Here is a 57,452-nt window from a genome sequence, read left to right as displayed (position 1 = left end):
GTGGTAGGTAACCACCGCTCACACGCGCGCAACGCGACTAAGCGTCGTTTCCTACCTAACCTACAAACTCACCGTTTTTGGGTTGAAAGCGAAAAACGCTTTGTATCACTACGTACTACTACTAAAGGTATGCGTATTATCGATAAGAAAGGCATCGACGCGGTTCTAACAGAAATCCGTGCTCGCGGCGAAAAAGTTTAAGGAACCTAAGTCATGCGCGATAAGATTCGTCTAGTTTCAACTGCCGGTACTGGTTACTTCTACACTACCGACAAAAACAAGCGTAACATGCCTGAAAAAATGGAGATCAAAAAATACGACCCTAAAGCTCGTAAACATGTGATCTTCAAAGAAGCGAAAATCAAGTAATTTGATTCTAAGCTTTAACAGCATATGCTAAAAAACCCGACTTTATGTCGGGTTTTTTGTTGCCCGTATTTTGCTTAGCATATTGTAGGCCGGTCTTTGCCGCCATGGTTGTAGGTCAGACTTTGCCGCCATGGATGGCGGTACTAGGGTAACGCAGGAGCAGTTACCTAGCAGTCTGACAATGGAGCAGTTACCTAGTAGCCTGACAAGGCTAAGCCTACGCAAGGCTAAAGCCTCGCCTACAGGTGTCTGTAAGATCTGAGTTAGCTGTTCAACAATTAACCCCAAACCTTCCTGTAGGTCAGACTTTGCCGCCATGGATGTAGGTCAGACTTCAGTCTGACAATTAACCTCGCAAGGCTAAAGCCTCGCCTACAGGTGTCTGTAAGATCTGAGTTAGCTGTTTAACAATTAACCCCTAACCTTCCTGTAGGTCAGACTTCAGTCTGACAATTAACCTCGCAAGGCTAAAGCCTCGCCTACAGGTGTCTGTAAGATCTGAGTTAGCTGTTTAACAATTAACCCCTAACCTTCCTGTAGGTCAGACTTCAGTCTGACAATTAACCTCGCAAGGCTAAAGCCTCGCCTACAGGTGTCTGTAAGATCTGAGTTAGCTGTTTAACAATTAACCCCTAACCTTCCTGTAGGTCAGACTTCAGTCTGACAATTAACCTCGCAAGGCTAAAGCCTCGCCTACAGGTGTCTGTAAGATCTGAGCTAGCTGTTTAACAATTAACCTCGCAAGGCTAAAGCCTCGCCTACAGGTGTCTGTAAGATCCGTGCTAGCAGTCTGACAATTAATCCCTCGCAAGGCTAAAGCCTCGCCCACAGGTATTTGTGAGATCCGTGCTAGCAGTCTGATAATCAAGCAATGCAGGAGCAATGGCCACTTCTTTTAATTCGGATTCTTCGTTGCCTGCAACTGAGGGTTTTTGCTTGCCCCGTTTTGCTGGCCATCTTTGATAAGCGACATTTTCGGCGGCTGCAAGGCGACAATTTTCTCCCCTTGCTCCGGCGGTCGTTCCATATCCTCGGTAATGATACGCACAGATTTCTCGGCCCCAATAATAAATAAGGGAATGGCCTCGGCATTAAATTCCTGGTATTGCTGCCAGTCAAATTCTTCACTTAAGCGTGTAGCACTGACCTTGCCGCCCTTGGCTATCAGGCTGCTGAGCTTGGCGTAGGAGCCATTATCGCCAAAGAGGATCTGCCGTGATAAGAAGGTGGCACTGTCTTTATTGGCTTTGGCGTGGTTTTGTGAAGACTTTAAAGAGAACACCTTATTCTCCCCCAGCAAATGGCTAAAGTATTGAATACCCAAGGCATTGTGATGGCGGTTTGGCGACAGGGCCAAGACCTTATTGAGATTGCCAAGGGGGAGGTAACGCTCGGCGTGCTCGGATTGCGGGTTGCCGTAGTAGCAGGGCAGGCCATCCATGCGTGCCATTTTACAGTTTTCCCAGGCCGGATCGGACAGATGCACATCTATGTCCTGATCTTTTAAACCACGGGCAATAGCGCGAGAAACATGGTTGGCACCAATAAACAGTAGAGTTGATGGCGCCGGCTGGCGCACTTCCAGCAGTTTTGCCAAGGGTACGGCGCTGAGGCTGTTAAGCACGACTGTCACTATGATCACGGTAAAGATCAGCGGCACCATTTTATCGGCATCGAGGATACCGGCTTCGGCCATACTCAGGGCGAATACCGAGCCTACTGCTGCTGCGACTATGCCTCGCGGTGCTATCCAGGCCAGCATAATACGGGACTTTATCGGCAGGTCACTGCCATAGGTGGAAAGCAAGATATTCAATGGCCGCGCTACAAATAGCACTATGGCGAGGAAGAAAAATACCTGGGCATCCAGAGCCAGTAAATCTTCTATCTGCAGGCGTGCCGCTAAGAGGATAAACAAAGTGGAGATAAGGATCATGGACAAATCTTCTTTAAACTCCAGCACCGAGTCTATTTCCAAGTCATCCTGATTTGCTAACCAGATCCCAAATACCGTCACTGCCAGCAGGCCCGACTCATGACTGAGATGGTTGGATACGGTGAAGCTGATCAGCACCAAGGCCAGAGTAAAGAATTTATGTAGATCGTAGGGCAGCCATTCACGACGAATAAGCTGAGAGGTGATCCAACCTGCGGCGGCGCCAAGTGAGAAGCCAACGCTTAAGGTGGTCACCAGGGCGCCCAAAGTATGGCTAAAGACATCGCTTTGACCAACCAGCATTACGGCCTCAAACACCAAGACAGCAAATAAGGCGCCAATAGGGTCTATCACTATGCCTTCCCAGCGCAGTACCCGGTCAATATCCTGGGTTGGGCGCATGGCATTGAGCAGCGGCGCAATCACGGTCGGTCCGGTTACCACTAATACGGCACCTAGTACCGCGGCCACCCGCCAATCCAGCTCAAGCAGTAAATAAGCGCTGGTGCTGATCACCGCAAAGGTCACCAGCATGCCCACAGAGCACAGGTTTCGTACTACTTTGCCTATGCCTTTTAGCTCTCGAAAGTGCAGGGTCAATGCGCCTTCGAACAGGATCACCGCCACCGATAAGGAGACCACGGGGAAAAGCAGTTCACCCAATAGCTCATCGGGTTTAAGTAAAGAAGTGGCAGGTCCGAGTAGCAGACCGGTAAGAAGAAGAAATAAAATCGCGGGAACGCGAAAGGCCCAGGCGAGCCACTGTGCAATAACACTGCATAGCGCAATTCCTGCAATATAAACTGCTGACATAAAAAACCTTTTAATCTATCCGTGAGATTTAAGTATGAGGTAAGTAAGCATCGATGACAATGTCGGCTGGGTAAAATCCCTATGCTGTGTGCACCCATATGCCAATATTGGGATATGGTCGTAAAATTAATATCATGTCTAATCTTTTTGTTGGTTTTTTAACTTTCACCTAGCTATTTTTTGCCTTGAAAATACGTATTATAAATGGGTCTTATATTCTCTATGGCCCGTTTATCCTTGATATTTACCTGCAGATCCGCATAATAACGTTCGTAGGCAAAATATTAGAGTGCTAATTAATTGTGGTTTTGCGCAGTATTGAGCAAACAAAACCACAACTGTTAGTGCTTTTTCTTAACTCTCTTGGATATGCGCTTGCTCTGACGTGCTAATGCGGTAGTACAGGCATACCTTGGTGAATCACGGCCCGCTTCATAGTGGCTTTTTAATATTTAAATTAGGCCTTTTTCCAGTTCGTGCTATCGCAAGGCGATAGGCGAGGCTATGAGCTGGCTTATAACCTGAGTAACCCTGTTGGTAAGGAATTCGAAGCACATGCAAAACTTTAAATGGCAACGTATCGTACTCAAAGTGGGCAGCGCCTTAATTGCGCCGGAGCAAAATGGGTGCAGCTCCCGCTATCTGCTCAGCATTGCGCAGTTTATTGTGCGTTGTCGAGCGCAAGGCATTGAGGTGATCTTGGTTTCCTCCGGCTCGGTAGCTGCCGGCTCACACCTGTTTCCGGCCGACAAAGTGCGCTCAGTGGCGATGAAAAAAGCCATGGCCGCGGCGGGACAAACCGAGATGATGGCGGCCTGGGACAGATTTTTCGATTTTCCTTCGGCGCAAATCTTACTGACTCATGGTGACTTGCGTGACCGTGAGCGTTATAAGAGTATTCGTGAAACCATCTTTACCCTGCTTGATCACGGTGTGCTGCCCATTATTAATGAGAACGACACTGTGACTACGGATGACCTTAGGGTGGGCGATAACGATAACCTATCCGCCATGGTTGCGGGGGCCGCCGATGCGGATGCCCTGATGATTTGCTCTGACGTCGATGGCTTATTCGATAAAAACCCGAATTTACACACTGATGCTGTGTTGTTGCCCGAGATAAGCAAGATCGATGAGTCGATTTATGCCATGGCCGGCTGCGCCACCAGCGCTGTGGGCACAGGTGGCATGAAAACCAAAATTGAAGCGGCGGAGAAGGCAACTTCGCACGGGATCACTACTTTTATTTTAAATGGTTTTAAGGAACAAACTTTTAATCGTTTGCTTGAAGGGGAGAATCCGGGCACTATCTTTTTGCCGTATGAAAAGCCGATGCAGGAAGCGATTCACTGGCGCACGCACACCGCCAGCGAGCAGGGTGAGCTTGTGGTTGAAGGGAGTTTTACCGAGCCTCTGGATAAAAATAGTGAACAGCTTAATCCCCATGAAATAGTAGAAGTTCGGGGCGAGTTTGCGGTCGGCGACACCATTTTAGTGCGCAGCGACGATGGCACTAAACTGGCCAAGGCCAGGGCTAACTACAGCAGTTGTTTGTTGAACTTTATAGCCGAGAACGAAAGCACAGAATTCAGCGATGAGGTGCAAGATTCAATCGGCCCGATTATTTCAGATGAAGACATCGCAGTATTGGAGAAGTCATGAGTTTAGTTAAGGATATTTCCGTCCAAGCAGCCAAGGCCGCCAAGGTACTGGCCTTGCTTGATACCGAGAGTAAAAATACCGTATTGCGCGATATGGCCAAGGCACTGCGCGACAATAAAGAGCAGATTAAAGCGCGCAATGAACAAGACCTTGCCCAGGCCCGTGACAATAACCTGGCCCCGGCCATGGTTGATCGTCTTACCCTGACGGATGAGCGTATAGAAGATATGGCCGTTGGTATTGAAACCATTGCCGAGCTTGACGACCCTGTGGGCCTGTTACGCTCGTTAGGCGAGCGTCCCAATGGCATTAAAATTACTAAAATGCGGGTACCGCTTGGGGTGATCTGCATGATTTATGAGGCGCGCCCGAATGTCACCGCCGATGCTGGAGCCTTGTGTTTTAAATCAGGTAATGCGGTGATTTTACGTGGTGGTAAAGAGGCACTGGCCTCAAGCATGGCCATCGCCGAGGTACTGCATCAGGTATTAGCGCAGCATAATTTACCAAAGGCGCTGATCTCTGTGATCCCAAACCCAGATCGTGCTCTGCTGATGGAGCTGATGCGCCAGCGCGAGACCATCGACCTTATCATCCCTCGCGGCGGTGAAGGCCTGATTAACTTTGTTACCGAAAACAGCACCATTCCGGTGATCCAGCACTTTAAGGGCGTATGTCACCTTTATGTGGATAAGGACGCGGATTTGGATATTGCCTTGAACCTGCTGTTAAACGGTAAAACGCAGCGCACTGGGGTATGTAATGCTCTCGAAGGCCTGGTAGTGCATCAGGCTATTGCCCCGCAATTTTTACCTATGGCTGCCAAGGCCCTGGCCGAAAAAGGCGTGCGTATTAACGCCGACAGCCAGGCGGCAGAGTACTTTGATGGCGCCAAGGTGATAGGAGAAGACGAGTTCGGTGAGGAATACCTGGACTTAGAAATTGCCGTGCGCATGGTCGAAGACTTTAACGCCGCGGTGGCCCATATAGATCGCTTTGGCAGCTTTCATACCGAGGTGATCTGCACCCAAAATGAGCAAACGGCGGCGCTGTTCCAACGTAGTGTGGATGCGTCTGTGGTTATGGTGAATGCATCATCACGCTTCTCAGATGGTTCGCAATTGGGCTTAGGTGCCGAAATTGGTATTGCCACGACTAAGCTACATGCCTACGGTCCTATGGGGCTGGAATCCCTGACCACGGAAAAATACCTGGTCAATGGTATTGGTCAGGTGCGCGATTAAGCAAGGCCTGGAATGTAAAAGCCGCTTGAGCGGCTTTTTTTATGCGTGTTACGCCTTAGCTGACAAAGCGCTGTAAATCACTTTGGGTACTTCGGGTTAAATGCTCGGAGTGAGCGCATTGCTCTGCTGCCTGATCTATTTGTGTCTTGGCATCTTGTCCGAGCAGGCTGATGTGCTCCACCGATTTCTGCGTATGTGCCTGGCACTGCTCAAGCTCATGAACAGCGGCCACTATTTCCTGCAATTGGCGCTGGTTTTGTTCAAAGTCACTGACCAGCTGGCTAAAACCATTGGCTGTGCTGTTGATGGCTTGTTCGGCTTGCGATGAATGATCGATCAATTGCAGTGACTCCTCACTGGTATCAGCCACCAAGCTATTCATTTGATTGATAAACTCACTGATCTGCCTGGTTGCATCGCTGACCTTAAGCGACAGGCTTCTGACCTCATCGGCGACCACGGCAAAGCCGCGGCCAGCTTCTCCGGCTCGGGCGGCTTCAATAGCGGCATTCAAGGCCAGTAAGTTGGTTTGGTCGGCAAAGCCTTCGACCATTCTGAGGATGTTACGAATGTTTTCCGAGTTCTCTTTTAGCCCGGTCACTGTGTCGGCAAAACGGGCTAGAAGCTGGGTAATTTGTTTAATTTTCGCTACTAGCTGACTGAGCTCTTGTGACGAACCCTGCACAAAGCTGAGGCTATCGCTGTTGGCATTAAATACCGCATCAGTGCTGACGACTATTTGCTCCAGGCTTTGTGTCACCTGGGCTGTGCCGGCGGCTATTTCATTACTAAAGTGCAGTTGTTGCGCGCCCAGTTCGGCAGAATTCTGCATTGATAAATTGACTTGTTGATTGCTGTTAGCGGCCTGTGCGGCACCATGGTAAGTGCTGGTAAGCAAGTCCCCAAGATGATGAACAAACTGATTATATTGCTCGCTAAGCTCACGAAATTCATCAAAGGTGAATTGCGGCAATCGGGCGTTGAGGGTGGCGTCCTGGTTGTTTATTTGGATCAGGGTGTCGCGCATGGCTTGAACCGGGCGTACCATCAGGTGGCGCATATAAAAGATGGTGAAAATAAAGCCACTGACAATGATGCCGGTGAGTACGAAGAACAGTGCTAACCCCTGTTCATTTGCCGCCAGCTCTTGATAAAGCCAATACAGGCTAATGGATTGTAACAGCAGTAAAAAGCTGAGGTTTCCGACTATTTTACGCGTCAGGGTGTAAAAAAAGGTTTGTTCAATATAGTTGTAAATGCGCATAAACCGACTCATTAAATGCTGCTACCTCTGCTTGTCAGAGTGGATATTTTCCACCTGGTATAGGCGAAAACATAATTCCTTAAACCCTTATCGGCCGTGGCTAGAAAAACTATAGGGCACAGCGGCTTAAACTAGTTTGTTATACCAATTCTGTTAAGTATGTGATCAGTTTTAGCCCGCTAGAATGATTAGCTATTTAAGTGAATTGGTATTATCTCCATGCTGTGCCAATACTTGCTTGGTATTGCATGGGAAGTTGGTAAAGACGCCATCTAGCCCCAGTGCCTGCATGGCTAAAATGTCTTCGTCTTTATCTACCGTGTAGGCATACACCTCCAGCCCTCTGGCTTTGGCATCGGCGATAAACTCATGGTTAACAAAGTTTTTATCCAGATGCAGGCTATAGGCATTAAGGCGCTGCGCAAATTCCGCATAGCCTAAGGGAATAGATGATGTTAAGGCGCCAATTTTGACCCAGGGCAGGTGTTGCTTCAACCATTGCAGTTGATGGTGATCAAAAGAAGAGACAATAAGTTTCTCACGGCTAAGTCGGCCTTGGTCAACATTGTGCTCCAAGGTGCTGACCAGCTTATCTAAAGAGAAGGTGTGTTTTAATTCCAGGTTTAACAGGGTTTTATTGCCCACCCAGTTAATCACATCTTGCAGGCCCGGTACCTTTTGTCCATTCCCGGCATCCACTCTTTGAATGTCGGCAAAGGCGGTGGCATTGACCTTGCCTTGCCCCGAGGTGGTTCTGTCCAACCAGGAATCGTGGATGATAACGTAATCATCCAAACAGCTTTGTAAATCCAGTTCAATGCCATCGACACCTATGTTTAGCGCCGAACTAATGGCGATTTCGGTGTTTTCCGGGTGGTTGCCGCTGGCTCCACGGTGTGCAAAAACCTTCATTTTGGTTGCCTCGAGACTGACCAGGTTTCAAAAAGGGCTGCGCTGACTATCATCAGACCGCCGATTAACGTCGCCGTATCGGGACGCTCTTGTAGCAGCATAAACGCCAAAATGGTTGCGTACAAGGGCTGTAAACAAGAGATAAGCCCTGCCGTGGTGGCGCTGAGCCCTCGCAGAGAAGCGGCAAATAAGGCATGGGGCGCGGCGGTAAAAACAATGGCTACCAGAAGCAAGAGGGCAAGGTCACGATTGGGGATGTCCGCCACCGGCACCTCGACAAAAGCGCACAGCATCAGCGCCGCAACCAGGGTTTGGTAAAACATGGTTTGTGGACCGCTGTAATGGGTGAAATAACGCTTTTGGAAAATATTGCGCAGGGCAAAGCACAGTGCTGAAAATACGCCTGTTACTATCCCCAAGGTGATATCGTTGCCTAAATTCGCCTCCGGCACCAAGAGGTAAATGCCGAAGCTGACCACTAAGGCGCTGACTATATCCTTGGCTTTTGGCCATTGACGATGAAACAGGGGCTCGATTAAAACGGTAAGTACTGGATAACTGAAAAACGCGATTATGCCTATGGTGATCCCCGCCAGCTGCATGCCGGCAAAGTAAGTAACCCAATGTATGCCAACTATCATGCCAAGGCCTATGGCAATGGCATAATCTTTATGGCTGTTTAAACGTATACGTTGACCCTGAAAACCAAGCAGTAAGGCCAGAGCCGCTGCGGCCACCGCGGTGCGGTACACCGTGATATCTAGAGCCGAAAGATTGATCAACTTGGCAAATAGGGCGGTGCCGCCAAATAAGAGTACGGCAATATGCAGATAAATAAGGCTTTGTTTATGGGGATTCATAACGGCAAGAATGAATTTTTTGCCAGCATATCATGGCGATTAAGGCAGAGATATGAAGGAGCAGGATATTTTTGTGTAAATGCGACCAAGAGCTAATAGGGAGGCGCTTGCCGTGGTAATTAATCTAGGATTGCGGACATCGACTAGCAAAAAACTGCGATAAATTCCCCAAATGTGTGCGGCTTTGTTACAGTAGCAGGTAAGTATAAGAACAATAGTCGAAGTTATGAAAAGCGCTCTACTCCTTTTATTATTCACCGCCTTGCTGCTGGGCTGCTCGTCCTCCCCAGATGAGCGTCAATATGAAATTCACAGTCAGGATTTTTACGCCAAGCTTGATGATCAGGGGCGCAAGATTTTTGCCTATGTGATGACGGTTAAAGCCAGTAAGCGTGCCGCCTTGGATCTCAACAAGCCCATCAGCCGTAAGCAAATGAAAACTTATATCGAACGCGAGCATTTTGATGAATCCAGGGTGCTTAAGTTACAACTTGAAGATGAAGCAGCAGCGGCGCTGAAAAAAGAGTTAAAAGAGCGCGATTATTGCCCCGATGCCTATGAGATAAATGAAGTTCTTTGGCGCGATTTTAGCGTGCAGCTGCGCGGCGTTTGTTTGTAATGGCGGCCAGTATTGAAGCCTTGGCAGCACTGTTGTCGCAACTGAATATCGACTGTGAAAAGGTTGTCCACCCGCCGCTGGCCACCGCTAGAGCCGCCGATGAAATCGCTCTGCACCGACCCGGCGTGCGTTTGAAAAACCTGTTTTTGCGCGATAATTATGGCCGTCGTCATTTTTTGCTCATTACTGCCCACGATGCGCTGGTGGATCTTAAGGCGCTTTCTAAAGCGCAGCAGGTGTCCCGCTTAGGTTTTGCTTCCGATGAGCGCTTACTGCGCTACCTGGGCGTGCGCCCCGGTTGTGTATCCATGCTGGCGCTGATGAACGACCCAGAGCAGGAGGTGGAGTTATGGCTGGATGCGGCCATTTGGGATGATCCCCAAGGCCATTTCCAAGGTAATAACCAAGACGAAACCTTGTACCATTGTCACCCCTTCGATAATGAGCAAACCTGGCTTATGCCTAAGGCCGGGCTCAACAGTTTGTTTAAGCACTGGCAGCGTCAGCCCCTGGTGTTGCCCGTGGCTAAGCGTTGCGGCAGCACTATCAAGCCATAACCCATTAAGCAGACAAGTAAAATACAGGTCAAAAACGCATATTCGCCATATTCCTGATAAAGCAGCCCGGGTAAAAAGGAGCCCAGGGCGCCGCCGCTGTAATAAAACGACACATAGACACCATTGGTCAAACTGGCGCTGGCGCGACTGAGGCGATTTACCAGCGGCGCGGCACTGGCATGAATAATAAACATGGCGGCGCAGAAGCAGGTAAAGGCAATAAGGAACACGCTCAGGTGCTGATAGAACATCAGGGCTATGGTGGCGCAATAAAATAAAAACACGCCGCCGAGCAAGGCAAACATATTCTTAAAGCGCCTGTGCAGATAGGGTGTGATCAAGGTCGCTAAGGCGCCAAGCAAATAGCCGCTATAGACTAAACCAATATTTTTGGTGCTGCTCATGGCATAGGTGCTGCGCAGAATAAAGGGCAGGTAATTCAGCAGTGCGGCAAAGCAAAAGAACATGCAAAACACCGCCCCATAAAGGCTGAGAATGCGCGTTGTAGCCAATGCCTTAAGATTTCCCCGCCAAGGCGTGTGAGCTTGGTAAACAGGCTTTTTCTTGGCGCGAATAAATAAAGCCAGCAACAATAAGAGCAAGGAATTTAGCCAAAAGAAGCTCTGCCAGCTCAGGTATTCGGCAAACCCCGCCGCCAGGGCGCGACCTAAAAAGCCACCGGCTATGGTACTGCCGATATAGGCACTCATTTTGGCGCTGATAGCTTCCCCTTTAAAGCGTAAAGCGATGCTAGCAGTCATGGCCGTGAGAGCGGCGGGGAGTGCCAGGCCTTGTAACAGGCGCAGGGATTGTAACTGCCAAAACTCGGTGCACAGGGGCACCAGGGCATTGCTAAAGGCGAGCACCAGCATCACAATTTGCAGCACCCGATAGAGGTTGCGACGATTAAGTAAAACGCCATAAAACAAGGGGGCTATGGCCAAGGGCAGCATGGTTAAGGTCATTAATGACCCGGCGCTGGCGGGACTGACCTGATATTGTTGGGCAAACAGCGCGAGCAGAGGCTGCACCGCATAGAGCACAAAAAATATCACCACAGAGCAACAGAGCAACAACCAATAGGGCATAATAACGAACGTCAGAGACCAGGCGCGAGGGAGTGTATCATAGCTCTAAAGAGCGGGATAAAGCTTGCGATTAATCAAAGTGGCATCAGTTCGGCCATGCTACTGTTATTTCGCCAAAGGATGGGTAAAATAACCTTATTAAGTTAGTTTGTTGAAAGTGACAATTATGGGTTCTTTACAAGATCAGCTGCTAAAAGCAGGCTTAACCACCGAGCACAAGGCCAAGGTGGCAAAAACAGAAAAGCGTAAATCGCAAAAGAAGAAGAAAAAAGGTGCCACGAGCGATCAAAGCGATTTGCAAAAGCATATCGAGCAAACTAAAAAGGCGCAGCAGGAAAAAGCGGCGCAACTTAATGAGCAGCGTCAGGAAGAGCTAAAAGAGCGTGAACAGGTAGCCCGTGTGAAGCAGATTTTAGAGCATCACAACCAGGATGAAATTCGCGGCCCGCTGACCTTTAACTTCACCTATGAAAACAAGGTGAAGGAAATTGAGGTGAATGCGCAGACGCAAAAAGCCCTGGCTAATGGCCGACTAGCCATTTGTGTGCTGGAAGGAAAATTTTATGTATTGCAGGATGAACCTGCGCGTAAAATCGCTGAAGTAGATGAAAAATATATTGTTTTCCATGTTGAAAGCGATGATAAAGATGTCGATGAGGACGATCCTTATGCAGGCTACGAAGTTCCTGATGATCTGATGTGGTAATGCGCCATTTTTTGATTGCCGGATGCTCAGCGTCTGTTAATTCTTAGTTGCTACAGTGAAGAACAAGGGTCTACACTTATTGCTAGTGGGGGGGGAACCTCCCCAAATTTTACCGTCAATTATAAGAGTAAATATTATGAAAAAGTTCACTAAAGTACTTATGGGAGCCGGTGCGATTGCTGTTTCTGCAATGGCGATGAATGCGCAAGCGGCAGACGGCAAGGCGTTATACACAGAGAAAAACTGCCACACCTGTCACGGTGCCGACGGCAATGCGCCAATTATGCCGCTTTATCCTAAGCTGGCTGGTCAGAACAAAGAATACCTAGTGGCGCAAATGAAAGACATCAAGTCTGGCGCTCGTGCCAACGGCATGTCGATGGCGATGAAAGCCATGGTAATGAATGTTTCAGATGAAGAGTTTACAGCTATTGCCGAGTATCTTGCCAACGTTAAGTAACGTCAGGTTCGAATTTAGATAAAAAACCACCGTATGAGTTTTACTCTGCGGTGGTTTTTTGTTGAATGGCAGTTAATAAGTGTTTAGACTTCTATCCATCCATAAAGTGTGCGGAGTAGTGCATGACCCTGATCCCCCAGTTACCTAAATTAAACCTTAAAGATAAGGTCAGCGAACAAGAATGGCGCTTGCGCGTCGACCTGGCAGCCTGTTACCGCCTGGTTGACCATATGCGTTGGGGCGATCTTATCTACACTCATATGTCGGCGCGCATTGCTGGCACCGATGAGTATCTGGTCAATGCCTTTGGGTTGAGTTTTGATGAGGTGAGTGCCTCGAATCTGGTGAAGGTCAATCTTAAGGGCGAGATTTTAGATGATACCCCGCATGAGATTAACCCTGCCGGTTTCACCATTCACAGCGCCATTCATGAAGTGCGTGACGATGCCCATTGCGTGATCCACCTGCACACCAAAGAAACTATTGCCGTGGCCAGCGTTGAAGGCGGGCTTCAGCCTTATTCACAACATTCTATGTTCTCCCTGCCATCCTTGTCGTATCACGACTATGAAGGCTTGGCGGTGAACGAGGATGAAAAAGCCCGTTTGCAGCGTGATTTAGGCACCACCAACCATATGCTGTTGGTGAATCATGGCGGCTTAACCGTCGGCCCTACAGTGGGTGATGCTTTTATGCGTTTTTATGACTTGCAACGAGCCTGCGAAATTCAAGTGGCAATGCAAAGCATGAATCAAGCACCTATCCGCGTGCCACAGCCAATCATAGATAACATATATAACCAAGCCAATGTGGTGCACAGCGGCAGTACCGGCGGGCAGTTAGCATGGCCGGCCATGTTGCGTAAAGCGTATCGTTTAGACCCGGGTTTTGCCGAATAATAGGGTCTGTTGACCTTTGTTGTTCGTTTCTGCAGCAGCTTGTAGCGCATTTCTACTGTGTTGTTACATGTTTATGTAGAATAACTACACCACACATGTGCCGCCTTGTATAAATACACTACAAGCGCTGCCCTGCGGGTTCATCTAAACGCATCCTGCTCTGTGTTACTCGCTATGAACATAGGCGAGCAAGACCGAAGCAATGCTTCGCAGCTTAGCGAGGTGAGCGCATGGATGCGCGATGTAACCAAGCTTCATGGATGAATTTGACCACATAAATCAGTGATTATATTCATCAGAATGCGTTTAGATTGAACATAAAGTAAACCGCAAAGATAAACAGACCCTAAGGAAAGAAGATGAAAGTAAATCGCGTAGAAGTTTTCGATATTCACTGCCCAGACCGTCCGGCGTGGACCCCTGTTTTTGTGCGTATTCACACCGATGAAGGCATTAGCGGTGTCGGCGAAGCTGGTCTAGCTTATGATCTTGGCCACAGTGCCGCGGCGGCCATGATCAAGGAAATGGCCGAGGCCTTCTTGATCGGTCACGACCCGTTTCAAACCGAACTGCTCTGGTCGCGCATGTTGCGTGAAAGCTTCTGGGGCTTAGGTGGCGGCCCGGTAGTTTATGCTGCCATGAGTGCCATAGATACGGCGCTTTGGGATATCAAGGGCAAGGCCCTGGGCTTGCCTGTGTATCAGCTGCTCGGTGGTAAGGTAAATGATGAGTTGCGTACCTATGCGTCACAACTGCAGTTTGACTGGGACAGCGAGTTTAAAGCCCTGGTGCAGCCGCAAGAATATGCCGAGGCGGCACTTAAGGCCATAGCCGAAGGCTATGATGCGGTGAAGGTGGACCCCATCCAATACGATAAGCATGGCAATACCTATTATGATCGCACTAAGATAATTTCCCGCGCGGAAATGAAGCTGTATCGTGCTCGTATGCAGGCAATCCGAGAAGCCGTGGGGGATGAGGTGGATATTATTTTTGAATGTCACAGTTTGCCAGGTGCTACATCGGCGATTCAAATCGGTGAAATCGCCGAGGAATTTGACTGCATGTATTACGAAGAGCCGGTGAATTATCTAAATCACTCCTTGCATGCTAAGGTGGCCGATAAGGTCGCCGTGCCCATTGCCGGTGGCGAGCGTTTGTATAACCGCTGGGGCGTGCGTCCTTATCTGGAAGATCAGAGTATTGATGTATTACAGCCGGATATCGGCCTGTGTGGCGGCTTTACCGAAACCAAAAAGGTGTGTGATTACGCCGATATTTTCGATGTACGTATTCAGGCCCATGTCTGCGGCGGCCCAGTCGCGACCGCGGCCTCTTTGCACCTGGAGACGGCGATCCCTAACTTTTTAATCCACGAACATCACACCTATGCCATTAAAAAATGGAACCGCGAGCTGTGTATTCAAGACCCGCAACCGGTCAACGGCAAGTTTAAGGTCAGTGAAGAGCCGGGTATAGGTATCGAGCTAAATGATGAAGTGGTGATGCGCTCAGCTCGGGTAGAGATCAAATAGATATTAATAAATAGGTAAGAAAAAAGCGCCGACACTAGCCGGCGCTTTTTTGTTAACGACAAGTCAGGGTCGGGGCGGGCAAAATCTGCTCGCTATTAAGGTGTTGCAAATAACACTGCTTACCATCGGTGAGCAACATAAAGCGCTCAGGCATTTCTACTTGCTTGCCCATTATTGGATTACCTTGAGCGTCTGTGAAAGGAGGGGAGCTCAGCACCAATGAGCTTTTTTGCATAAACACATCTTCGCTAATATTCACCCCCTTGATGTTAAGGGCCTGAGCAACTAGGGCGGCTACTTGCTGCTGGCTTGGTTCGCTCAGCAGCGCCGGGCGCAACTCGTCCTGATTCACCGTACTGTTGCAGCCACTGCTGGTGGCAAGAGCTACCGCCGCCAGCAGGCTGTGGGGCCAAAACTTGCGCATTAGTTAAACTCCTTAGGTAAGGGGGTCACTATACGATTGTTTTTCAACTGGGTCTGCCAGCGGTTGTCGCCAATACTCAGACCCATTTCTGAAGCCGTACTTTGTAGCTCATAGCCTTTTAAGCCTGCCGCAGAGGCTGGAGCCGGGCACACGCCCGAGGCGCGATAGTTTAGTGCCGCAGCCAGCATGGCTTCGTTTTTATCGCCTAACAGGTGAGTAAAGTCATCAGGTACCGCGCACCCTTTTACATACTCAGGAGCCAGTGTGGTATTCGGGGTATTTTCGGGCGCAAAGCCATCGGCGTAGTCACCAAAGCCGGCATGGTTTACGCCGGTAAACTGAATGCTGAAGAAGGTGGTGTCACAGTTATCTGTGGGGTAAAAGCCGTAGGGCTTACCGCAGGTATTACCGCCAATAAGGATGACTTTAAAGCCACGCGCTGCTGGGATGCCGTTTAAGCCATTGATCAAGGCCTCACTGGCCGAGCAGGTGCCAGGAGACGCAAGAATAAAGACGCGCTCAAGGTTAAGGCTGGGTAATTTGGTGCCTGCGCTAATACCGGACGCTGGGTCAAAGCCAATATACTCATCGATAAAGGGGTAAGGAGTCAGAGGCTTGCCGGTCACTGGGTTAATTGTAGGGTGCTTATCATTGAAAACGGTTTTTTCAAAAATAAGGTTGTCTGTATTATATGTCCCCGCGATCATATAACCCAATTGCGCGGCCATGGCCAGTAGTCCGCCGCCGTTATAGCGCAGATCAACGACCAGATCATTGATATTGTTGCTGGCAAAATAGTTAAAAGCATCGTAAAGCTGGCGTTCGGCGGGATCATTATGAGAATTAAATTGTAGATAACCCACATTGCCATCATTAGTGGCAATAATACTTTCATTCATTACAGGGTCTTGCACAAAATTGCCCGCTGTCAGGGTGATTTTACGCTCTTCATTTGAACCGACCAGTTTAAAGGTGAACTCGGTTTGTATGCCTTTTGTTTCTGGGTATAGGGCGCTGTTCAGGGCCTCTATGTCATTGCTGTTGATCATATCAACACCGTTAACTGCGATAATTTCCCAGCCGCGTCTGACTCCTGCTGCATTGGCAGGGGTGCCAGGCTCGGTGTAACTGACCATCACTTCGCGGGGCGGGGCTGCACGGAGCAATTCAAAATTAAAGCCATAGCCCATAACTGTACCGCTTTCTTGCCTTTGCTGCCATTCGTCCGTGGGGATCACATAGTGGTATTTATCCTTTTGGGCTCCAGATGCTGTGGTGGCCGTGGTTTTTAAAGTATGAAAATACTCTTCCACAGAGGCAATGGAGGCGGGATCTCGGTCGATGATTTCGTCATACCATAAATAGGTTTCATTGCTCCACGAGCGCAACCAGTTTTTCTGGTTCAAGGCGCTGCATTGTCCTTTAAACTGACTAGAGGGTGCAAAAACGCCTTGGGACCAACTGGATGGGGTATCGCCACCACTATCATCGGTTGTGCCACCACCACAGGCCAGAAGCGCCGCGCTCAGGGCGCTAATAACTAAAGGTTTTATAAGCTGGGTCGTCATGTCGAAATCCATTTTTTAGCTGCTCTGTTACTAACTCTATACTAAAGCGTATGTAGCTGTAAAAAGGAAGTTAAAAGTTATGTTTTATGGCACTTTATTAAGGTGTTATCGGTGCAAATTCACTGTCTTTGCTTTAGCATTAAGGGCATTAGCAGCAGCGAGTTCAAGGTCGCAAGGGTGAGAAAAAATTTAATATTGGCGGCGGCCTTAATAATCGGATTAACGGCCTGTGCCGCACAAGATCAGCGCACGGCCGATGCGCTTAAATTTCAGCACTGGTATTTAACCAGTGTAGATGGGCAAGCGGTAAAAGCCGATAACACCTATGTGGGTTTTATTGATGCGCTGCAGTTAAATGGCCACACCGGCTGCAATAACTTTTTTGCCAGCACCGAGGTGGAAGAGCAAAGGTTGCAGGTCACTAATCTGGGTATGACCTACAGGGTCTGTGAGGGCGAAGTGCAGCGCAATGAAAGTGCCTTGTTAAGCACCCTAAAGTCATCGCCACTGCTGCAGATGGATAAAGAGACCCTGATCTTAACAGGGGCTCATACCCTTACCTTTACAGTTGGCGCTGCGCCTAAGTAGTAAGCCCTAAGCCGCAAATAAGCGCTCTAACTGCGCCGGCAAGAAGGGGCGGCCTTCGGCATTGACCGAGGTGCCGATAACCTTGGCTTTAAGCACTAGCTTGTCGTCGCTGGCGCGGTAAATATTCTGTATAAAGGCAAACTTAAGGCGGCTTTCGCGCACCATCTCAACGCCAATATAAAACTTATCGCCGGGCACCAAGGAAGCCTTATAATCCATTTCGCTGCGCACCACCACCAGGTTGATACCTTCTTTGGCCAGGGCTACAAAGTCAACATCCTGCTCTAACAGGTACTCATGGCGGGCATGTTCCAAGTAGTTGAAGTACACGCTGTTATTAACTATCCCTTGCAAATCGCATTCGTAGTCACGCACTTTCATATCAAGACGAAATGTCATTATTTTTAATCCTATATTTTTATTTAGCGCTGATGCTAGTATTAGCTGACATGTACATCAAGGCGTAAATGAATATGAGTGAAGTCGCTATTGTAACGGGTGGCAGCAAGGGAATTGGTCTGGCCATTGTAGAAAAGTTAGCAAACCAGGGATATAAGGTTTACAACCTGGATATTGTCACTTCCGATATCGGCGAGTACCGCCATTGTGATGTGCGCGATGTAGCCAGTGTGCAGCGAGTGATAGCCGATATCTGTGAGCGCGAAGAGCGTGTGGATGTCTTGGTCTGCAACGCAGGTATTCACCGCAGTGCCAATATAGAGCAAACCTCTGAGGCCATGCTTGATGAAGTGATAGCCCTGAATATCAAGGGTGCCTTTGCCGCAACACAATCCGTGTTGCCGCTGATGCGTGAGGCCAAACGCGGCTCTATTGTTTATATTTCTTCCGATCAGGCGCTGGTGGGTAAGCGCAATTCCTTCGCCTATAACCTGTCGAAGGCGGCGCTGGCGTCAATGACGAAAACCACGGCGCTGGATTATGCCGAATTTGGCATTCGTGCCAATGCGGTGTGCCCGGGCACCATAGAAACGCCATTATTCCACAGCGCTATCGACAACTTCTGCGCCAGCACGGGAGCCGACAAGGATGCTGTGGTGGCCGAGGAGTCAGCATTACAGCCTCTTGGTCGCTTAGGACAGCCGGAAGATGTGGCCAATCTGGTGGCCTTTTTGGTCAGCGAAGAAGCCGGCTTTATCACAGGCTCGCTGCAAGTGATTGACGGCGGCTATACGGCGCAGTAATGAGTCTGTGGCAGTCTTAATGGAGAAGCCTTTGGCAACGCCCGTTTTTGATCCCCATGTGCATTTTTTCGCTTATGCCCGTGGGGATTATTATTGGCTTAAGCAGCAAGGGCCGCCGTTTTGGCCGCAAAAGCAGTGCATTCAACGTGACTTCTCCATGGCTGACTTACACCTAAGTGAGGGCCAGGCTTTACAAAGCGTTGCCCATATTGAGGCGGGATTCGATAATCAACACCCAGCCAAAGAGCTGGACTGGCTGCGAAGCCAAGGTTTTAGCGGCCCGGCAATCAGTTATGCCGCTATAGACCAGGCACCTGAGCAGTTCGCTGCTTCTTTGCTGCGGTTAAAATCCCCCTTGTTACGCGGAATTCGCGATATCACCGAAGGGCCTGATGGAGAGCGTCTGTTAAGCCCAAATGTAGGAAAAAATTTTACCTTGCTCTGTGAGCTGGGCTTGCTTTTTGAAGCCCAGTTTAGTCTGTGTGAGCCCGAGCTAGCGGCGGCCGTTGTGGCCCATGCCAAAGCCAACCCAGAATTGGCTATAGTGATCAATCATGCCGGTTTGGTGACCCCAGCTACCTGGGATGCCTGGTTGGCAGGCCTAAGCCTGTGCGCTGGGTGCGACAATATTTATCTTAAGTGTTGCGGCTGGGAAATTACTCACCCAGATGGCGATATCGAGTGGCAGCAAAAGGTGATCCGCACAGCCATATCGCACTTGGGTTACCAGCGGGTGATGCTCGCCAGCAATTTCCCCTTATGCTTATTTAAAACCAGCTACCAGCAGCTGTGGCTGGACTATCAAGCCATGGATTTACCCCACTTTGGCGCTCTGGCCTGCGACAATGCACAGCGACTTTACAGCACCGAGACACAGACTCCCGGCGCTTAGCACTTCATGTAGATCTCAGGATCTAAATCACGTACATCCACGCTTAAACAATCGGAGCGGCGACAGTAGGTGCTAAGGCACTCCAATAGCTGACTGCTCAGTTGCTGCTTTTGCTCGCGAGTGCGCCCGGCCATAATATAGGCGCATATATGTATAAAGCCGTCCTTACCATCGCCCAATTCATAATGCTGATAGGCAATGGCGCGCGTCTTAATGGTGGCTAGTTCGAATAGGCCGCTGGCATAGGTGGCCTGATGCACCTTGTCCACTAATACCTGAGGTAACACCGGCAGATCTTCGGAATGTTCTATGATGATATGGGGCATGGTCAAACTCGTTAACATTACATAAGTAGCGCCAGTGAGTATTCATACCAATTTTATTAAAACCTTGCTCAATCTAACGAGCGCTTTTTAATGCAATTGGTATATCTGGTTTAGCACATTTTTCAAAAAATGCCAGTTCCTCTGGGTAAAGCCTATAGAGCCAAGTCTTGGTGCCTTGTTCACCGAATGCGTGTCATCGCACCCAGCTGTTATTTTCTAATTGAGTTGGTATGCTTGGCTCTAGGGTCTGTTTATCTTTGTGGTTTACTTTATGTTCAATCTAAACGCATTCTGATGAATATAATCACTGATTTATGTGGTCAAATTCATCCATGAAGCTTGGTTACATCGCGCATCCATGCGCTCACCTCGCTAAGCTGCGAAGCATTGCTTCGGTCTTGCTCGCCTATGTTCATAGCGAGTAACACAGAGCAGGATGCGTTTAGATGAACCCGTAGGGCAGCGCTTGTAGCGCATTTCTACTGTGTTGTTACATGTTCATGTAGAATAACTACACCACACATGTGCCGCCTTGTATAAATACACTACAAACTGCTGCAGAAACAAACAACAAAGGTCAACAGACCCTGGGAACTTAAGTTGCAATAAAAATGACTATGTTGAGTTGGTTAAAACCTTCGCCTTTACTTGAAGAGCAAGAGCAGCAATGGCTGCTGGATACCTTTTTATGGGCCTATGAACACTTTGATGGTGATTATTTTCGCCAGCATACGCAATTGGTCCTGCCCACCAATGCGTTTTTTGCCGGCCAGAGCCATAGCGTGGCGCAAATGGCAGAGCAGGTTTTTACCCAGGTAAAACAATACGCTGGTCTTGAAAAGTGGCCCCTGGTGTTGGTCGCCCCTGAGCTTAGCCAGCCGCAGCGCTTCCCGCGTATGGAGTTTGCAAATTGTTTACGCGGCCCAGAGGCTCAATTACTGAGTAGTGATGGCCAGGTACAACTCTCATATAACCCGCAACAGATCAATCAGCCACAGGATCTGATCGCCAGCTTTGCGCAGGGTATGGCGCGGGTCATGATTTATCAGGGCGGTCACTTGCCACCTGGTGGTGAACAATACCTGGATGCCGCCACAGAGGTGGTGGCCAGCTTCTTTGGTTTTGGCGTGATGCTGAGTAACACAGTGTATCAATTCCGCGGTGGTTGCGGTAAGTGTTATAACCCCTATGCCAATCGTTCCAGTGAGCTGTCCGAGCAGCAGCAGGTATTTTTATTGGCGCTGTTTTGTCATATTAAGGGTTTAGACAAAGGGGCGGCGCATCTAAAAGGACATCTGCGCAGCTATTTTAAAAAGGCGACAAAAACATTGCGCGCCTTAGGACAAACCAGTGCCGATCCCTTGTTGCTCTCTTTGCTCACCAAGGAGCAGGGATGAGTTACTGGCCTGAGTTTGCCGCCATAGCCATTGCCCACTTTTTTGCCGTTGCCAGCCCGGGCCCGGACTTTGCCGTGGTACTCAAACACAGCGTCAGTTATGGTCGCACTAATGGCTTGGCCACAAGTGCCGGCGTGGGTGCGGGGATCTTGGTGCATATTATTTATTGTTTGCTTGGCGTCGCCTTGTTGATCTCTCAAGCGCCGACCTTGTTTATGGTGCTGAAATACCTGGCCGCCATCTACCTTGGTTATTTGGGCGTGCAGGCGCTGCGCAGTAAAGCGGCAGCGGTTGAATCTGAGCAAGCCCAGCCGCAATTAGACTTACAGCAAAACTTGCTGGTGGCCTTTCGTCGCGGCTTTTTAACCAATGCCTTGAACCCTAAGGCGACCTTGTTTTTTCTCTCGCTCTTTACCCTGGTGGTATCGGTACAAACACCAAAAATGGTGCAGTTGGGCTATGGTCTGTATATGGCCTTGGCAACCTGGGCCTGGTTTTCCCTGCTCACGCTCTTGCTCTCTAAGCAGCAGGTTCGGGGCTTTTTTAATGCCAAAGGGTTTTGGTTTGACCGCGCCATAGGCGTGGTATTAATAGTATTAGCGATTCAGGTGGTGTTGTTATGACACAATATTATTTTGCTTTCGGTTCCAATATGTCGGCGCAGCGTCTTGGTGAGCGCTTACCCTCTGCCCAGCGAGTTGGGGTAGCCCATTTACCCGACTATCGCTTGAGCTTCGATATGCTTAGCCTTGACGGCTCGGGAAAATGCACCATTTACCGCGAAAGTGGTGCCAGCGTGTATGGTGTGGTGTGGATACTCGATGTTGAAGATCAGGAATTCCTGCATAAAATCGAAGGGCCGCGTTATGACATAGCGCATATCGAAGTGACCTTAGTCGACCAGCAAGAGCCGATTCGGGCCTATTGTTATATCGCCAACACTCGCGATAGGGTGGCTTTGCCGTTCGATTGGTATGTGCAGCATGTTTATCGCGGCGCCCAAGAGGCGAGCCTGCCAGAGCACTATATTGCCGAGATTGGCCGCCAAGCCAGCATTGAAGATCTCAATCGCGAGCGGCACCTGCGGGAGATGAAGATCCACGCCGACCAAGCACGCAAAGGTGACTGTTAGGGCTAAATTGGCGCTGTTGGAAGATCAGGATTTAGAAGTAACTCAAAAGGAATAATAACAATGAAATTTAAAACGCTGCTGCTGTGCAGCGCCGTGTTGCTGGGATTAAATAGCCCGGCGCAAGCCAAGCTGGAAGAGCAAAAAATTACCGCCGCCATTGAGCAATCCATGGCCCGTTTCGATGTGCCCGGTATGGCCGTTGCCGTGGTGGCCGAGGGTGAAGTCGTTTATGCCAAGGGTTTTGGTGTGCGCCACCTAGATACCAAGGAGCCGGTAACCGCCGACACCCTGTTTGGTATAGCTTCAAATACCAAGGCCTTTACCAGTGCGGCCCTGGCCATGCTGGTAGATCAAGGCAAGTTAAACTGGGATGACAAGGTGATTGACCATCTTCCCGAGTTTCGCCTCTATGATGCCTACGCCACGCGGGAGATGACTATTCGCGACTTGCTTAGCCATCGCAGTGGTCTGGGGTTAGGGCAGGGTGACCTGATGATTTGGCCGGACACGGATAAATCGGTGGACGATATTATCCAGAGCCTGCAGCATCTTAAGCCGCAGTCCAGTTTCCGCAGTACCTACGCTTATAACAATCTGATGTTTGTCACCGCCGGTGAGGTGGTTGCCCGTGTTAGCGGCATGAGTTGGCAGGACTTTATCGAGCAAAAGATGCTAACGCCTTTGGGCATGGAGCAGTCGCGTGCCGGTTTTTCCCGTATCGATGAAGATAACAGCAACTATGCTACCGGCCATATTCCCTTTAACGGCAAGCTGAACCCCTTCTTCGTCAATTATCTGGAAGACTTCCGTGGTGCCGGTGCTATTGCCTCAAACGTGAAGGAAATGAGCCTGTGGTTGAATACCCAACTTAACGCCGGGGTTATGGCCAATGGCGAGACCCTGTTTAGCGCCAAGCAGCAAGAGCAAATGTGGCTGCCGCATATTAATCGCGCCGTTTCTAAAGCGGCCTTTACGGCGACCAGACAACAGTTCAGTGGCTACGGCTTAGGCTGGTCTATTGTTGATTACCATGGCTATAAACGCGTCGGCCACGGCGGTGGTATTCTTGGCATGGTGTCGCAGGTTTCTCTGTTGCCTGAGAAAAAGCTTGGCGTCGTGGTGCTGTCGAATCAGCAGGCTTTTGCCGCGCTTTCGGCGGTGACCGAAGAAATCTTTGAGCAGGCTTTAGAGCTTGAAGATCAAGATTATGTTGAGCGTTTTGCCGAGCGTCATTTTAAAAATAAGGAGCAGGCCTACGCCAATGCCAAGCCGGGTTTAGTCGAAGATTATCAAAGCGCCTTACCGCCTATTTACTATACTGGTACGCTTCATGATGCCTGGTATGGTGACGTGGTTATTGAGCAACTTGATGGCAAGCTGCGCATTGATTTTACCCACACCAAGCGCTTAAAGGGCGAACTGCAGCACCACAGCGGTAACAGCTTTATTGTTAAATGGGATGAGCCCATGCTTGAAGCGGATGCCTTTATCCACTTTACCCTGAACGAGCAAAATAAGGTAAGCAGCGCCAGGATGCACGCTGTATCTACTGAGGTTACCGATTTCAGCTTCGATTTCCGCAACCTGGATTTACGTCCGAAGAAGTAGGCCAGTCCTGAAAGTATACAAGCTAACACCAAAGTCGCAGGGTCAAGGCGCTGCGACTTTGTTAAGCTTTTGATTAAAGTGTTTAATGTAGCCAGCTTATGTCCCGTATCGCCGTTATCACTCATCCCGCCTGTCGCCGCCATCAAATGGGCAGCGATCATCCCGACTCGCCCGCTCGGCTGGATGTAATTCAAGACCGCCTGCTTGCCAGTGGCTTAGATTTAGAACTGGCACAATTACAGGCGCGCAAGGCCGAACGAAAGGACTTTCTCAGTGCTCACAGTGAGCAGCTGGTGTCCTTGGTGGAGCAACGTATACCGGATATTGGCTATGCGGATCTCGATGGTGATACGCGCTTGTGTCCCGAGTCATTGCAGGCTATAGAGCGTGCTGTTGGTGCCGGTTTAACGGCCGTGGACGAGGTGTTAGCGGGAAATATAGACGCTGGCTTTTGCGCGGTGCGCCCGCCCGGTCACCATGCCAGCCGAGAGCACAGCGCCGGCTTTTGCGTTTATAACAATCTCGCTATTGCCGTGCGTTATGCGCAGCAGCAAGGGATAGAGCGCATCGCTATTTTGGATATAGACGTACACCATGGCGATGGCACCCAAAGCATTTTTGCTGATGAGCGCAATGTCTTGCTGTGCTCCTTGTTTCAAAACCCGCTTTATCCCAACCCCGAGCCGGTCGATAGAGCCAACTTGATCCAGTCCCCCTTGCCACCGGCCAGCGATGGTAATGATTTACGCCGTTTGGTTGAAAGCCAGTGGTTACCGGCCTTGACCCATTTTGCTCCACAGTTGATCTTTGTATCCGCCGGCTTTGACGGGCATCTGGAAGACGATATGTCGGCACTCAAATTTGTTGAGCAGGATTATGCCTGGTTTAGTCAGCGCCTTGGTGAATTTGCCAAGGCCCATGGCGTGCTGGGCATAGTGTCATTTTTAGAAGGTGGCTACCATCTATCGGCCCTGGCCCGCGGTGTGGAGCATTATCTGCGTGGGCAACTGGCTGCCTACGAAGAGCAGCAATAGTCTTGATTTTGTAGGTCGACCTTTGCCACCATCGTTGTGGGTCAGGCTTCAGTCTGACAATTAACCTCGCAAGGCTAAAGCCTCGCCCACAGGTGTCTGTGAGATCTGGGTTAGCAGCCTGACAATTAACCTCCAACCTTCCTGTAGGTCAGACTTTGCCGCCATGGATGGCGGTACTAGGGTAACGCAGGAGCAGTTACCTAGCAGTCTGACAAATGAGCAAAACAGGAGCACATTGCCGAAAGGCCGATAATCAATAACCTTGCAAGGCTAAAGCCTCGCCCAGAGCACCGATCTACAAGGCCCACGGCATCGGGCTACTCGATCAAAGGCCAAACCTGGCTTTCATCCTCAAGCTGTAATTTGGTCAGGCAACAATGACCTTCGGCGCTTAAATAATTCTGCACGGCCGCACATAACTGCGGCCATTGGCGGGCTAGGGATTGACCTTGGGTATCAAAATAATGATGACGACTATCTAGGATAAAAAGCAGATGGCCATTATCCGCCGCCGCGAGCTCACCGGCATCAGTGCACAGGGTAATAAAGTCTGACTCAACGGCCAGCACCGGGAATTCTAAGTTGGGCATTTTTTGTCCTAGGTCAAACAGTGTAAGGCTGATGTCTATTAGTATCATGATGTTACAATCAGCAGGATAAGCAATGCAACTGAGTACAAGGGATTACAAGGTAAAGGATGCACGGACCTTACCGCTCTATTTTTGTGCACCCACACAGGATGTATTAACCGTAGTTGCCCTGATGCGCCAGCACAATGTCAGCGCCATAGCCGTGCGTGAGCACGATAAGGTGGTGGGAGTTTGGACCGAGTCCGATTGTGTGCGTATGCAGTCGCAAAACCTGGGCTATACTCGCCAACCCATCAGCGAGCTGATGTCGACCCCTGTGCACTGCATTGAAAGTGAGGACAAACTCAGTGATGCGGCATTAAAATGTGCCAATTTGGGCATTCGTCATTTATTGGTGCTCGACCCACAGGGGCTGCCTAGTGGCTTGTTATCCCTTGGCAATATAGTCGATAGCCAAGGCCTTGAGCATTATCTTCATTTAAAAATTATCGGCGAGCACTTCGACCGCCATGTTCCCTGTGTGCCAGGAAACAGCACCCTGACTCAGGTGGCGCAGCAAATGGCCAAGTCTAGCACTCATGCGGTCTTGGTTAAGCACCAAGAGCAACTGGGTATAATCACCGCCGCCGATGTACTGGATATGCTGCTGTGCATTGATGAGGAGCAGCCTTGCTGGCCTCATGCCAGCACAGACTTGGTGACCGTGACCCCCAAGGATAGCTTGCTCTGCGCCTACCATAAGCTGCATCAGCACCGTATTCGTCACCTGGTGGTGATCGATAGCCACAGCGGGTGTGAGCTGGGGGTGTTAACGCTCAAGCATATCAATACCGAGATTGAGTCGGCGTATTTAACCGAGCTTAGGACGGTGCTGGCGGAGCGTGACTCAGCGCTACAGGCCTCGAAGAAGGATCTCTACCTGGCCAACAAAATTATTTCTGCTTCCTTGGATGGCATCATGATCACGGATCAAAGCGGCGTGATTTTGCAGGTTAACCCGGCCTTTAGTCGCTTAACCGGCTACAGTGCCCAGGAAGTAATAGGTAAAACCCCCAAGCTGCTTAGTTCGGGTCACCATAGCGCAGCTTTTTATCATTGCATGTGGCAGACCTTGGACCGTGATGGTGTCTGGCAGGGGGAGATACACAACCGCCGCAAGGACGGCGATACCTATGTGGAATGGTTGACCATTATCGCTATTCAAGAGCAGGGCGATGAAAATCCGGTTTATGCCGGCATCTTTACCGACATTACCGAGCGTAAGGCTGCGGAGCGTAAAATTGCCAAGCTGGCTTATTTTGATGATTTAACCGGGCTGCCTAATCGCCGCTTGTTTAAAGACCGTCTCAGCGTCGCTCTGGCTCATAGCCAGCGTCAGCAGCAACGCCTGGCGGTGATGTTTATCGATTTAGACCATTTTAAAGGAATTAACGATACTCTCGGGCACAGCATAGGCGATGACCTGTTAAAGCAGGTGGCGCAGCGTCTGCAGCACTGTATTCGTAGTGGTGATACACTGGCGCGCTTAGGTGGCGATGAGTTTACCCTCTTGTTGAATGAGGTGGAGAGCGTCGATGAGGTAATAAGCTGCGCCGAGGAGGTGTTGGCGCAATTCAATGCCAGCTTTTCACTGGCGCAAAAGAGCATCACGGTTACCACCTCTATCGGTATTTCCCTCTACCCGGATGATGGCGGCTCGATGGAAACTCTGCTAAAACATGCGGATGTGGCCATGTACCGCAGTAAGGAGTTGGGGCGTAACTCCTATCAATTGTATAAGGCTACCATGAACGCGCGCTCCTTAGAGCGCCTCACCATGACCAGTCGTATTAAGCAGGCGCTGGATCGCAACGAATTTGCTCTGCATTTACAGCCGATATTTTGCGCCGAAGATACTAGTTTGGCCGGTGCCGAGGCCTTGATCCGCTGGCAGGATCCGCAATTGGGGGTGATCTCGCCGGGTCAGTTTATTCCTTTGGCGGAAGAGTTGGGGTTAATTACCCATATCGACCGCTGGATGATAAATAAAAGTTGCGCCTTGCTGGCCCTGTGGCAGCAAGATAAAAGCTGGCAAGGGCGGCTGGCTATTAATATCTCGGCGGCGCATTTTTGTCAGGATGGGCTGGTTACAACCCTGCGTGAGGCCATTGCCCGTTACCAAATCGATGCCACTCAATTGGAGTTGGAGATCACCGAAAGCAGCTTTATTAAGTCCTTTTCTCATGCCAAACAGGTGTTGTTGGAGTTAAAGTTATTGGGTGTAAATATTGCCCTGGATGACTTTGGTACTGGCTATTCGGCGCTGAGCTATTTAACCAAGTTGCCCATAGACAAGCTGAAAATAGACGCCAGCTTTATTGCCAAGGTGCCGGATGAATACGGTAACAGCGAGATAGTGAGCGCCATAGTGGCCATGGCCAAGAACTTGAATTTATGTGTGGTGGCCGAAGGAGTGGAAAAGCCCTGCCAGCAGCAATTTTTACAGCAGCTCAATTGCGACTATCTGCAAGGCTTCTTATTGGGCAAGCCTTGCAGCAGTGACGAATTTACTAGGCGCTATAGTCTACCTCAACCTCGTAAGCTCCAAACTTACGAATGTTGATAACACCGGTATCAAAGATCAGGTATTGGCCCTTAATTCCCAGGAGCACGCCGCTGACCTTGGGCTCTTTATCGAAATTAAAAGAGCTGATTTTGCTTGGGTAGGTGTCCACGGGGTAGTTTATCTCGACCACTTTTTCGTCCAGCACTTCCACCGCGGTGGCGCCAAACAGTTCCGCCAGTTCATCTAGCTTGGCCTGGATCTGTGGCAAGAGTTCATCGCGGGCGGCAAGCAAGTCCACTTCAACCTGAGTGCCTTTGAGCATATTGCGCCAATTGGTTTTATCGGCAATAAACTCCGCCAAGGCGACTTCCACCAGGCCGGATTGCAGACGTGTCTGGACCTTGATAATAGGCAGTGCCGCCGTTGCGCCCTGGTCTATCCAACGAGTTGGGATCTGAGTATGACGGGTGATGCCCACCTTGAGCCCTGAGGTATTTGCCAGATACACATAGTGGGGGATCATGCAGTTCTCCTCACCCCATTGTGGCTCGCGGCAGGTGCCTTGATCATAGTGGCAGGTTTCCGGCTTCATAATACACATATCACAGCTGGCAAGCTTGCGCATACAGACAAAGCAATGGCCCTGAGAGTAGCTCTTCTTGGTTTTCTTGCCGCAGCTGGAACAGAAGATGTTACCGCTGTAGGTCAGGGTCAGGTTTTTTCCTATCAGCTCATTTAGCGGTAATAGTTCGTCGCCGACGGGAAGCTGGTATTGCACCGCCGGGTTGTGCTCATCACCGAGCTGGGTTTTCATTTTTTTTAGTGTGCCTTGCATATTGCGCCCCAATGGGAAAAGTATGGGCTAATGGTAACAAACCACTGCGGCACTGTCTTCGGCCAGCAGGCTTTGCCGCGATTGGGCGGATAAACTTCAGGCAATAAAAAAGCGAAGCCGGAGCTTCGCTATTCAATAGGCCTTGGCGGCCAGATTAGCTTTCGCGAGCAATGGCGCGATAAGCGATATCGGTACGGTACTCAACGCCGTACCAATCTATGGCTTTTACCAGCTCGTAGGCACGTTGTTGTGCCGCGGTTACTGTTTCACCTAGTGCGGTGGCACATAGTACGCGGCCACCGGCGGTCACTACCTTGTCGCCATCTTGCTTGGTACCGGCGTGGAAGACTTTTTCACCTTCCGGATATTCAACAAGCAGGCCTGAGATAGCGTCGCCTTTAGGGTATGAGCCTGGGTAACCTTTGGCTGCCAGTACCACACCTACCGCAGCGCGCGGGTCGAACTGAATGTCTGTTTTATCCAGCTCTTCACGGTTTGCGGCTTCGATAAGCTCAACCAAGTCCGACTGTAGACGCAGCATAATAGGCTGAGTTTCTGGGTCGCCAAAGCGGCAGTTGTACTCGATTACCTTAGGCGTGCCGTCTGCAGCAATCATAAGACCTGCGTATAGGAAACCCGTGTAAGGGTGACCTTCCGCAGCCATGCCAGCAACGGTCGGGTTGATCACTTCATTCATGATGCGATCATGAATTTCTGCAGTTACCACAGGTGCCGGAGAGTAGGCACCCATACCACCGGTATTAGGGCCCTGATCGCCATTGTAGGCGCGCTTGTGGTCCTGACTGGTGGCAAATGGCAATACATTCTTACCGTCAACCATAACGATGAAAGAGGCTTCTTCACCCTCAAGGAATTCTTCGATAACCACGCGGCTACCGGCTTCACCAAAGGCATTACCCGCTAGCATATCGCGTACTGCTTCTTCCGCTTCCGCTTCGGTCATGGCCACGATCACGCCTTTACCTGCCGCTAGGCCATCGGCCTTAACCACGATAGGAGCGCCTTGCTCTTTGATGTACTCAAGCGCTGGCTCGATTTGCTCAAAGGTTTTGTAAAACGCGGTGGGGATATCGTGGCGTGCCAAGAAGTCCTTAGTGAAGGACTTAGAGCCTTCAAGTTGCGCCGCGCCTTGGGTTGGGCCGAAAATTGCCAAGCCTTGCTCGCGGAAGGCATCAACCACACCAATAACAAGCGGTGCTTCAGGGCCAACAATAGTCAGTTCAACGTTATTTTCTTTCGCAAATGCGATAAGTGCCGCTATGTCTTCAACACCAATGTTTACGTTTTCTAATTTTGGCTCAAGTGCGGTGCCGGCGTTACCCGGAGCAACAAATACTTTTTCTACTTTGTTTGATTGAGCGGCTTTAAACGCAAGTGCGTGTTCGCGGCCGCCACTGCCAATGACTAGTACATTCATGGCTTATAAATCCTATAGGGGTTTGATGAATTTCAGCGTCATCCGATCACTTTCGCCGATCGCTTCATATTTAGCGCGATCTTCTTCACCCAAACTCAGGCTGGGTGGCAATGTCCACACGCCTTTTGGATGGTTAGCGAAGTCTTTCGGATTGGCATTGATTTCACTTTTCGCAACCAGTTCAAATCCAGCTTCTTGTGCCAGTGCAATCACCCAGCTTTCTTTAACATAGCCCGAACGTTTGGCCTTACCGCTATCGCGCGTTTCTGGCAAACGGTGATCCACTACACCTAGCACGCCACCGGGTTTAAGAGCGGTATGAAAGGCGCGCATGGCATCTTTAACACCTTGCTCGTCGCCATTTATATACCAGTTATGCAGATTACGGAATGTCAGCACCATATCGGCGCTGCCTTCTGGGGCGATATTATGGTGGGTGCCGGGATGGAACTCGGTGAGTCGGATGTCGGCATAGGCACGGGTGTTGGCCATCTTTTCCTTAAAGCCAGCCAATGAGCGCTGGTAGTACTTCACGTCCGAGTCTGCCGGGAAGTGGGCGGCATACAAGGTGCCTTTGCCTTTAAGTAAAGGAGCGAGAATATCCGTGTACCAACCACCGCCTGGAGATACTTCAACCACTGTCATATTCGGCTCGATACCGAAAAAGGTCAGAGTTTCTACCGGGTGACGATATTGATCTCTGGCTTGTGCTTGTGCACTTCTTAGTTCGCCTTGGCTGGCTTCAGTCAGTTGTTCACTGGTGCTGGTGCTTACACAGGCGCTTAGTGAAAGCGCGATGGCCGCGGTTAGCGCGGTTTTAAAGCCAAATTTCATAATCGAATCCTTGTGATAATTATTATGTGTTAACACAAAATAGCAGATTGATTTGAATAGTCTACGAAAACACGCCAGAGCCTAAATGGCCCTGGCGGTGAGTTGCTTAGTGGCGGAAATGGCGCATACCGGTGAAGACCATTGCCATGCCAGCTTCGTCGGCGGCGGCAATTACTTCTTCATCACGCATTGAACCACCTGGCTGAATTACCGCAGTAATGCCAGCTTCGGCCGCGGCATCGATACCGTCACGGAATGGGAAGAAGGCATCAGAAGCCATAACCGAACCTTTAACTTCAAGGTTCTCATCGGCGGCTTTAATACCGGCGATCTTCGCCGAGTATACGCGGCTCATTTGGCCGGCGCCCACACCGATAGTCATGCCGTCTTTGGCGTATACGATGGCATTTGATTTAACAAACTTGGCTACCTTCCAGCAGAACATAAGATCTTTTAGTTCTTGCTCGGTCGGCTGACGCTTAGAAACCACTTTAAGGTCGCCCATGCTTACCATGCCCTGGTCACGGTCTTGTACCAGGATACCGCCGTTAACGCGCTTGATATCAACGCCTGTGGTTTGTGCTTGCCATTGACCACACTCAAGTAGGCGCACGTTTTGCTTGGCTGAAACGATTTGTGCCGCTTCTTCGCTGATGCTTGGAGCTATGATCACTTCTACGAACTGACGGGCGATAATGGCTTCTGCGGTATCCGCATCCAATTCACGGTTGAAAGCGATAATGCCACCAAATGCCGAAGTTGGGTCGGTTTTAAAGGCACGGTCATAGGCTTCAAGGATGTTTTCACCCACAGACACACCACAAGGGTTAGCATGCTTCACGATAACACAGGCCGGGGCATCAAATTCTTTTACGCACTCAAGGGCTGCGTCGGTATCGGCGATATTATTGTAAGAAAGCGCCTTACCTTGAATTTGCTTGGCCGTTGCAACTGAGGCTTCTTCAATGTCGTTTTCAACATAGAAGGCTGCATCCTGATGCGAGTTTTCACCGTAGCGCATGTCTTGCTTCTTGGTGAACTGCATATTGATGGTGCGTGGGAACTTAGTATCGGTTGCCGCTTCTTCGGTGTAGTCAGGAACCATTTTACCGAAGTAGTTGGCGATCATGCCGTCGTACTGAGCCGTGTGCTCAAATGCGGCAATAGCCAGGTCAAAACGGGTAGCGTGTGAGGTCGAACCTTGGTTCGCCTTCATTTCTTCGATAACGCGGCCATAGTCGGCGGCATTAACGATAATGGTCACGTCTTTGTGGTTCTTCGCCGCAGCACGAACCATAGTAGGGCCACCGATATCGATATTCTCAATCGCGTCTTCAAGCGAGCAGCCTTCTTTTGCCACCGTTTGCGCGAATGGGTATAGGTTTACAACTACCATGTCGATTGCATCTATGTGGTTTTCAGCCATAACGCCTTCGTCTTGGCCGCGACGGGCTAAGATGCCGCCGTGAATTTTTGGATGCAATGTTTTAACGCGGCCATCCATGATCTCAGGGTGACCGGTGTGATCAGATACTTCAGTTACCTTGATGCCGTTGTCTGCAAGCAGCTTGCAGGTGCCACCGGTAGAAAGAATTTCGACGCCTTGAGCGGCTAGCTCACGAGCGAAGTCAACGATACCTGTTTTATCAGATACGCTCAGGAGCGCGCGACGAATTGGACGATGTGTATCCATGGTAGTTTTTGTTACCTCAGTTGAGTAGATAATCTTGTCATAGGTGACACCAGTTATTGGTGAATTCGACCTAGGGGTTAGACAAGGGGTTTGCTTAGAAACCCTATTTTAAACAATGATGATGTTTTTGTATAACACCAATCCAGATAGGTCTTCGTTCATTCTTGCTGGCCAAAAATGCTCATCGCTGTGTTATAGATTTTATAATTAGAATGACTAGTTACTTCAATCTATGCCTTGCTCTGGGCTTTTTTTTCTGCGCAATTTTCTGAACACTTACTTATATGGATTGGTGAACACCGCGACCGATGCCTCGGTCATTTTTGCGTATGGGCGAAAATAAAAAAGCACCCTAGGGTGCTTTTCGGTGCAGCTCAAGGCTGCGAATAAATTAGTTCATGCCGTACTTTTTCAGCTTCTTACGTAAAGTGCCACGGTTGATACCTAGTAAGATGGCTGCACGGGTTTGGTTACCGCGTGTATAGGTCATTACTTCTTCTAGAAGCGGCGCTTCCAGCTCAGAAAGAACAAGTTCATAAACGTCTTGTACGTCCTGGCCGTTAAGCTGTTTAAGGTAGTGGTGAACAGCTTTTTTAACAGCGTCGCGAAGAGGCTGTGGTTTCTCTTGTGACTGAACGTGGGCGTTAGTAATAAAAGGAGAAGTCACATTTTGTTCAAACATCGTTGTATTGTCTCTTTCTTTCTGGATTAGCAATAAGTTTCAAAGTATTCATTCAGTGCATCCACCTGAGTTTCAGGTGTTTCTAGCGCATTAAATACTCGCCTAAACTGACGGTCTTCGTCGTGGGTTTGCAAATACCATCCAACATGCTTTCGAGCAATCCGCGGCCCCATGGCCTCACCGTAGAATTGATGGAGATTAACTAAATGCTCCATCAGAATACTGCGCACCTCGGTTATGGCCGGGGGCGGAAGTATTTCTCCGGTTTTTAAATAATGGTCAATTTCCCGGAAAATCCAGGGGCGACCTTGAGCGGCTCGTCCAATCATGATGGCATCTGCGCCCGTATACTCTAATACCTGCTTCGCTTTTTGCGGTGAACTGATATCACCGTTTGCAACCACAGGAATTGACACTGAACCCTTGATCGCTTTGATCGTGTCGTATTCGGCATAGCCTTTGTACATACAGGCGCGAGTACGCCCATGTACGGCTAATGACTGAATACCATTGTGTTCAGCAATCGCTGCAATCTCGACGCCGTTGCGGTTGTCCACATCCCAGCCGGTACGGATTTTTAATGTGACGGGCACATCTACCGCTTCCACCACAGCTTTCACTATGGCTTCGACTAAGTCCGGATACTGCAACAAGGCAGAGCCTGCGAGCTTTTTATTCACTTTTTTGGCAGGGCAGCCCATATTTATATCTATGATCTGCGCGCCGTTGGAAACGTTAAACTGCGCCGCTTGCGCCATCAGCTCAGGGTCAGCCCCCGCAATTTGCACGGAGCGAATACCCGATTCGCCGCTATGATCCATACGTCCCATGGATTTGGCGGTTTGCCATACCTTGGGATTGCAAGACAACATTTCAGAGACGGCCAGTCCCGCGCCTAAGCTACGACACAACTGCCGAAAGGGGCGATCTGTGATCCCCGCCATCGGTGCAACCATCAAATTGTTTTCTAACTGGTAAGGACCAATTTGCACAGCGTTACAATTTACCTCGTCTCAAGGGGCGCTAAGTTTACGGTTTTTTGAGGCAAAATCAAAGGCTAGAAATTGAACAAAAGTGCTTTTTTTTTAAACTTTTTGTATTGACATTTTATAACGAGTGAGGGCACTAAGGTTTTTGCCTGTTTTAAGAACACCTGCTTGACAGGGCTTATATGGCGGGGTGTTGATGGAGCGTAAACAGTGTAAAAAGAGTGAGAAATGGCCTGCACAGGGACTTTTGTCCGCTGTGCAGGGGAGGATCAAAAACGGTTATTTTTTAATCCCGCTGATCCGCACCCATTCGCCTTCCTGGGCAATGGGATCTAGGGTCACTTTTTGTTCGTAGCAAGCGGCCACGGATTCGGCTTGTTCTTCAAGCACTCCGGAAAGAGCAAGCTCGCCTCCTGACTTCAACAGGCCAAGAATCACCTCGTTTAACTCGCGCAGCGGCTGGGCAAGAATATTGGCAACGACCACATCGGCTTCAAAGCTCGGCTGATTCTCTGGCAGGTAAACTTCAAGTTGGTCGGCAACGCCATTGCGCTCGGCATTATCCATACTGGCATCGAGCGCTTGCTGGTCGATATCTATACCTATAACGCGTGCGGCGCCAAGCTTAATGGCAGCGATACCTAAAATGCCAGAACCACAGCCGAAGTCGACCACGGTTTTACCACTTAAATCCAGGCTCTCAAGCCAACGCAAACATAAGGCTGTAGTGGCATGAGTACCAGTACCGAAGGCCAGACCCGGGTCGAGCATGACGTTGACCGCGGATGGATCCGGAACATCTAACCAGCTTGGGCAAATCCATAAGCGTTCGCCAAACTGAATCGGCTGGAAATTTTTCATCCATTCCCGTTCCCAGTCTTTATCTTCTAGCTGTTCTATTTTGTAGTGGAACTGCTCTTTTAGCTCGGGCTGAACCTTAAGGTAGTCGACCACCTCCTGCATATCATGTGTGGCTTCGAACAGGCCGATCACTGTGGTTTCTGCCCAGTATCTTACTTCGCCTGGCTGCGGTTCGAAGATGGGTGTGTCTTTAGTGTCCATAAAGGTGACTGATGGGCAGCCGACATCCATAAGATGGTCACTGATTGCGTCCGCCGTTGATTCGGTGGCACGAATGCGAATTTGAATCCAAGCCATGTTAGTCCCCATGTTGGATGAATATTATAAATGATACGCAAAGGCCGCTAAAAAGCGGCCTTTGTAATGTTTTAATCAGACGCGTTTTACTTGTTTGCGTCTAGGAAGCTTTTCAGTAGATCTGAGCGTGAAGGGTGACGTAATTTACGCAGGGCCTTGGCTTCGATCTGACGGATACGCTCACGGGTTACGTCGAACTGTTTACCTACCTCTTCCAAGGTGTGGTCGGTGTTCATATCGATACCAAAACGCATACGCAATACTTTCGCTTCACGAGCCGTCAGGCCAGCAAGCACTTCGTGAGTTGCACCCTTGAGGCTTTCCATGGTCGCCGAGTCGATTGGCGATTCAATGGTGGTATCCTCAATGAAATCACCAAGATGCGAATCTTCATCGTCACCGATTGGGGTTTCCATCGAGATAGGCTCTTTGGCAATTTTCAGTACCTTGCGGATCTTGTCTTCCGGCATCATCATGCGCTCGGCAAGTTCTTCCGGATTCGGTTCACGACCCATTTCCTGCAACATTTGGCGAGAAATACGGTTTAGCTTGTTGATGGTCTCAATCATGTGTACCGGAATACGAATGGTACGGGCCTGGTCAGCGATTGAACGCGTGATAGCCTGACGGATCCACCAAGTCGCGTAAGTCGAGAACTTGTAACCACGACGGTATTCAAACTTATCAACCGCCTTCATCAGACCTATGTTACCTTCCTGGATTAGATCCAAGAATTGTAGACCACGGTTGGTGTATTTTTTGGCGATTGAGATAACCAAACGTAAGTTGGCTTCAACCATCTCTTTCTTAGCACGGCGGGCTTTTGCTTCACCGATACTCATGCGACGGTTGATGTCTTTAATACGCTCGATTGATAAACCTGTGCTTTGCTCAATATGCTTAAGCTTATTGATGCAGCGCTCAATTTCCGGCTTCAATTCGGCCAATTTGGCTGAGTAGTTTTCACCGGCTGCGATTTCAAGGTCTAGCCAGGCGCTGTCGGTTTCATTGTTGGCAAAGTGCTTAACGAAGGTTTTCTTCGGTACCTTCGCAACCTGTACCGCCTGCTTCATGATGATGCGCTCTTGTACACGCACTTTATCCATCATGTCGCGCATGTTATTAACCATGCGGTCGAATTGCTTAGGCACTAGCTTAAAGGTGCGGAATAGCTCACCGATCTCAACAATAGCTTCTTTAGCGTCAGGGTGTGAACGACCTTTTTCTTCGAAAATTACACGGGCACCGTTGTATAAGTTACGCAGATTCTCAAAGTGGATACGAGCTTCTTCCGGATCTGGACCGTTATCCGTTTCTTCTTCCGAGCTATCGTCGTCGCTGTCATCGCCATCATCGTCTTCGTCATCTAAGTCATCATCACTTAGTTCTGAACCTATATGGGTGGCTGAGATTTGCGTTTCTTCTTCGTTAGGATCGAAAAAGCCGGTAATAATGTCGCTCAGGCGGATTTCTTCCGCTTCGAACATATCCCATTGCTCAAGCAGGTGAGAAATGGCTTCCGGATATTCGGCTACAGAAATCTGTACCTGGTTGATACCTTCTTCGATACGCTTGGCGATATCGATCTCACCTTCGCGCGTTAATAGCTCGACTGTGCCCATTTCGCGCATATACATACGCACCGGATCCGTGGTGCGGCCGATTTCTTTTTCTACGGTGGCAAGTGCCGCAGCGGCAGCTTCTGCCGCATCCTCATCGGTGGTGGTCTCGGCCATCATCAATTCATCGGCATCTGGCGCACTTTCGCAAACCTTGATACCCATGTCATTGATCATGCTAATGATATCTTCGACCTGATCCGAATCTATGATGTCTTGTGGAAGGTGATCATTCACTTCAGCGAATGTCAGATAACCTTGCTCTTTACCTTTCTGAATCAGAAGTTTTAGTTGTGACTGAGGAGTTGGATCCATAGAGATTTGCTCTTCCACCCTGATAAATTAATACAACAGGCGTCAGCTTAAGTACCTAAGCTGGTTGCCCCAAGCCGGTTTGACGCGGTGAATAGCGTAGTATAACAGACCGTGAAATTTCTGGCTAGCTTTCGAGCACTTCACTGCCTTTAAGTGCTTGAGTCAGCAGGGCGTATTCACGCCGCTCGGCCACGCTAAGACCTTGAGTCTTGTCCTTTATTAATAAGGACTCTAAACGGTGATTTAAACACTGATCTTCAATGAATTTGACCGTTTGTTGGAAATGAGGTTCCAACACCTCATCGTTTATTTGATGAGGCCAAGCGGCCAACTTGGTTAGGGCGCCATATTCCGCACGCTCGCGGTAGTGCTCCAGCAGTTGCGCGGTGCGCGCTCCCGGGTTATCGAGACAATGCTTTTGTATGGTTAAAAACAGCTCCAGACCGGGCAGGCCGAGGCTGGCCAGCTCTGGCATGTAGTCAATGCTGGCCGCCAGTTGCGGGTGCTGCAGCATAAGGGCGATGGCGGTGCGCATTGGCGTCATCTTAAACTGGCTTTCCACCCTGTGCTGTTGGCGCGGAGTTTTAAGTTTGGCATTAAGTTGCTCTCGGGTACGACCGATAAAGCGTGCCAAACGCTCCAGCAGGTTTTCCTGATAGAATTCGCTGGGGATCTTCTCAATCAAGGGCAGAGCCAGGCTCAGTAATTTGGCTTTACCGGCATCCTGAGTAAGATCTATATCGTCGCTCAAACGGCTAAAGAAGACGTCGCTAAAATCTCTGGCATCGACCAGGCGCTGTTCAAACGCGGCTTTACCTTCTTGCTGCACCAAGGAATCCGGGTCTTCGCCGTCGGGCAGAAATACAAACTTCAGTGCCTTGCCGTCTTTTAAATGGGGCAGGGCATTTTCTAAGGCCCGCCAGGCGGCATCGCGACCGGCGCGGTCGCCATCGTAGCAACATACCACCTTATCCGTGGCGCGCAGTAGCATCTGCATATGTTCGTTGGTGGTCGCCGTACCCAGGGCCGCCACCGCGTATTTAATATCGTGCTCCGCCAGTGCTACCACGTCCATATAGCCTTCAACAATCAGTAATTGCTCCAGCTTTTTATGAGCCTGTTTGGCTTCATAAAAGCCATATAACTCAAAGCCTTTGTGGAAAATACGAGTTTCCGGCGAGTTCAGGTATTTAGGGCCATTATCGTCCTGACCCATAATGCGCCCGCCAAAGGCGATAACGCGGCCACGACGATCGCGAATAGGGAACATCAGGCGATCGCGAAAGAAATCAAAGGTGCGACCATTGTCTTTTTGCGTTGCCAGCTTGAGCTCGATCAGCTGTTGCTTTTGTTTCGGGTTTTTCCCTAAGGTTTGGCACAGGGCTTCCCATTCGCTGGGGGCATAGCCGATACCGAAGTCTTTTACCGTTTGCCCGCTTAAACCACGGCCTTTAAGGTAGTCAATCACCAGCTGGGCATTGGCATGATGGCGCAGTTGCTGCTGATAATAGCGCGCGGTTTGCTCCATTAGATCGTAATCGGATCGTTTTTGCTCTTGGGAGACAGGTGGACGATCGCTTTGATTAAAATTGCCTTGCTCTCTGGGCACTTCCAGGTGCAATAGGCTGGCCAGCTCTTCAATGGCGTCAACAAAATCAAGCTTGTCGTACTCCATCACAAAGCTGATGGCATTGCCATTGGCACCACAGCCAAAGCAGTGATAAAACTGTTTATCCTGGGAAACGGTAAAGGATGGGCTCTTTTCATTGTGAAATGGGCAGCAAGCCTGGTAATCCTTGCCTGCTTTTTTCAGGTTTACGCGTGAGTCGATCAACTCGACTATGTCGGTACGCGCTAAAAGATCGTCGATAAATTGTCGGGGGATCTTACCTGCCATTGGCAACACCTAAGAAGAAAAGAGAATCACACTAGTATATCAAGGGCGATAGGAAAAGGGGTTATAAATTTATGCCTTGATTTTTACTTGCTTAGAAACGAAGAAACCGAGCACTAGGCTCGGTTTGCTTGAAATTGCTTTCGCGAATTAGGCGTTAAGACGCTGTTTAATAAGACCTGATAATTTGCCCATATCGGCACGGCCTTCAGCTTGACTCTTAATTACGCCCATCACTTTACCCATGTCCTGCATGCCTTGTGCACCAGTATCGGCGATGGCTTTATCAATCAATTGATTGATTTCATCTTCGCTCAGCTGCTTTGGTAGAAACTCTTCCAAAACACTCATTTCAGCTGCTTCAACATCGGCAAGATCGTCACGACCGGCATCCTTATACTGAGTATAAGAATCACGGCGTTGCTTCACTAATTTAACAACAACCGAAGTAATATCGGCTTCGTTTAAAGTGATTTGCTCGTCGATCTCACGCTGTTTAACGGCTGCGAGTACTGAACGAATAGCACCAAGGCGTAATTTGTCCTTGGCACGCATCGCGTCTTTTTGTGCATCTTTTAGCGAATCTAATAGACTCATGACAACAAGACCGGACAGTGATTAGTATAATTTAACGCGACGTGCGTTTTCGCGAGAAAGCTTTTTCATGTGACGCTTAACAGCAGCCGCTTTTTTACGCTTACGCGCAGCGGTTGGCTTTTCATAGAACTCGCGGCTACGAACTTCTGAAAGGATACCTGCTTTTTCACATGAACGCTTGAAGCGGCGTAGAGCTACGTCAAACGGCTCGTTTTCTCTTACTTTAATTACTGGCATTAAAATTTCACCTACCTAACTTAATGAGCTGCACTCATTCGATCAAATAATGATCATGTGGTTCAAAAATGGTGCGGCATTGTAATCCGAGTTACCCCGGTGTGTAAAGAATAAATATCACAATACTGGTAAAATTGCACCAAGGGAGTAGAATATGCGGCCTTATCAGCCACATCGCCCTGCGAGGAGACAGACATTGCGCATTTTGGGGATTGAATCATCCTGTGACGAGACCGGGATCGCCATCTATGATGACGAACAAGGTTTGTTGGCCCACCAACTCTATAGCCAAGTAAAAATGCACGCCGACTACGGTGGTGTGGTGCCTGAGCTGGCGTCGCGAGATCATGTGCGTAAGACTCTGCCCTTGATTGAAGCGGCCTTTGCCGAAGCGAATTGTGGTCCAGAGGATCTCGATGGCGTTGCTTATACCGCGGGCCCTGGCCTGGTGGGCGCACTTTTGGTGGGATCCTCGATCGCACGATCCCTGGCCTATGGCTGGAAGCTGCCTACCGTGGCCGTGCACCATATGGAAGGTCACCTGCTAGCGCCCATGCTGGAAGAAAAGGTGCCTGAGTTCCCATTCGTGGCCTTGCTGGTATCCGGCGGCCACACCTTGTTGGTCAAGGTAAGCGCCATTGGCGAGTATGAAGTATTAGGTGAGTCGGTGGATGACGCCGCTGGTGAGGCCTTCGATAAAACCGCCAAATTATTGGGGCTGGATTATCCAGGCGGCCCTTTATTGGCGAAACTGGCCGAGCAAGGCACCCCGAATCGCTTTAAATTCCCACGCCCTATGACCGACAGACCGGGTCTGGACTTTAGCTTCAGTGGCCTGAAAACCTTTGCCGCCAATACCATTCGCAGCGAAGGTGACGATCTACAAACCAAGGCTGACATTGCCCATGCTTTCCAAACCGCGGTGATCGACACCCTGGCTATCAAGTGTAAGCGCGCCCTTAAGGAAACCGGTATTAAGCGTTTGGTGATTGCCGGTGGTGTAAGTGCCAATACCTATTTGCGTGAGCAGTTGGCGCAGGTGATGCAGGGCATGCAGGGTGAAGTATTTTATCCGCGTCCGGCATTTTGTACGGATAACGGCGCTATGATCGCTTATGCGGGTATGCAGCGTCTTAAGGCGGGACAAACGGCTACCCTGGATACTCGAGTTCAGCCTCGCTGGCCGATAGACACACTGCCTAGCATTCGCTAACAGGCCTAAGCGCTGGGTTATTTCTCCGGCGCTATCTCTTCTTTTTCTTTCTTTTTTCCTACTTTAGGCTCTTTGCCCTTGAGCAAGCGCATGATATTTGTGCGATGGCGAAAGATGATCAGCACGGTTAAAAACAGCACAGGCTCTGTGTACAAGGGCTTGATCCACCAGGTATACAAGGGCGCAAGGGAAACGGTGACCAAGGCGGCCAGGGATGAATAGCGGGTCAGGGCAACAATGCAGGCCCAGGTGAGGATCAGCAAGCCACCGAGCGATAAACCTATAGGCAATAAGGCGCCAAAGGCGGTGGCCACGGCCTTGCCGCCCTTAAAACCGAAAAACAGCGGGTAGATATGCCCTAAACAGGCGGCCACGGCGACCAATCCCAGGTGAATTGGATCTATGTCCATAAAATAGGCGCTCCACACCGGGATGGTGCCTTTAAGAATATCGAAAACTAATACCAGGATCGCTGGGAGCTTACCGCCAATGCGCAATACGTTGGTGGCGCCGGGGTTTTTTGAACCGGCCTGGCGAGGATCGGGCAGCGCAAAAAGGTGGCAGATCAGAACTGCTGAAGAGACCGAACCGAGAAGATAGGCAAAAATGCACATTAACGCCGCTAACACTGTCATCCTTATTTTTTAATTGTACGTTTTAAGCTATTATCGCCGCTCATTATAAGTGTGCGCCGTTCATATTTTATGCGAGCGCAGCGAGGTAAATCGCGGTTACGCCAGGTCAGGGTACTGATTCTAATCCTTTATAGGTATCCGACCAGCTGACATTGGAGCTTCAAACATGGACAAAGTCTATATATCACAGCTTAGAGTGGACACCATTATTGGAGTGTACGACTTTGAGAAAGAAAGTAAACAAAGCCTTTATTTCGATATCGAAATGGACTGCGATTTACGCCAGGCCGCCCAGAGTGACGACCTTTCCTATACCATTGACTATGCCTTGGTTAGTCAGCGTGTCACCGAACACTGCTTGGCAAAACCTGTGGAATTGCTGGAAACCCTGGTAGAGCAATTGGCGGCGCTTATTCTTAATGAATTCAATACGCCCAAGGTGGCCATTACCGTCAGCAAGCCTGCAGCGGTACCGGCGGCGCAAACCGTTGGCGTTAAAATAGTACGTAGTCAAAGTTAGTTATGGCCCGTATTTATATTAGCCTAGGCTCTAATATCAATAAGCGTGAAAACCTTCTTAATGGGTTAAGTGCGCTGCGCCAGCACTTCGGCGTGTTGCAACACTCCAGTGTGTACGAGAGTGAAGCGGTGGGCTTTAACGGCAGTAATTTTTATAATTCTGTGGCTGGGGCCGACACTGATATGAGTCTGGCTCAGGTTTGCAGTCTGCTTAAGCAGATTGAGCGTGACAATGGCCGCACCCCCGACGATAAAAAATTTAGCCCCCGTACTTTGGATCTAGATCTATTGTTTTATGACGATATGATCTGCGACTCACCGGCGCAACTGCCCCGTGATGAGATCACCAAAAATGCCTTTGTGCTCTGGCCCTTGTTTGAACTGGCCCCAGAGCTGGTGCACCCGGTTACGCAAACCACCATTGCCACACTTTGGCAAAATTATGATAAATCAAAACAAAACCTATGGAAGGTCACTATCGAATGAGTATTCTCGCTATTGTTGTATTGGCAGTGATTCAAGGACTGACAGAATTTCTTCCCATTTCGAGCTCCGCTCACCTGATTTTACCTTCGCAGCTATTGGGCTGGCAGGATCAGGGTCTGGCTTTTGATGTGGCCGTGCATGTCGGCTCCTTAATGGCGGTGATGATTTATTTTCGCAAAGAAATAGGCGATATCCTGGTGGCCTGGTTTAAATCCTTTGGCTCGCAAGGGGCTACCGATGACAGCAAATTGGGCTGGTATATTTTACTGGCGACCATTCCTGCAGGCATAGCTGGCAAACTCTTTGAAGACTTGATTGAGCAGCATCTGCGTGCGGCCATAGTGATTGCCATTACCACTATTTTCTTTGGCTTAGTGCTCTGGCTGGCGGACATTAAGGCCAAGCAATCAAAGAATATCTATCAATTGAATTGGAAGTCGGCCTTGTTGATCGGCTGTGCTCAGGCTGTGGCCCTTATTCCTGGTACTTCACGCTCGGGTATCACCATGACGGCAGGCCTGTTTTTGGGTCTTACAAAGGAAAGCGCGGCGCGCTTTTCGTTTTTGCTTTCGGTGCCCGTGATTGGCGGCATGGGGCTTATTAAAACCATAGAGCTGGCCACGGGTGAGCAAGCGGTAGACTGGCAGGCGCTTATTCTTGGTGCTGGCTTATCCTTTATGGCCGCTTATGCCTGTATCTTCTTATTCCTTAAGTTTATCGAGCGCATGGGCATGTTCCCCTTTGTGATTTACCGCTTGCTTCTGGGCTTTGGCTTACTGGCGTTTTTACTTTATCAATAGCCCACGCGCTGCACTTACCTAGCTTTAAAGTTAGAAATAAACTTGGCCCCATTGTTCATGGGGCCAAGACGTTTTCAATGGCCTCAATTCGCCCTTGGGCCAGCGCCGTTTTAATGGCCGCCCCTTGTATACCCTGAGCAATATAAGTCTGTGCGTTTACTTGCTGCGCCGCCTCGGCAGCCTTAAGCAATAGGGCTTGGCGGCTAAAATCACCGAGCTGGGCGCACGTATAAGCCTGTACCAAGTCGTCCAGTCGCTGTGGACGGCGCCAAATATCCAACTCATTAAAAAGCGTTACCAGCTCCTTGGCCTGCCAGTTTTCTTGGCTGAGCAGGGCACCATGATTGGCCAGCGCTTCGCTTATCTCCATATATTGTTTTGGCACTCGATAGTGCTCATAAAAGGCTTGTCGCGCCTTAGCATCGAGCGGTTGCATCACCTGCGCAAACTGACAGGGCGGGGTGCAGTCATGGCTGCGGCCATAGTCTATTTGCGCTTCAAGGCTCTGCTTTTCACTCGGCCATATATTGGCTAATTCGGGGCAGAATATGCTTAGGGCATCGCATTGGGCCAGAGCATCGATAAAAATATGAATATAACCGTCATCCAGAGCCTTTTGCCATTCCATCCAAACACGCTCGGGTGTGAGCGCTTGCAGTTCACCGCTTTGGGCTATGTTGCGCATCAGGGCCTGAGTTTCATCGGCTATTTGAAAACCGAGATAGTGATAGCGGGCGCGAAAACGTGCTACCCGTAATACTCGCAATGGGTCTTCGCTAAAGGCGGCGCTAACATGGCGTAGCAGGCGTTTTTCAAGGTCGGCCTGGCCATTAAAAGGGTCGAAAAGCTGGCCATCTTCGCCTTGGGCTATGGCGTTGACGGTCAAGTCGCGGCGCTCTAAATCCTGCTCCAGGGTGATATTCGGGTTAAAGTCACAAATAAAACCGGTGTAGCCTTGGCCCTGTTTGCGCTCGGTACGCGCCAGGGCGTATTCTTCCTTACTCTGGGGATGCAAAAACACCGGGAAATCCTTACCAACCTGAGTGTAACCAAGGCGTTTCATTTCTTCTATGGTCGCGCCGACCACCACATAGTCACGCTCTTTGATGACTCGCCCTAATAACTGATCGCGTACCGCGCCACCGACTAAATATGTTTGCATCCGTTTTCCCCTAGCGGCTAAAAAGATGATTGTAACAGAGTTTTATCATGGCGGTTTTTTTGCCATTATAAGAAGCGCGAGTGATAATTTATCTTAAGCGCAGCGCTTAGTGCCTATCTGGGAGAAGTTCCGAGTATGGCCTGTGGCAAATACTAAGGACCTATTTGTGTATCTAGATTACTTTGGTTTAACCGAAAAACCCTTTTCCATCGCCCCGAATCCCGAGTACCTTTATCTCAGTGAACGCCACAATGAAGCGCTGGCGCACCTGACCCATGGTTTAGGTGAGTCCGGCGGCTTTGTATTATTGACCGGCGAAGTGGGCACAGGCAAAACCACGGTAACCCGATGTATGCTTGAGCAGGTGCCAGACTCGACTCAGGTGGCCTTTATTCTTAACCCTACCTTGTCTGAGTTGGAGTTGTTGGCGAGTATCTGTGATGAGTTAGAGATCGAATATGATCACCAAAACGCCACCTTAAAGACACTGACCGACCGCATTAAGGAGCGTTTGCTAAACAATCATGTTAATGGTCGCCATACCATGCTGATCATAGATGAAGCTCAGCATTTGGCGCCTCAGGTGTTGGAGCAGCTGCGTTTACTTACCAATTTAGAAACCAATCATAAAAAGCTGTTACAGATAATTTTGGTCGGCCAGCCGGAACTGCAGGCTTTATTGCGTCGTAACGAGCTGCGCCAGCTGGCCCAGCGTATTACCGCTCGTTATCACCTGTTGCCACTGACCCTGGCTCAGGTCGACGCTTATGTTAAACACCGCTTAAAAATTGCCGGTGGCAGACAGATTCTTTTTGATCGCGCCGCGGTAAAGCAAATCCATCAACTGACCGGCGGTATTCCGCGTTTGATCAACCTGCTATGCGAACGTGCCTTACTCGGTGCCTATTCGGCTCAGGTTAATCAGGTAAGCAAAAAATTAGTCACTCGAGCAGCTCAGGAAGCCTTGCCTGAGACCTTACCGAGCCAGAAAAATAACGGTGTACAGAGCCGAGGCAAACGTTTTGCTTTTACCCTGGGCGGGGTTATGATGCTGTTCGCCGTGGGCATTGGCTTATCTTATTTTATTTAGGGCTCTACTATGTCGCTGTTATTAGACGCATTAAAACAATCACAAAATCAATCGAGCGCCCTGGAGTCAGAGCCGGATACATCGCAACAAGAGGCGCTGGACTTTTATCGCCGCCTAAGCTGGGGCCTGGTTGCCCTGGTGGTGATTGCTGTGGTTCTGGTGGTGGGCTATTTCGCCGGTAAATGGTGGCAGGATAATAGTAATTACTTGCTAGTGCAGGCCAAAACCCAGATGCAGGCACAGGAGCAGCAGAGCAAGGCAAGTGTTAGCGCTACGCCAACGGCTTCACCGGCTCAGGTGAATGCCGAGTTGGCCTTGGCCCAAGCGCAGCCAGGCAATCCCCCTCAAAATCAAGTGAGCGGCCAACCCGTTGCTCAGATGCAGCAGGGGCAGGTAAACCTCAATGCCCTGCAGGTGCCGGTGCAATTCGCTCAACCATATCAACAGCCATATCAACAAATGGTGCCCGTTTATGTGATGGGACAAATGCCTCAGGCCTACGGCCCTGGCACCTATATGCAATGGGTTCCCGCTTATGGTAATCCTATGATGGCCAATGCCGGCCAATACCCACAGGGCTTTAATCCTGCGGCGCAGCCGGTTGATACCAGTCAATATAAGGTGGTGGGCAAGCCACTGGATCAGGGCAGCAATAATTATCAGCAACCTCAGCAGAACTATTCTTCGACACCTGATTATAACAATGCTGAGTTACAAGGGGTTTCCAGCGACTTAAAACGTGCCTTTGCCGATGCTGTAGCCGCCACCGAAGGTATGGACAAGGGGGATACGGTGACTACCACCTCGCGTAACAGCGCCATGGTGGAGCCCATTGAATTATTGCCAGAGGCGATTCAAAGCCGTATTCCTTCGCTCGTTTACCAGGCGCATATTTATGCCACCGATCAGGATAGGCGTTGGATTAAGCTCAATGGTTATGAGCTGTATGAGGGCGATAATGTGGGTCGTTTACGGGTTGTGGAGATCACTCCGGAGCAGACGATTCTAAGCCTTGATAACTATGAATTCTCGCTTGAAGCCATGCAAGACTGGCCTTAATCGAGGCACGGATTATCGGCGCTGAGGCGTTGAGAGAGTAATAAAAAAGGCGCCAATTGGCGCCTTTTTCAGTAGCTTACGATTTATTCTTCGTCTTCTACCAGGGTCATCAATGAGGTGTTACCACCTGATGCCGTGGTATCGATACTGATGGTCTTTTCCGTCAGTAGACGGTTGATCAGGGTATCGTAGTACTCGGCACTGATCACCGGCAGGATAGCACCCTTACGGTTTGCCAACTGCTGTGCGAAGTAGCCCAAGCGAGACGAGCGTGCAGCAACAACTGCACCGGCAAGGTGAGAGTGCGCCAAAATAGCTTGTAGCTGGTTTGGCTTAGCTACTTGCAATACGCCCTCGGCTACACCGGTTGCAATGAACTTATCGCGGAACGCCAGAGCTTCTTCATAGAAGAGCTCAGAGGCAACTGTGATAACCGTGTTACCTGCTGCCAGCGCAGTGATAATAGAAATCGCCCAGAAGTTGAACGAGGTACTCTTATCTGCGTAACAAACCACACAGCCGCGCGGCTCAAGATACAGGATGTTTGATTCACCTGTTGGCCCAGGCAATACCTTAGGACGCTTCATGCGCTTTTCAATGCGGTTAAGCTGAGTACGGGCATCGCTCAGAGTCTTGGCCAGGTCATCGGCTAGTTCGTCGATGATCTCAACCGTAGCCACTTTTGCCAATAGCTGACGAAGTGCAGATACACGGTCGTTTAGTGCCGTTGCGCGCCAGATCTTCTCATCGCGCATTGATGCACTCATCAGGGCTTCAACTTTTTCAGTAGCACCTGAGTAGTGGTGTTGATCCGCTTCATCCGCTGGTAAGTTGGTCATCTGCACGTTCTCTGGAGAGGCTTTCTCTTTAACCAGGCGAAGTAGGTAGTTAGGACCACCTGCTTTAGGGCCGGTACCAGAAAGACCACGACCACCGAACGGCTGCACGCCAACGATAGCACCGATCATATTACGGTTAACATAGACGTTACCGGCACGAGATTGACGAGCCACGTACTCACAACGCTCTTCAATACGTGAGTGAATGCCCATAGTCAGGCCGTAACCCGTGTTATTGATTTGATCAATGACGTTATCAAGCTCACCCGCTTTAAAGCGAACGATATGCACGATAGGACCAAATACTTCGCGCTTAAGCACAGACAAGTCTTTGATTTCATACAGGCGCGGTGCAAAGAAGAAGGCACCGTTTTCGCTGTTATCAGGGATTTCACACTGATAGTGCAGCGTGGCGTTGCCTTTTAGGTATTCAACGTGAGCGGTCAGCGCTTTCAGTGCTTTTTCGTCGATTACCGGACCTATATCCGTAGACAAATAAGCCGGATCGCCAATGTGAAGCTCGGCCATTGCACCTTTAAGCATGGTAATGATGCCATCGGCAACGTCGTCTTGTAAGAACAATACGCGCAGTGCAGAACAACGTTGACCGGCACTTTGGAAGCCAGATTTAACTACATCGTCTACTACCTGCTCAGGCAAAGCGGTAGAGTCCACGATCATACAGTTTTGGCCACCAGTTTCGGCAATAAGTGGAACCTGGATATCGTTACGAGCTGCCAGAGTTTGTGAAATAAGCGTACCTGTTTCCGTTGAACCGGTGAACATTACTGCTTGAATGCGCTCATCAGGCACTATGTGCTTACCAACTTCGCTACCGCGAGCGATAACCGGCTGCACCACGTGCTCAGGCAGACCTACATATTGCATTAGCTCAATGGCGCGTAGCGCGATCAAACTGGTTTGCTCAGCTGGTTTGGCGATAACCGTGTTACCAGTCACAATGGCAGCTACAACCTGGCCTAGGAAGATGGCAAGCGGGAAGTTCCACGGGCTGATACATAGCACCACACCGCGGGCTTCAAAACGCTCATCTTCTGATAGCTCTTCGGCGCGGGCGGCATAGTAACGACAGAAATCTACCGCTTCACGTACTTCATCGATACCGTCTTGAGTGATCTTACCGGCTTCTTTTACACAAAGAGCCACTAGTTCGTCATTATGACGCTCTAAGATATCCGCAATACGACGTAATAGATCCGCACGCTCTTTAACTGGCGTTGCCGACCAAGAGGTAAAGGCATTTTCTGCGTTTGCCAGCAGGGTTTGCATCTCATCGCCTGTGTTTAGGCGGTGCTGACCAATAATCTCTTTGTGGTTCGCAGGGTTGCGTACCGCCAGATTACCTTCAGCAACTTGATCTTCGCTGATAAGGTGCTCGGCAAACCAGGCATCCATATTGGCTTTTAGTGGGGTGATGACATTAATGTCGGTTAAGTCCATACCCTTAGAGTTTGGACGCTCGTCACCATAAAGCTCAATTGGTAGCTTAATTTGCTTGTTGTACTTGTTACGCAGGCCTTGCAGGGTTTCTACCGGATCCGGCAGTAACTCTTCAACTGGCTTGGTCACATCAACAATAGCGTTAACGAACGATGAGTTGGCACCGTTTTCAAGCAGACGACGTACTAGGTAAGCAAGCAGGTCTTCGTGTTGACCAACAGGCGCATACACACGACACTGAATCTTTTCTTGAGTTACAACCTGATCGAACAGTGACTCACCCATGCCGTGTAAGCGCTGGAATTCAAAGCCCTGGTTGTCACCCTTGGCTACTTCCAAAATGGTTGCAGCTGTGTAGGCGTTATGCGTTGCGAATTGCGGGTAAAGAGCATCGCGTGCATCCATCATTTTAATGGCACAGGCTTTGTAAGATACGTCTGTGGTCGCTTTACGGGTAAATACCGGGAAGTGATCTAAACCATCTTGTTGTGTGGTTTTGATTTCTGTATCCCAGTAGGCACCTTTAACCAAACGTACCATTAGCTTGCGGCCAACGCGGCGAGCCAGGTTGGTTAGCCATTCAATTACGAAAATTGCACGTTTTTGGTAAGCCTGAACCGCTAGACCAAAACCTTGCCAGTCACCAAGCTCGGCGTCGCTGAATACGGCTTCGATAATATCCAGTGAGATATCAAGACGGTCTGCTTCTTCGGCATCAACAGTTAGGCCGATGTCGTATTGCTTGGCAAGTAGCGCCAGCTCTTTTAGCTTTGGTACAATCTCTTCCATAACGCGGTCACGGTGAGTAAACTCATAGCGCGGGTGGATAGCAGAAAGTTTTACCGAGATACCCGGGCTTTTCACCGGGCCACGACCATTGGCCGCTTTACCTATGGCATGAATCGCCATAACGTAGCTGTTGTAGTAACGCTCGGCATCACGCATGGTGCGTGCGCCTTCACCTAGCATGTCATAAGAGTAAACGTAACCCTTGCTTTCAGCTTCTGCAGCACGCTCTATCGCTTCGTCAATGGTTTGACCCATAACGAACTGCTTACCCATGATCTTCATGGCGAAGTTTACAGACTTACGAATAACCGGCTCACCCAGGCGACCTACGGTACGCTTTAACAGGCCGAACTGGTCTTCTTTATTTTTGTCACTGTAGTTAACCATTTTACCGGTTACTAATAGACCCCAAGAAGATGCGTTTACAAACAGTGAGTCACTCGCACCTAAGTGTGAGCTCCAGTCGCCATTGGCCAACTTGTCACGGATTAATTCTTCTTGTGTTGCTTTATCTGGCACGCGCAGTAGCGCTTCGGCCAAACACATTAACACCACGCCTTCTTCACTGGACAGAGAGAATTCGTTTAATAGCGCGTCAACACCGCTTTGACCATCTTGGTCTTTACGGATATTCAATACCATTTGACGTGCGCGCTCCCAAGCGCGGCTTCGTGCCGTAACGCCTACTTCAGCCAATGGCAGAATGTGATCAATTACTTCGTTCTCATCGATACGGTAGAAATCACGGATCTTCTGGCGGACAGGGCATTCTGTAATCAAATTGCCTTCAAATAACATAAGCAACCCTCAAAATAACGGAGTCTAAACATAGCAACTGTACCCAACACCATAAGGTGGGATGGTGGGGCCTCGGTTACGACAATTACTACATTGTAGGTTCTAACTGCGAGAGTGTAGATTTTTACCTACGTGGATATTCAGTATGTGGTTAAGATTGTGCTCTTAATGACTACATATTCGCGGGCATTCTAAAGAAAATACCGCAGAATATGCTGGTTTAATTTTGGCAATTACGATAATTTACAGGGTATATTCCTAGCTTGCCCGTATAAAATTCTGTTATGTCCCTAATAGCCAAGTCTCGTGTCCTAGATAGGATAGATTTAGCCATCCTTGATGAGCTGCAAAAAAATGGTCGCATCTCCAATGTAAACCTGGCTAAACAGGTGAACCTGAGTCCTAGCCCCTGCCTGGACAGGGTCAAACGCCTAGAAGCCGAGGGCTTTATCGAAGGCTATTTTGCCAAGCTCAGTGAACAGAAGCTCAATCAAAGCCTGCTGGCTCATGTGCAGGTGTCGCTGGTAACCTCTAACACCTCTGTGTTTAAAACATTTAAAGAGCATATAGTTAAAACCCCGCAAGTGGTGGAGTGCGATATGGTGGCCGGGGGCTATGATTACCTGCTTAAGGTGCGGGTGAGTGATATGAATGAGTATCGTAAGGTGCTTGGCGATCTGGTCGATATTCCTGGGGTGGGCACGCACCATACCTATATGGTGATTGAAAAAGTGAAAGAGGACACGGGTCTGCGTATCGACTTATAAAGGCCCCAAAAAAAGAGCGCCTAGGCGCTCTTTTTTGTGATAATTCATGTAAAGGCTAGTTTACGCCCAACCATCATAGCGCTTTCGGCGCGACAGGAAGATGGTCAGAATAATGCCTAAGAATAAACCGATAAAGGCAATGGCACCGCCATAGGTCAGTAACTGGCGCTTTTCTTTTGCCCGCAGATTCTGCTGCTTGGTTTGCACGGCATCACGCTCGGCAATGGCTTGATCAAGCTGAGCCTGAAGCTGCTCGGTTTGTGTGCTTAAATCACTGTTCATGCTTTGCAGTTGTGGCACCTGAGCTTGTACATCACGTAGTTTTTGTTGGGTGCTGGCCAGCTCTTCGGCAAGGTTTTCGTGTTTAACCTTGAGGCTTTGCTCCTGATTGATGTATTTGCTTTCTACCCAGCCCTGGCGCTCTTTGTCGTCAACAACCTCAAAAAAGCCGTTATTTTCAGTGCCGGTAACCAGCTTGATTTGGGTGCCGGCGTTCACGGAGCCGATAATGCGGTAGTTTTTACCTGCACCCGAGTGCATGAAAATATAGAGATCATCACTGATATAAGCGGTGCTGGGGGCGGCAATGGCCATTTTGGTGATTAGTGCGCTGGAAATTAAAACTAGCGCAACACACAGGTGTTTTAGCATGCAACTAAACCTTGTTTACGTAAATAAGATGTTGATTGAGGCATATTATTGGCTGGCGTGGCGAATGGCAAGGCCGATTTTGTAACCCGCCCCCGCGGCTAAGGGCTTAAATTACTGGGAAATGAATGCAAAAAGTTTGCATTCATTGGTGGCTTTGTTTATGTTGTCTTCTTGTCAATTTCATTGGTCTTCTAGAACGTATGGACACTGAAATAGAGCTGAAATTTTTAGTTTCTGAGGCGGTCATACCGTCGATTCCAGCACTTATCACACAGTTTGCAAAAACCGTTACCAACAAGCCTTCGCGTAATCTGCAAAATGCCTATTTTGATACTCCCAGCCGTGAATTACGGGCTCTGGATATAGGTCTGCGCACGCGCTGCTGCGATGGACAATGCGAGCAAACCATTAAGCTTGCCGGCGAGACCGTTGGGGGGCTGCATCAGCGTCCGGAGTATAATTTGCCCATCGAAGGCAACCGCCCCGAGCTTAGTCACTTCGACGCCAGTATTTGGCCGCATGGGGTGCAGGTTGAAGCCATTGCCGATAACTTATATCCACTCTTTAGCACCAACTTTATTCGCCGTACCTGGCTGTTAGAAACGCAAGCCGGCACCTTGATTGAAGTGGTATTGGATAAAGGAGAGGTTTCTGCCAATGCCAGCGTTGAGACTATTTGCGAATTGGAAATCGAACTGGTTAAGGGCGAGCGCAGCGAGCTCTTTTCCCTGGCGGAAAAGCTAATTGAAAACCTGCCGCTGCGCATGGGCTTATACTCCAAGGCGGCGCGCGGTTATCGCTTGGCTGATGATCAGCCGCTGATGGCGAGCAAGGAAATCGATATGGTTGCACTGAGCAACGCCGACTCGCAGGAGCGGGCGTTGGAGAAGTGTTTAAACCACGGCATTACCTTTGTGCAAAAGCACGAGGAGTGCTATTTCCAAAAGCCGAGCTTAAAAACCCTCAAGCGTATTACCGATGGTGTCAGTCTTATTCGTCACAGCCTGTGGTTGTTTAGCGACATCGTTGAAAAGCAAGACACAGAGCGTTTGCGCTCGGAGCTGAAGTGGCTGCTAAGCGAATTAAGCTGGGTGGAAACCGCCATCCAACTGAAAACCTTTACCTCGAAAAAGCACGCTTACTATAAAAAAATCAATGCGGCGCCCGAGCTGGCGCAGGTGATTGAAGATTTAAAAGCGGTTCAGCCGAACATAGACGAAGTGCAAAAGGTCTTTACCAGTAAGCGCTATAACCTCTTGCTGCTGGATCTCACCATTTGGCTGACCGAGCGCGGCTGGCGACAGTCATGGGGGCAGGCTCAGTTCCAGGCGGCGGAGAAAAATATCCATGATATCGCCGCTCACTTGCTGGAGTTTGACTGGCATGAAATGCGCGCCCTGGTCGACAATGATTCACAGTTGTCGAGCGATGAATACTTAAGCCTAAAACACCGCCTTGAGCGTAACCTATTGAGCGGTTGCTGTTTAGGGGCTTTATTCGATGAAAATGCACGTATGAATTTCCGCGCTCCTTGGTTGGATATCATTCATGGCACCTTCGAGTTATTCACTCTTAATTACCTTGGCCAGTTATGTCAGGGCAAGGACAGTGATGAGCTGGCAAAAATCCAGGCCTGGCTAGCACAGAAAACGGACAGTCTACTCGGTGCCATGGAGCAAAGTCGTGAAGCGACCCGTAATATTCAGCCTTATTGGCGCGATTAGCCTCTTTAGCGCGCAAAGCTATGCCTTTGCCGCGCAAGAAAATTGGCGCACCTGGAAGCACTCACAGCAATACCAGGTGCAGTATTATCAAACGGCGCAAGGGCACTATGCTATTAAGGCCAAGTTGTTTGTTGCCAAGGCCACTAAGGCGCAATTTATCAGCCTGTTGCATGATACCGAGCATGCGCCCGATTGGCTTGAGGGGGTAAAGCGGGTCAAGCTGCTCGACAGCCCAAGCGCCAATCGCACCCTGGTTTTTACCCACCTGAACTCGCCCTGGCCGGTGGCCGACAGGGAGCTGTATACCGAGTCCTGCTATGAAGCCCTAGACGAGCAAAGCTCGCGATTATTAATTCGCAGTGTTGACCCGGATAGGGATGTAGGCAAGGGGAGGGTGCGGATAAAGGAATTAGAAGCGCTGTGGGTACTAACGCCACGAACGGATGGTTTGGTGTTGGAATATCAGGTCGAGGCCGACCCCGGCGGTGCCATTCCTACCTGGCTGAGCAACAAGGTGTCGCTAAAAAGTGTGTATAAGACGCTGATGAACTTACGCCGAGTGCTGTCTAAGACCCAGGTCATATCACCCTTGCCTTTGCAAGAGGGCGACTGCTCCTCCTTTAAGCAGATATAAAAAAAGCGCTCAATGAGCGCTTTTTTTTCTAAGCTGTTGCAGTCTTAAAAACCTGCGTCTGCTTTTAATGCTTCTACTTTGTCCGTCGCTTCCCATGGGAATTCGTCGCGACCGAAGTGACCGTAAGCAGCGGTAGGCTGATAAATAGGACGCTCAAGGTCAAGCATCTGGATCAGGCCGTAAGGACGTAGGTCGAAGTGCTTGCGGATAAGCTCAATCAAACGCGCTTCGTCTAGTTTACCTGTGCCGAAGGTTTCAACGCTGATAGAGGTAGGCTCGGCCACACCGATAGCGTAAGAAACTTGAATTTCACAACGATCTGCAAGACCAGCGGCAACAATGTTCTTAGCAACATAACGAGCTGCGTAGGCTGCTGAACGGTCAACTTTTGATGGATCCTTACCAGAGAAGGCACCACCACCGTGACGCGCCATACCACCGTAAGTATCAACGATGATCTTACGACCAGTAAGACCACAGTCACCCATAGGGCCACCGATTACGAAACGGCCAGTTGGGTTGATAAAGAACTTAGTCGCTGAAGTGATAAGCTCAGCCGGAAGCGTTGGCTTGATGATGGTTTCCATCACGGCTTCTACTAGAGCGTCTTGTGAGATAGTGTCACAGTGCTGCGTTGATAGTACAACTGCGTCGATACCCACTGCTTTGCCATTTTCATAAGCAAAAGTTACCTGAGATTTTGCATCCGGACGAAGCCAAGGAAGCTCGCCGTTTTTACGTACGTGCGCTTGACGCTGTACCAGGCGGTGTGAATAGGTAATAGGAGCAGGCATCAATACGTCTGTTTCGTTACAAGCGTAACCGAACATTAGACCCTGGTCACCGGCGCCTTGATCTTCAGGGCGAGCACGGTCAACACCTTGGTTGATGTCCGGAGACTGTTTACCAATGGTGTTTAGGATGGCACATGAATCGGCATCGAAACCCATGTCTGAGTGGGTGTAGCCAATTTCACGTACGGTTTTACGCGTAAGCTCTTCGATATCAACCCAAGCGCTGGTGGTGATCTCACCGCCAACCATAACCATGCCGGTTTTTACATAGGTTTCACAAGCAACACGAGCGTGCGGGTCTTGCTCCAAAATAGCATCTAATACCGCATCTGAAATTTGGTCAGCGATTTTATCCGGATGTCCCTCAGATACCGACTCAGAAGTAAATAAATGTTTTGCCATTGGTTCTTTCTCACAAGTCTCGCGCTTCCCAAACTCGTCACCAACCTCTGGGCGCAGCGCAGCATAAAAAAATAAGGCGCGTATTCTAGCTAAATGATCACACCTTGCATAGCATTTTTACGCCTAGACGTCCAAAATACTTATTTTCATTCGCCAAACTAATAGCTTGCCTTTAAATCAGCTGAAGTAATTGCTCTAGTCTATGAGTAATTCTAAAGTCGCTCACTTTGGCCGCAAGTTTTATTTGCAGGGGGCGTATGAATAAGTAAAAATGGGCATCTATTTTGCCTTCGCTAGCTTGAGCAAGGCGAATCATCCAGCGCAAATACATATAAAGGTAGGAGAATTCATGCCATCTCGCAAAGAACTCGCTAACGCCATTCGCGTCTTGTCTATGGACGCCGTTCAACAAGCTAAATCTGGTCACCCGGGTGCCCCTATGGGCATGGCCGATATTGCCGAAGTCCTTTGGCGCGATTATTTGAAGCACAACCCAACGAATCCTGATTGGGCTGATCGCGACCGATTTATCCTGTCTAATGGCCACGGTTCAATGCTGATTTATTCGCTTTTACACCTAAGCGGCTATGACCTGCCTATGGAAGAAATTAAAAACTTCCGTCAGTTGCATTCAAAAACACCAGGTCACCCTGAGTATGGTTATGCGCCGGGCGTAGAAACCACAACCGGCCCACTTGGCCAGGGTATTACCAATGCCGTGGGTATGGCTATCGCTGAGAAAGCCTTGGCGGCACAATTTAACCGTGACGGTCACGATATCGTAGATCACTACACTTACACCTTCTTGGGTGATGGCTGCTTGATGGAAGGTATCTCTCACGAAGCCTGTTCATTGGCCGGCACTTTAGGTCTTGGCAAGTTGATCGCGTTTTGGGATGACAACGGCATTTCAATCGACGGTGAAGTAGAAGGCTGGTTCAGCGATGATACGCCTGCTCGTTTTGAAGCATACGGCTGGCACGTAGTTCGTGGCGTTGATGGTCACGACAGCGAAGCGATCCGTGCGGCCATTGAAGAAGGTCGTGCTAACGGCGACAAGCCAACCCTTATCTGTTGTAAAACCGTTATCGGTTACGGCTCACCGAAT

55 protein-coding genes (2 of these 55 cut by a window edge) are annotated in these 57,452 nt (G+C 49.6%); 29 read left to right on the top strand and 26 right to left on the bottom strand.

The features are described 5' to 3' along the window. Both rpmB and rpmG read left to right on the top strand, forming a co-directional pair. Positions 1-201, top strand: the 3' portion of a protein-coding gene (gene rpmB, locus WCN91_RS01850; protein WP_010364213.1) for a 50S ribosomal protein L28. The gene continues 36 nt to the left of window position 1, outside the view; only the last 201 of its 237 coding nucleotides appear in the window; its start codon lies off the left edge, out of view; the stop codon is at positions 199-201. Between the two features lie 12 nt (positions 202-213). Beyond that, positions 214-369, top strand: coding sequence for a 50S ribosomal protein L33 (gene rpmG, locus WCN91_RS01845; RefSeq protein WP_099643121.1), 156 nt, complete (start codon positions 214-216; stop codon positions 367-369). A gap of 895 nt (positions 370-1,264) precedes the next feature. Here the strand turns inward: rpmG and WCN91_RS01840 are convergent. Beyond that, positions 1,265-3,118, bottom strand: a complete 1,854-nt coding sequence (locus tag WCN91_RS01840; RefSeq protein ID WP_342675714.1) for a cation:proton antiporter — start codon at positions 3,116-3,118, stop codon at positions 1,265-1,267. 555 nt (positions 3,119-3,673) lie between these two features. On the opposite strand from WCN91_RS01840, the gene proB reads away from it, so the two are divergent. Both proB and WCN91_RS01830 read left to right on the top strand, forming a co-directional pair. After that, positions 3,674-4,780, top strand: a complete 1,107-nt coding sequence (gene proB, locus WCN91_RS01835) for a glutamate 5-kinase (RefSeq protein WP_342675713.1) — start codon at positions 3,674-3,676, stop codon at positions 4,778-4,780. Further along, complete coding sequence (locus WCN91_RS01830; protein ID WP_342675712.1) at positions 4,777-6,024, top strand: glutamate-5-semialdehyde dehydrogenase; 1,248 nt, start codon at positions 4,777-4,779, stop codon at positions 6,022-6,024. Before proB ends, WCN91_RS01830 begins: the two co-directional genes overlap by 4 nt. 55 nt (positions 6,025-6,079) lie before the next feature. Here WCN91_RS01830 and WCN91_RS01825 read toward each other — a convergent pair whose 3' ends face one another. From WCN91_RS01825 to WCN91_RS01815, 3 genes are all read right to left on the bottom strand, one after another. Beyond that, positions 6,080-7,300, bottom strand: coding sequence for a methyl-accepting chemotaxis protein (locus tag WCN91_RS01825; RefSeq protein ID WP_342675711.1), 1,221 nt, complete (start codon positions 7,298-7,300; stop codon positions 6,080-6,082). A 180-nt stretch (positions 7,301-7,480) separates the two neighbouring features. Beyond that, a complete protein-coding gene (locus WCN91_RS01820; RefSeq protein ID WP_342675710.1) occupies positions 7,481-8,200 on the bottom strand; it encodes a glycerophosphodiester phosphodiesterase in 720 nt (239 codons plus the stop codon). Then, positions 8,197-9,060 (bottom strand): DMT family transporter, encoded by an 864-nt coding sequence (locus tag WCN91_RS01815; protein WP_342675709.1) that lies wholly within the window; start codon positions 9,058-9,060, stop codon positions 8,197-8,199. Before WCN91_RS01815 ends, WCN91_RS01820 begins: the two co-directional genes overlap by 4 nt. A 226-nt stretch (positions 9,061-9,286) precedes the next feature. On the opposite strand from WCN91_RS01815, the gene WCN91_RS01810 reads away from it, so the two are divergent. Together WCN91_RS01810 and WCN91_RS01805 are read left to right on the top strand one after the other, a co-directional pair. Further along, a complete protein-coding gene (locus tag WCN91_RS01810) occupies positions 9,287-9,679 on the top strand; it encodes a hypothetical protein (protein ID WP_342675708.1) in 393 nt (130 codons plus the stop codon). After that, entirely contained in the window at positions 9,679-10,236 is a 558-nt protein-coding gene (locus WCN91_RS01805; protein ID WP_342675707.1) for a prolyl-tRNA synthetase associated domain-containing protein, read from the top strand. The genes WCN91_RS01810 and WCN91_RS01805 overlap by 1 nt, the downstream gene beginning before the upstream one ends. On the opposite strand, the gene WCN91_RS01800 is transcribed toward WCN91_RS01805, so the two are convergent. Beyond that, complete coding sequence (locus WCN91_RS01800) at positions 10,182-11,324, bottom strand: MFS transporter (RefSeq protein ID WP_342675706.1); 1,143 nt, start codon at positions 11,322-11,324, stop codon at positions 10,182-10,184. The two genes, WCN91_RS01805 and WCN91_RS01800, sit on opposite strands and share 55 nt — an antisense overlap. A gap of 166 nt (positions 11,325-11,490) precedes the next feature. Here WCN91_RS01800 and WCN91_RS01795 point away from each other — a divergent pair, with 166 nt between their 5' ends. The 4 genes from WCN91_RS01795 to WCN91_RS01780 all read left to right on the top strand — a co-directional run bounded on the left by WCN91_RS01795 (position 11,491) and on the right by WCN91_RS01780 (position 14,924). Next, positions 11,491-12,030, top strand: a complete 540-nt coding sequence (locus WCN91_RS01795) for a DUF2058 domain-containing protein (protein WP_342675705.1) — start codon at positions 11,491-11,493, stop codon at positions 12,028-12,030. A 160-nt stretch (positions 12,031-12,190) separates the two neighbouring features. Next, positions 12,191-12,490 carry a c-type cytochrome gene (locus WCN91_RS01790; RefSeq protein WP_425415999.1) on the top strand — a complete coding sequence of 100 codons (300 nt, stop codon included), beginning with the start codon at positions 12,191-12,193 and terminating at the stop codon, positions 12,488-12,490. A gap of 131 nt (positions 12,491-12,621) precedes the next feature. After that, positions 12,622-13,389 (top strand): class II aldolase/adducin family protein, encoded by a 768-nt coding sequence (locus tag WCN91_RS01785; RefSeq protein ID WP_342675851.1) that lies wholly within the window; start codon positions 12,622-12,624, stop codon positions 13,387-13,389. Positions 13,390-13,748: 359 nt separating this feature from the next. Further along, the gene (locus WCN91_RS01780) at positions 13,749-14,924 is read left to right on the top strand and encodes a mandelate racemase/muconate lactonizing enzyme family protein (protein WP_105199432.1); all 1,176 of its coding nucleotides are present in this window, start codon (positions 13,749-13,751) and stop codon (positions 14,922-14,924) included. Between the two features lie 52 nt (positions 14,925-14,976). On the opposite strand, the gene WCN91_RS01775 is transcribed toward WCN91_RS01780, so the two are convergent. Further along, a complete protein-coding gene (locus WCN91_RS01775; protein ID WP_342675703.1) occupies positions 14,977-15,348 on the bottom strand; it encodes a hypothetical protein in 372 nt (123 codons plus the stop codon). Continuing rightward, on the bottom strand, positions 15,348-16,916 hold the full coding sequence (locus WCN91_RS01770) for a S41 family peptidase (RefSeq protein WP_342675702.1): 1,569 nt from the start codon (positions 16,914-16,916) through the stop codon (positions 15,348-15,350). Before WCN91_RS01770 ends, WCN91_RS01775 begins: the two co-directional genes overlap by 1 nt. Before the next feature lie 177 nt (positions 16,917-17,093). Here WCN91_RS01770 and WCN91_RS01765 point away from each other — a divergent pair, with 177 nt between their 5' ends. Then, positions 17,094-17,504 carry an META domain-containing protein gene (locus tag WCN91_RS01765; RefSeq protein WP_342675701.1) on the top strand — a complete coding sequence of 137 codons (411 nt, stop codon included), beginning with the start codon at positions 17,094-17,096 and terminating at the stop codon, positions 17,502-17,504. A 6-nt stretch (positions 17,505-17,510) separates the two neighbouring features. Here WCN91_RS01765 and WCN91_RS01760 read toward each other — a convergent pair whose 3' ends face one another. Further along, the gene (locus WCN91_RS01760) at positions 17,511-17,903 is read right to left on the bottom strand and encodes an acyl-CoA thioesterase (RefSeq protein ID WP_342675700.1); all 393 of its coding nucleotides are present in this window, start codon (positions 17,901-17,903) and stop codon (positions 17,511-17,513) included. Positions 17,904-17,977: 74 nt separating this feature from the next. On the opposite strand from WCN91_RS01760, the gene WCN91_RS01755 reads away from it, so the two are divergent. Beyond that, positions 17,978-18,706, top strand: a complete 729-nt coding sequence (locus WCN91_RS01755) for an SDR family NAD(P)-dependent oxidoreductase (RefSeq protein WP_342675699.1) — start codon at positions 17,978-17,980, stop codon at positions 18,704-18,706. 31 nt (positions 18,707-18,737) lie between these two features. Further along, on the top strand, positions 18,738-19,598 hold the full coding sequence (locus WCN91_RS01750; RefSeq protein ID WP_342675698.1) for an amidohydrolase family protein: 861 nt from the start codon (positions 18,738-18,740) through the stop codon (positions 19,596-19,598). On the opposite strand, the gene WCN91_RS01745 is transcribed toward WCN91_RS01750, so the two are convergent. Continuing rightward, positions 19,595-19,924 (bottom strand): 5-carboxymethyl-2-hydroxymuconate Delta-isomerase, encoded by a 330-nt coding sequence (locus tag WCN91_RS01745; protein ID WP_342675697.1) that lies wholly within the window; start codon positions 19,922-19,924, stop codon positions 19,595-19,597. The two genes, WCN91_RS01750 and WCN91_RS01745, sit on opposite strands and share 4 nt — an antisense overlap. 617 nt (positions 19,925-20,541) lie before the next feature. Here WCN91_RS01745 and WCN91_RS01740 point away from each other — a divergent pair. From WCN91_RS01740 to WCN91_RS01720, 5 genes are all read left to right on the top strand, one after another. Continuing rightward, positions 20,542-21,321: a hypothetical protein gene (locus tag WCN91_RS01740; RefSeq protein ID WP_342675849.1), complete on the top strand. Its 780-nt coding sequence runs from the start codon at positions 20,542-20,544 to the stop codon at positions 21,319-21,321. Then, positions 21,318-21,944, top strand: a complete 627-nt coding sequence (locus WCN91_RS01735) for a LysE family transporter (protein WP_342675696.1) — start codon at positions 21,318-21,320, stop codon at positions 21,942-21,944. The genes WCN91_RS01740 and WCN91_RS01735 overlap by 4 nt, the downstream gene beginning before the upstream one ends. Then, complete coding sequence (locus tag WCN91_RS01730; RefSeq protein ID WP_342675695.1) at positions 21,941-22,453, top strand: gamma-glutamylcyclotransferase family protein; 513 nt, start codon at positions 21,941-21,943, stop codon at positions 22,451-22,453. Before WCN91_RS01735 ends, WCN91_RS01730 begins: the two co-directional genes overlap by 4 nt. A gap of 60 nt (positions 22,454-22,513) precedes the next feature. Further along, a complete protein-coding gene (locus tag WCN91_RS01725) occupies positions 22,514-24,061 on the top strand; it encodes a serine hydrolase (protein ID WP_342675694.1) in 1,548 nt (515 codons plus the stop codon). Between the two features lie 98 nt (positions 24,062-24,159). Continuing rightward, on the top strand, positions 24,160-25,095 hold the full coding sequence (locus WCN91_RS01720) for a histone deacetylase family protein (RefSeq protein ID WP_342675693.1): 936 nt from the start codon (positions 24,160-24,162) through the stop codon (positions 25,093-25,095). A gap of 317 nt (positions 25,096-25,412) precedes the next feature. On the opposite strand, the gene WCN91_RS01715 is transcribed toward WCN91_RS01720, so the two are convergent. Then, positions 25,413-25,685 (bottom strand): hypothetical protein, encoded by a 273-nt coding sequence (locus WCN91_RS01715; RefSeq protein ID WP_342675692.1) that lies wholly within the window; start codon positions 25,683-25,685, stop codon positions 25,413-25,415. 73 nt (positions 25,686-25,758) lie between these two features. Between WCN91_RS01715 and WCN91_RS01710 the strand changes: the two genes are divergently transcribed. Beyond that, complete coding sequence (locus tag WCN91_RS01710; RefSeq protein ID WP_342675691.1) at positions 25,759-28,287, top strand: EAL domain-containing protein; 2,529 nt, start codon at positions 25,759-25,761, stop codon at positions 28,285-28,287. Here WCN91_RS01710 and WCN91_RS01705 read toward each other — a convergent pair. The 11 genes from WCN91_RS01705 to rpsU all read right to left on the bottom strand — a co-directional run bounded on the left by WCN91_RS01705 (position 28,235) and on the right by rpsU (position 40,521). Next, positions 28,235-29,065: a DUF2797 domain-containing protein gene (locus WCN91_RS01705; protein WP_342675690.1), complete on the bottom strand. Its 831-nt coding sequence runs from the start codon at positions 29,063-29,065 to the stop codon at positions 28,235-28,237. The genes WCN91_RS01710 and WCN91_RS01705 overlap by 53 nt on opposite strands. A 154-nt stretch (positions 29,066-29,219) precedes the next feature. After that, positions 29,220-30,503 (bottom strand): phosphoribosylamine--glycine ligase, encoded by a 1,284-nt coding sequence (purD, locus tag WCN91_RS01700; protein WP_342675689.1) that lies wholly within the window; start codon positions 30,501-30,503, stop codon positions 29,220-29,222. Positions 30,504-30,515: 12 nt separating this feature from the next. Then, positions 30,516-31,337: a class I SAM-dependent methyltransferase gene (locus tag WCN91_RS01695; protein ID WP_342675688.1), complete on the bottom strand. Its 822-nt coding sequence runs from the start codon at positions 31,335-31,337 to the stop codon at positions 30,516-30,518. A gap of 106 nt (positions 31,338-31,443) precedes the next feature. Next, complete coding sequence (gene purH / locus WCN91_RS01690; RefSeq protein ID WP_342675687.1) at positions 31,444-33,030, bottom strand: bifunctional phosphoribosylaminoimidazolecarboxamide formyltransferase/IMP cyclohydrolase; 1,587 nt, start codon at positions 33,028-33,030, stop codon at positions 31,444-31,446. 391 nt (positions 33,031-33,421) lie between these two features. Continuing rightward, positions 33,422-33,712: a DNA-binding transcriptional regulator Fis gene (gene fis, locus WCN91_RS01685; RefSeq protein WP_010374122.1), complete on the bottom strand. Its 291-nt coding sequence runs from the start codon at positions 33,710-33,712 to the stop codon at positions 33,422-33,424. Positions 33,713-33,738: 26 nt separating this feature from the next. Continuing rightward, positions 33,739-34,704: a tRNA dihydrouridine synthase DusB gene (dusB, locus tag WCN91_RS01680; RefSeq protein WP_342675686.1), complete on the bottom strand. Its 966-nt coding sequence runs from the start codon at positions 34,702-34,704 to the stop codon at positions 33,739-33,741. A 276-nt stretch (positions 34,705-34,980) separates the two neighbouring features. Then, the gene (prmA, locus tag WCN91_RS01675) at positions 34,981-35,859 is read right to left on the bottom strand and encodes a 50S ribosomal protein L11 methyltransferase (RefSeq protein WP_342675685.1); all 879 of its coding nucleotides are present in this window, start codon (positions 35,857-35,859) and stop codon (positions 34,981-34,983) included. A gap of 86 nt (positions 35,860-35,945) precedes the next feature. Beyond that, positions 35,946-37,793: an RNA polymerase sigma factor RpoD gene (gene rpoD / locus WCN91_RS01670; RefSeq protein ID WP_342675684.1), complete on the bottom strand. Its 1,848-nt coding sequence runs from the start codon at positions 37,791-37,793 to the stop codon at positions 35,946-35,948. A gap of 124 nt (positions 37,794-37,917) precedes the next feature. Further along, positions 37,918-39,690, bottom strand: coding sequence for a DNA primase (gene dnaG / locus WCN91_RS01665; RefSeq protein WP_342675683.1), 1,773 nt, complete (start codon positions 39,688-39,690; stop codon positions 37,918-37,920). 147 nt (positions 39,691-39,837) lie between these two features. After that, entirely contained in the window at positions 39,838-40,284 is a 447-nt protein-coding gene (locus WCN91_RS01660) for a GatB/YqeY domain-containing protein (protein WP_342675682.1), read from the bottom strand. Between the two features lie 21 nt (positions 40,285-40,305). Then, entirely contained in the window at positions 40,306-40,521 is a 216-nt protein-coding gene (gene rpsU / locus WCN91_RS01655) for a 30S ribosomal protein S21 (RefSeq protein ID WP_342675681.1), read from the bottom strand. Between the two features lie 196 nt (positions 40,522-40,717). On the opposite strand from rpsU, the gene tsaD reads away from it, so the two are divergent. Next, positions 40,718-41,734, top strand: coding sequence for a tRNA (adenosine(37)-N6)-threonylcarbamoyltransferase complex transferase subunit TsaD (gene tsaD / locus WCN91_RS01650; RefSeq protein ID WP_342675848.1), 1,017 nt, complete (start codon positions 40,718-40,720; stop codon positions 41,732-41,734). A gap of 17 nt (positions 41,735-41,751) precedes the next feature. Here tsaD and plsY read toward each other — a convergent pair whose 3' ends face one another. Beyond that, positions 41,752-42,363, bottom strand: coding sequence for a glycerol-3-phosphate 1-O-acyltransferase PlsY (gene plsY, locus WCN91_RS01645; RefSeq protein ID WP_342675680.1), 612 nt, complete (start codon positions 42,361-42,363; stop codon positions 41,752-41,754). 172 nt (positions 42,364-42,535) lie between these two features. Here plsY and folB point away from each other — a divergent pair, with 172 nt between their 5' ends. From folB to WCN91_RS01630, 3 genes are read left to right on the top strand one after another with little or no spacing between them, the layout of a single operon-like run. Then, positions 42,536-42,889: a dihydroneopterin aldolase gene (gene folB / locus WCN91_RS01640; RefSeq protein WP_342675679.1), complete on the top strand. Its 354-nt coding sequence runs from the start codon at positions 42,536-42,538 to the stop codon at positions 42,887-42,889. Positions 42,890-42,891: 2 nt separating this feature from the next. After that, positions 42,892-43,374: a 2-amino-4-hydroxy-6-hydroxymethyldihydropteridine diphosphokinase gene (gene folK, locus WCN91_RS01635; protein WP_342675678.1), complete on the top strand. Its 483-nt coding sequence runs from the start codon at positions 42,892-42,894 to the stop codon at positions 43,372-43,374. Then, positions 43,371-44,174, top strand: coding sequence for an undecaprenyl-diphosphate phosphatase (locus WCN91_RS01630; protein WP_342675677.1), 804 nt, complete (start codon positions 43,371-43,373; stop codon positions 44,172-44,174). The genes folK and WCN91_RS01630 overlap by 4 nt, the downstream gene beginning before the upstream one ends. Before the next feature lie 55 nt (positions 44,175-44,229). Here WCN91_RS01630 and WCN91_RS01625 read toward each other — a convergent pair whose 3' ends face one another. Continuing rightward, positions 44,230-45,336, bottom strand: a complete 1,107-nt coding sequence (locus WCN91_RS01625) for a tRNA nucleotidyltransferase/poly(A) polymerase-related protein (RefSeq protein ID WP_342675676.1) — start codon at positions 45,334-45,336, stop codon at positions 44,230-44,232. Positions 45,337-45,502: 166 nt separating this feature from the next. Between WCN91_RS01625 and WCN91_RS01620 the strand changes: the two genes are divergently transcribed. Continuing rightward, a complete protein-coding gene (locus WCN91_RS01620; RefSeq protein ID WP_342675675.1) occupies positions 45,503-46,426 on the top strand; it encodes an ExeA family protein in 924 nt (307 codons plus the stop codon). 9 nt (positions 46,427-46,435) lie between these two features. Beyond that, positions 46,436-47,485, top strand: a complete 1,050-nt coding sequence (locus WCN91_RS01615) for a general secretion pathway protein GspB (RefSeq protein WP_342675674.1) — start codon at positions 46,436-46,438, stop codon at positions 47,483-47,485. An 83-nt stretch (positions 47,486-47,568) separates the two neighbouring features. On the opposite strand, the gene putA is transcribed toward WCN91_RS01615, so the two are convergent. Further along, a complete protein-coding gene (gene putA / locus WCN91_RS01610) occupies positions 47,569-51,372 on the bottom strand; it encodes a bifunctional proline dehydrogenase/L-glutamate gamma-semialdehyde dehydrogenase PutA (RefSeq protein WP_342675673.1) in 3,804 nt (1,267 codons plus the stop codon). 284 nt (positions 51,373-51,656) lie between these two features. Between putA and WCN91_RS01605 the strand changes: the two genes are divergently transcribed. Beyond that, complete coding sequence (locus WCN91_RS01605; RefSeq protein ID WP_342675672.1) at positions 51,657-52,139, top strand: winged helix-turn-helix transcriptional regulator; 483 nt, start codon at positions 51,657-51,659, stop codon at positions 52,137-52,139. A 60-nt stretch (positions 52,140-52,199) separates the two neighbouring features. Here WCN91_RS01605 and WCN91_RS01600 read toward each other — a convergent pair whose 3' ends face one another. Further along, positions 52,200-52,790: a TIGR04211 family SH3 domain-containing protein gene (locus tag WCN91_RS01600; protein WP_342675671.1), complete on the bottom strand. Its 591-nt coding sequence runs from the start codon at positions 52,788-52,790 to the stop codon at positions 52,200-52,202. Positions 52,791-52,990: 200 nt separating this feature from the next. Here WCN91_RS01600 and WCN91_RS01595 point away from each other — a divergent pair, with 200 nt between their 5' ends. Together WCN91_RS01595 and WCN91_RS01590 are read left to right on the top strand one after the other, a co-directional pair. Further along, positions 52,991-54,514, top strand: coding sequence for a CYTH and CHAD domain-containing protein (locus WCN91_RS01595; RefSeq protein ID WP_342675670.1), 1,524 nt, complete (start codon positions 52,991-52,993; stop codon positions 54,512-54,514). Then, positions 54,474-55,148 carry an START domain-containing protein gene (locus WCN91_RS01590; protein WP_342675669.1) on the top strand — a complete coding sequence of 225 codons (675 nt, stop codon included), beginning with the start codon at positions 54,474-54,476 and terminating at the stop codon, positions 55,146-55,148. The genes WCN91_RS01595 and WCN91_RS01590 overlap by 41 nt, the downstream gene beginning before the upstream one ends. A 44-nt stretch (positions 55,149-55,192) precedes the next feature. On the opposite strand, the gene metK is transcribed toward WCN91_RS01590, so the two are convergent. Beyond that, positions 55,193-56,344 carry a methionine adenosyltransferase gene (metK, locus tag WCN91_RS01585; protein ID WP_342675668.1) on the bottom strand — a complete coding sequence of 384 codons (1,152 nt, stop codon included), beginning with the start codon at positions 56,342-56,344 and terminating at the stop codon, positions 55,193-55,195. Positions 56,345-56,693: 349 nt separating this feature from the next. Between metK and tkt the strand changes: the two genes are divergently transcribed. Next, positions 56,694-57,452, top strand: partial view of a transketolase gene (tkt, locus tag WCN91_RS01580; RefSeq protein ID WP_342675667.1) — the 5' end (the start) only. It continues 1,233 nt past the right edge of the window; 759 of the gene's 1,992 nt are visible here — the first part of the coding sequence; it begins with the start codon at positions 56,694-56,696; its stop codon lies off the right edge, out of view.

The organism is Pseudoalteromonas qingdaonensis, assembly GCF_038739665.1.
GTDB classification, from domain to species: domain Bacteria; phylum Pseudomonadota; class Gammaproteobacteria; order Enterobacterales; family Alteromonadaceae; genus Pseudoalteromonas; species Pseudoalteromonas qingdaonensis.
The sequence above is the reverse complement of the archived record's forward strand: the minus strand, read 5'-3'. Positions and strand labels throughout refer to the sequence as shown.

Coding starts and splice junctions, on each gene's coding strand:
- WCN91_RS01660 (WP_342675682.1), bottom strand. CDS start 40,284: ATGAGTCTATTAGATTCGCTAAAAGATGCACAAAAAGACGCGATGCGT.
- WCN91_RS01695 (WP_342675688.1), bottom strand. CDS start 31,337: ATGAAATTTGGCTTTAAAACCGCGCTAACCGCGGCCATCGCGCTTTCA.
- rpoD (WP_342675684.1), bottom strand. CDS start 37,793: ATGGATCCAACTCCTCAGTCACAACTAAAACTTCTGATTCAGAAAGGT.
- WCN91_RS01730 (WP_342675695.1), top strand. CDS start 21,941: ATGACACAATATTATTTTGCTTTCGGTTCCAATATGTCGGCGCAGCGT.
- WCN91_RS01600 (WP_342675671.1), bottom strand. CDS start 52,790: ATGCTAAAACACCTGTGTGTTGCGCTAGTTTTAATTTCCAGCGCACTA.
- WCN91_RS01720 (WP_342675693.1), top strand. CDS start 24,160: ATGTCCCGTATCGCCGTTATCACTCATCCCGCCTGTCGCCGCCATCAA.
- WCN91_RS01760 (WP_342675700.1), bottom strand. CDS start 17,903: ATGACATTTCGTCTTGATATGAAAGTGCGTGACTACGAATGCGATTTG.
- WCN91_RS01825 (WP_342675711.1), bottom strand. CDS start 7,300: ATGAGTCGGTTTATGCGCATTTACAACTATATTGAACAAACCTTTTTT.
- WCN91_RS01630 (WP_342675677.1), top strand. CDS start 43,371: ATGAGTATTCTCGCTATTGTTGTATTGGCAGTGATTCAAGGACTGACA.
- WCN91_RS01780 (WP_105199432.1), top strand. CDS start 13,749: ATGAAAGTAAATCGCGTAGAAGTTTTCGATATTCACTGCCCAGACCGT.
- WCN91_RS01745 (WP_342675697.1), bottom strand. CDS start 19,924: ATGCCCCATATCATCATAGAACATTCCGAAGATCTGCCGGTGTTACCT.
- rpsU (WP_342675681.1), bottom strand. CDS start 40,521: ATGCCAGTAATTAAAGTAAGAGAAAACGAGCCGTTTGACGTAGCTCTA.
- purH (WP_342675687.1), bottom strand. CDS start 33,030: ATGGATACACATCGTCCAATTCGTCGCGCGCTCCTGAGCGTATCTGAT.
- WCN91_RS01800 (WP_342675706.1), bottom strand. CDS start 11,324: ATGCCCTATTGGTTGTTGCTCTGTTGCTCTGTGGTGATATTTTTTGTG.
- WCN91_RS01725 (WP_342675694.1), top strand. CDS start 22,514: ATGAAATTTAAAACGCTGCTGCTGTGCAGCGCCGTGTTGCTGGGATTA.
- rpmG (WP_099643121.1), top strand. CDS start 214: ATGCGCGATAAGATTCGTCTAGTTTCAACTGCCGGTACTGGTTACTTC.
- WCN91_RS01795 (WP_342675705.1), top strand. CDS start 11,491: ATGGGTTCTTTACAAGATCAGCTGCTAAAAGCAGGCTTAACCACCGAG.
- dnaG (WP_342675683.1), bottom strand. CDS start 39,690: ATGGCAGGTAAGATCCCCCGACAATTTATCGACGATCTTTTAGCGCGT.
- WCN91_RS01710 (WP_342675691.1), top strand. CDS start 25,759: ATGCAACTGAGTACAAGGGATTACAAGGTAAAGGATGCACGGACCTTA.
- WCN91_RS01770 (WP_342675702.1), bottom strand. CDS start 16,916: ATGACGACCCAGCTTATAAAACCTTTAGTTATTAGCGCCCTGAGCGCG.
- WCN91_RS01810 (WP_342675708.1), top strand. CDS start 9,287: ATGAAAAGCGCTCTACTCCTTTTATTATTCACCGCCTTGCTGCTGGGC.
- WCN91_RS01820 (WP_342675710.1), bottom strand. CDS start 8,200: ATGAAGGTTTTTGCACACCGTGGAGCCAGCGGCAACCACCCGGAAAAC.
- WCN91_RS01735 (WP_342675696.1), top strand. CDS start 21,318: ATGAGTTACTGGCCTGAGTTTGCCGCCATAGCCATTGCCCACTTTTTT.
- WCN91_RS01740 (WP_342675849.1), top strand. CDS start 20,542: ATGTTGAGTTGGTTAAAACCTTCGCCTTTACTTGAAGAGCAAGAGCAG.
- WCN91_RS01615 (WP_342675674.1), top strand. CDS start 46,436: ATGTCGCTGTTATTAGACGCATTAAAACAATCACAAAATCAATCGAGC.
- WCN91_RS01605 (WP_342675672.1), top strand. CDS start 51,657: ATGTCCCTAATAGCCAAGTCTCGTGTCCTAGATAGGATAGATTTAGCC.
- fis (WP_010374122.1), bottom strand. CDS start 33,712: ATGTTTGAACAAAATGTGACTTCTCCTTTTATTACTAACGCCCACGTT.
- proB (WP_342675713.1), top strand. CDS start 3,674: ATGCAAAACTTTAAATGGCAACGTATCGTACTCAAAGTGGGCAGCGCC.
- putA (WP_342675673.1), bottom strand. CDS start 51,372: ATGTTATTTGAAGGCAATTTGATTACAGAATGCCCTGTCCGCCAGAAG.
- purD (WP_342675689.1), bottom strand. CDS start 30,503: ATGAATGTACTAGTCATTGGCAGTGGCGGCCGCGAACACGCACTTGCG.
- WCN91_RS01840 (WP_342675714.1), bottom strand. CDS start 3,118: ATGTCAGCAGTTTATATTGCAGGAATTGCGCTATGCAGTGTTATTGCA.
- WCN91_RS01715 (WP_342675692.1), bottom strand. CDS start 25,685: ATGCCCAACTTAGAATTCCCGGTGCTGGCCGTTGAGTCAGACTTTATT.
- WCN91_RS01830 (WP_342675712.1), top strand. CDS start 4,777: ATGAGTTTAGTTAAGGATATTTCCGTCCAAGCAGCCAAGGCCGCCAAG.
- WCN91_RS01775 (WP_342675703.1), bottom strand. CDS start 15,348: ATGCGCAAGTTTTGGCCCCACAGCCTGCTGGCGGCGGTAGCTCTTGCC.
- folB (WP_342675679.1), top strand. CDS start 42,536: ATGGACAAAGTCTATATATCACAGCTTAGAGTGGACACCATTATTGGA.
- metK (WP_342675668.1), bottom strand. CDS start 56,344: ATGGCAAAACATTTATTTACTTCTGAGTCGGTATCTGAGGGACATCCG.
- WCN91_RS01625 (WP_342675676.1), bottom strand. CDS start 45,336: ATGCAAACATATTTAGTCGGTGGCGCGGTACGCGATCAGTTATTAGGG.
- WCN91_RS01815 (WP_342675709.1), bottom strand. CDS start 9,060: ATGAATCCCCATAAACAAAGCCTTATTTATCTGCATATTGCCGTACTC.
- WCN91_RS01790 (WP_425415999.1), top strand. CDS start 12,191: ATGGGAGCCGGTGCGATTGCTGTTTCTGCAATGGCGATGAATGCGCAA.
- WCN91_RS01705 (WP_342675690.1), bottom strand. CDS start 29,065: ATGCAAGGCACACTAAAAAAAATGAAAACCCAGCTCGGTGATGAGCAC.
- WCN91_RS01595 (WP_342675670.1), top strand. CDS start 52,991: ATGGACACTGAAATAGAGCTGAAATTTTTAGTTTCTGAGGCGGTCATA.
- folK (WP_342675678.1), top strand. CDS start 42,892: ATGGCCCGTATTTATATTAGCCTAGGCTCTAATATCAATAAGCGTGAA.
- prmA (WP_342675685.1), bottom strand. CDS start 35,859: ATGGCTTGGATTCAAATTCGCATTCGTGCCACCGAATCAACGGCGGAC.
- WCN91_RS01805 (WP_342675707.1), top strand. CDS start 9,679: ATGGCGGCCAGTATTGAAGCCTTGGCAGCACTGTTGTCGCAACTGAAT.
- WCN91_RS01755 (WP_342675699.1), top strand. CDS start 17,978: ATGAGTGAAGTCGCTATTGTAACGGGTGGCAGCAAGGGAATTGGTCTG.